Annotated in this window: 53 protein-coding genes and 1 pseudogene (1 of these 54 only partly in view); 31 read left to right on the forward strand and 23 right to left on the reverse strand. The window is 69.6% G+C overall.

The annotated features are described in order from the left end of the window. From ACTIFU_RS02490 to ACTIFU_RS02515, 6 genes and pseudogenes are all read right to left on the reverse strand, one after another. A partial coding sequence (locus tag ACTIFU_RS02490; RefSeq protein WP_439576703.1) for a hypothetical protein occupies window positions 1-447 on the reverse strand: 447 nt, incomplete at its 3' end. Then, a pseudogene (locus ACTIFU_RS02495) lies at window positions 447-1,727 on the reverse strand (TRAP transporter large permease). The gene ACTIFU_RS02490 and the pseudogene ACTIFU_RS02495, both read right to left, overlap by 1 nt. Further along, on the reverse strand, window positions 1,724-2,185 hold the full coding sequence (locus tag ACTIFU_RS02500; protein ID WP_439576704.1) for a TRAP transporter small permease: 462 nt from the start codon (window positions 2,183-2,185) through the stop codon (window positions 1,724-1,726). Before ACTIFU_RS02500 ends, ACTIFU_RS02495 begins: the two are co-directional and overlap by 4 nt. A gap of 10 nt (window positions 2,186-2,195) precedes the next feature. Further along, entirely contained in the window at window positions 2,196-3,203 is a 1,008-nt protein-coding gene (locus tag ACTIFU_RS02505; protein ID WP_439576705.1) for a TRAP transporter substrate-binding protein, read from the reverse strand. Between the two features lie 132 nt (window positions 3,204-3,335). After that, window positions 3,336-4,265: an SAM-dependent methyltransferase gene (locus ACTIFU_RS02510; RefSeq protein WP_439576706.1), complete on the reverse strand. Its 930-nt coding sequence runs from the start codon at window positions 4,263-4,265 to the stop codon at window positions 3,336-3,338. Beyond that, window positions 4,262-4,633: a DUF423 domain-containing protein gene (locus ACTIFU_RS02515; protein WP_439576707.1), complete on the reverse strand. Its 372-nt coding sequence runs from the start codon at window positions 4,631-4,633 to the stop codon at window positions 4,262-4,264. Before ACTIFU_RS02515 ends, ACTIFU_RS02510 begins: the two co-directional genes overlap by 4 nt. Window positions 4,634-4,714: 81 nt before the next feature. On the opposite strand from ACTIFU_RS02515, the gene ACTIFU_RS02520 reads away from it, so the two are divergent. Next, a complete protein-coding gene (locus ACTIFU_RS02520) occupies window positions 4,715-5,368 on the forward strand; it encodes a TetR/AcrR family transcriptional regulator (protein ID WP_439576708.1) in 654 nt (217 codons plus the stop codon). Next, a complete protein-coding gene (locus ACTIFU_RS02525; protein WP_439576709.1) occupies window positions 5,365-5,853 on the forward strand; it encodes an NUDIX domain-containing protein in 489 nt (162 codons plus the stop codon). The genes ACTIFU_RS02520 and ACTIFU_RS02525 overlap by 4 nt, the downstream gene beginning before the upstream one ends. 171 nt (window positions 5,854-6,024) lie before the next feature. On the opposite strand, the gene ACTIFU_RS02530 is transcribed toward ACTIFU_RS02525, so the two are convergent. Beyond that, a complete protein-coding gene (locus ACTIFU_RS02530; protein ID WP_439576710.1) occupies window positions 6,025-6,741 on the reverse strand; it encodes a hypothetical protein in 717 nt (238 codons plus the stop codon). A gap of 9 nt (window positions 6,742-6,750) precedes the next feature. Continuing rightward, on the reverse strand, window positions 6,751-7,782 hold the full coding sequence (locus tag ACTIFU_RS02535) for a DNA-methyltransferase (RefSeq protein WP_439576711.1): 1,032 nt from the start codon (window positions 7,780-7,782) through the stop codon (window positions 6,751-6,753). 315 nt (window positions 7,783-8,097) lie between these two features. On the opposite strand from ACTIFU_RS02535, the gene ACTIFU_RS02540 reads away from it, so the two are divergent. Further along, window positions 8,098-8,400, forward strand: coding sequence for a hypothetical protein (locus ACTIFU_RS02540; RefSeq protein WP_439576712.1), 303 nt, complete (start codon window positions 8,098-8,100; stop codon window positions 8,398-8,400). Between the two features lie 143 nt (window positions 8,401-8,543). Here the strand turns inward: ACTIFU_RS02540 and ACTIFU_RS02545 are convergent, their stop codons facing one another. From ACTIFU_RS02545 to ACTIFU_RS02555, 3 genes are all read right to left on the reverse strand, one after another. Continuing rightward, a complete protein-coding gene (locus tag ACTIFU_RS02545; protein ID WP_439576713.1) occupies window positions 8,544-9,353 on the reverse strand; it encodes a hypothetical protein in 810 nt (269 codons plus the stop codon). Beyond that, window positions 9,350-10,780, reverse strand: coding sequence for a M48 family metalloprotease (locus ACTIFU_RS02550; protein WP_439576714.1), 1,431 nt, complete (start codon window positions 10,778-10,780; stop codon window positions 9,350-9,352). Before ACTIFU_RS02550 ends, ACTIFU_RS02545 begins: the two co-directional genes overlap by 4 nt. Before the next feature lie 124 nt (window positions 10,781-10,904). Further along, a complete protein-coding gene (locus ACTIFU_RS02555; RefSeq protein ID WP_439576715.1) occupies window positions 10,905-11,612 on the reverse strand; it encodes a Crp/Fnr family transcriptional regulator in 708 nt (235 codons plus the stop codon). Window positions 11,613-11,765: 153 nt separating this feature from the next. On the opposite strand from ACTIFU_RS02555, the gene ACTIFU_RS02560 reads away from it, so the two are divergent. The 7 genes from ACTIFU_RS02560 to ACTIFU_RS02590 all read left to right on the forward strand — a co-directional run bounded on the left by ACTIFU_RS02560 (window position 11,766) and on the right by ACTIFU_RS02590 (window position 20,967). Beyond that, a complete protein-coding gene (locus ACTIFU_RS02560; RefSeq protein ID WP_439576716.1) occupies window positions 11,766-13,355 on the forward strand; it encodes an ABC transporter substrate-binding protein in 1,590 nt (529 codons plus the stop codon). A gap of 145 nt (window positions 13,356-13,500) precedes the next feature. Then, window positions 13,501-14,487 (forward strand): ABC transporter permease, encoded by a 987-nt coding sequence (locus ACTIFU_RS02565; protein ID WP_439576717.1) that lies wholly within the window; start codon window positions 13,501-13,503, stop codon window positions 14,485-14,487. A 4-nt stretch (window positions 14,488-14,491) separates the two neighbouring features. After that, window positions 14,492-15,421: an ABC transporter permease gene (locus ACTIFU_RS02570; RefSeq protein ID WP_439576718.1), complete on the forward strand. Its 930-nt coding sequence runs from the start codon at window positions 14,492-14,494 to the stop codon at window positions 15,419-15,421. A 7-nt stretch (window positions 15,422-15,428) separates the two neighbouring features. Next, window positions 15,429-16,427 carry an ABC transporter ATP-binding protein gene (locus tag ACTIFU_RS02575; RefSeq protein WP_439576719.1) on the forward strand — a complete coding sequence of 333 codons (999 nt, stop codon included), beginning with the start codon at window positions 15,429-15,431 and terminating at the stop codon, window positions 16,425-16,427. Next, on the forward strand, window positions 16,417-17,439 hold the full coding sequence (locus ACTIFU_RS02580; protein ID WP_439576720.1) for an ABC transporter ATP-binding protein: 1,023 nt from the start codon (window positions 16,417-16,419) through the stop codon (window positions 17,437-17,439). The genes ACTIFU_RS02575 and ACTIFU_RS02580 overlap by 11 nt, the downstream gene beginning before the upstream one ends. Window positions 17,440-17,554: 115 nt before the next feature. Beyond that, window positions 17,555-20,080 carry a circularly permuted type 2 ATP-grasp protein gene (locus ACTIFU_RS02585; protein ID WP_439576721.1) on the forward strand — a complete coding sequence of 842 codons (2,526 nt, stop codon included), beginning with the start codon at window positions 17,555-17,557 and terminating at the stop codon, window positions 20,078-20,080. Next, window positions 20,077-20,967, forward strand: a complete 891-nt coding sequence (locus ACTIFU_RS02590; RefSeq protein WP_439576722.1) for a transglutaminase family protein — start codon at window positions 20,077-20,079, stop codon at window positions 20,965-20,967. Before ACTIFU_RS02585 ends, ACTIFU_RS02590 begins: the two co-directional genes overlap by 4 nt. Before the next feature lie 13 nt (window positions 20,968-20,980). Here ACTIFU_RS02590 and ACTIFU_RS02595 read toward each other — a convergent pair whose 3' ends face one another. From ACTIFU_RS02595 to ACTIFU_RS02605, 3 genes are all read right to left on the reverse strand, one after another. Beyond that, window positions 20,981-22,054, reverse strand: a complete 1,074-nt coding sequence (locus ACTIFU_RS02595) for an ABC transporter ATP-binding protein (RefSeq protein WP_439576723.1) — start codon at window positions 22,052-22,054, stop codon at window positions 20,981-20,983. A 2-nt stretch (window positions 22,055-22,056) separates the two neighbouring features. Further along, a complete protein-coding gene (locus ACTIFU_RS02600) occupies window positions 22,057-23,745 on the reverse strand; it encodes an ABC transporter permease (RefSeq protein WP_439576724.1) in 1,689 nt (562 codons plus the stop codon). Between the two features lie 140 nt (window positions 23,746-23,885). Continuing rightward, a complete protein-coding gene (locus tag ACTIFU_RS02605) occupies window positions 23,886-24,950 on the reverse strand; it encodes an ABC transporter substrate-binding protein (RefSeq protein ID WP_439576725.1) in 1,065 nt (354 codons plus the stop codon). Between the two features lie 173 nt (window positions 24,951-25,123). Between ACTIFU_RS02605 and ACTIFU_RS02610 the strand changes: the two genes are divergently transcribed. From ACTIFU_RS02610 to ACTIFU_RS02635, 6 genes are all read left to right on the forward strand, one after another. Continuing rightward, window positions 25,124-25,954 (forward strand): sugar phosphate isomerase/epimerase family protein, encoded by an 831-nt coding sequence (locus tag ACTIFU_RS02610; protein ID WP_439576726.1) that lies wholly within the window; start codon window positions 25,124-25,126, stop codon window positions 25,952-25,954. 99 nt (window positions 25,955-26,053) lie between these two features. After that, window positions 26,054-27,910, forward strand: coding sequence for a peroxidase family protein (locus ACTIFU_RS02615; protein ID WP_439576727.1), 1,857 nt, complete (start codon window positions 26,054-26,056; stop codon window positions 27,908-27,910). A gap of 3 nt (window positions 27,911-27,913) precedes the next feature. Then, window positions 27,914-28,792, forward strand: coding sequence for a hypothetical protein (locus ACTIFU_RS02620; protein WP_439576728.1), 879 nt, complete (start codon window positions 27,914-27,916; stop codon window positions 28,790-28,792). Further along, entirely contained in the window at window positions 28,789-30,135 is a 1,347-nt protein-coding gene (locus ACTIFU_RS02625; RefSeq protein WP_439576729.1) for an NADH:flavin oxidoreductase, read from the forward strand. The genes ACTIFU_RS02620 and ACTIFU_RS02625 overlap by 4 nt, the downstream gene beginning before the upstream one ends. 12 nt (window positions 30,136-30,147) lie before the next feature. Continuing rightward, the gene (locus ACTIFU_RS02630; RefSeq protein ID WP_439576730.1) at window positions 30,148-31,695 is read left to right on the forward strand and encodes a c-type cytochrome; all 1,548 of its coding nucleotides are present in this window, start codon (window positions 30,148-30,150) and stop codon (window positions 31,693-31,695) included. 15 nt (window positions 31,696-31,710) lie between these two features. After that, window positions 31,711-32,148, forward strand: coding sequence for a hypothetical protein (locus tag ACTIFU_RS02635; protein ID WP_439576731.1), 438 nt, complete (start codon window positions 31,711-31,713; stop codon window positions 32,146-32,148). A gap of 2 nt (window positions 32,149-32,150) precedes the next feature. Here ACTIFU_RS02635 and ACTIFU_RS02640 read toward each other — a convergent pair whose 3' ends face one another. Then, window positions 32,151-33,560 carry a serine/threonine-protein kinase gene (locus tag ACTIFU_RS02640; RefSeq protein WP_439576732.1) on the reverse strand — a complete coding sequence of 470 codons (1,410 nt, stop codon included), beginning with the start codon at window positions 33,558-33,560 and terminating at the stop codon, window positions 32,151-32,153. Between the two features lie 5 nt (window positions 33,561-33,565). Beyond that, window positions 33,566-34,438, reverse strand: coding sequence for a c-type heme family protein (locus tag ACTIFU_RS02645; RefSeq protein WP_439576733.1), 873 nt, complete (start codon window positions 34,436-34,438; stop codon window positions 33,566-33,568). Between the two features lie 206 nt (window positions 34,439-34,644). On the opposite strand from ACTIFU_RS02645, the gene ACTIFU_RS02650 reads away from it, so the two are divergent. The 10 genes from ACTIFU_RS02650 to ACTIFU_RS02695 all read left to right on the forward strand — a co-directional run bounded on the left by ACTIFU_RS02650 (window position 34,645) and on the right by ACTIFU_RS02695 (window position 47,742). Beyond that, entirely contained in the window at window positions 34,645-35,466 is an 822-nt protein-coding gene (locus tag ACTIFU_RS02650) for an ABC transporter ATP-binding protein (RefSeq protein ID WP_439576734.1), read from the forward strand. Between the two features lie 6 nt (window positions 35,467-35,472). After that, complete coding sequence (locus tag ACTIFU_RS02655) at window positions 35,473-37,407, forward strand: long-chain fatty acid--CoA ligase (RefSeq protein ID WP_439576735.1); 1,935 nt, start codon at window positions 35,473-35,475, stop codon at window positions 37,405-37,407. Between the two features lie 7 nt (window positions 37,408-37,414). Continuing rightward, window positions 37,415-38,308, forward strand: coding sequence for a branched-chain amino acid ABC transporter permease (locus tag ACTIFU_RS02660; protein ID WP_439576736.1), 894 nt, complete (start codon window positions 37,415-37,417; stop codon window positions 38,306-38,308). A gap of 12 nt (window positions 38,309-38,320) precedes the next feature. Continuing rightward, the gene (locus ACTIFU_RS02665) at window positions 38,321-39,391 is read left to right on the forward strand and encodes a branched-chain amino acid ABC transporter permease (RefSeq protein ID WP_439576737.1); all 1,071 of its coding nucleotides are present in this window, start codon (window positions 38,321-38,323) and stop codon (window positions 39,389-39,391) included. Window positions 39,392-39,452: 61 nt separating this feature from the next. Continuing rightward, on the forward strand, window positions 39,453-40,724 hold the full coding sequence (locus ACTIFU_RS02670; protein WP_439576738.1) for an ABC transporter substrate-binding protein: 1,272 nt from the start codon (window positions 39,453-39,455) through the stop codon (window positions 40,722-40,724). 52 nt (window positions 40,725-40,776) lie between these two features. Then, on the forward strand, window positions 40,777-41,616 hold the full coding sequence (locus tag ACTIFU_RS02675) for an ABC transporter ATP-binding protein (RefSeq protein WP_439576739.1): 840 nt from the start codon (window positions 40,777-40,779) through the stop codon (window positions 41,614-41,616). 4 nt (window positions 41,617-41,620) lie between these two features. After that, the gene (locus ACTIFU_RS02680) at window positions 41,621-42,862 is read left to right on the forward strand and encodes a phenylacetate--CoA ligase family protein (protein WP_439576740.1); all 1,242 of its coding nucleotides are present in this window, start codon (window positions 41,621-41,623) and stop codon (window positions 42,860-42,862) included. 70 nt (window positions 42,863-42,932) lie between these two features. Next, a complete protein-coding gene (locus ACTIFU_RS02685; protein WP_439576741.1) occupies window positions 42,933-44,105 on the forward strand; it encodes an isovaleryl-CoA dehydrogenase in 1,173 nt (390 codons plus the stop codon). Then, the gene (locus tag ACTIFU_RS02690) at window positions 44,102-45,709 is read left to right on the forward strand and encodes a carboxyl transferase domain-containing protein (RefSeq protein ID WP_439576742.1); all 1,608 of its coding nucleotides are present in this window, start codon (window positions 44,102-44,104) and stop codon (window positions 45,707-45,709) included. The genes ACTIFU_RS02685 and ACTIFU_RS02690 overlap by 4 nt, the downstream gene beginning before the upstream one ends. A 5-nt stretch (window positions 45,710-45,714) precedes the next feature. After that, window positions 45,715-47,742 (forward strand): acetyl/propionyl/methylcrotonyl-CoA carboxylase subunit alpha, encoded by a 2,028-nt coding sequence (locus ACTIFU_RS02695; RefSeq protein WP_439576743.1) that lies wholly within the window; start codon window positions 45,715-45,717, stop codon window positions 47,740-47,742. Window positions 47,743-47,751: 9 nt separating this feature from the next. Here the strand turns inward: ACTIFU_RS02695 and ACTIFU_RS02700 are convergent, their stop codons facing one another. Continuing rightward, the gene (locus tag ACTIFU_RS02700) at window positions 47,752-48,141 is read right to left on the reverse strand and encodes a hypothetical protein (protein WP_439576744.1); all 390 of its coding nucleotides are present in this window, start codon (window positions 48,139-48,141) and stop codon (window positions 47,752-47,754) included. 31 nt (window positions 48,142-48,172) lie between these two features. Next, window positions 48,173-48,532 carry a hypothetical protein gene (locus ACTIFU_RS02705; protein ID WP_439576745.1) on the reverse strand — a complete coding sequence of 120 codons (360 nt, stop codon included), beginning with the start codon at window positions 48,530-48,532 and terminating at the stop codon, window positions 48,173-48,175. A 148-nt stretch (window positions 48,533-48,680) separates the two neighbouring features. Here ACTIFU_RS02705 and ACTIFU_RS02710 point away from each other — a divergent pair, with 148 nt between their 5' ends. Continuing rightward, entirely contained in the window at window positions 48,681-50,336 is a 1,656-nt protein-coding gene (locus tag ACTIFU_RS02710) for a hydantoinase B/oxoprolinase family protein (protein WP_439576746.1), read from the forward strand. 3 nt (window positions 50,337-50,339) lie between these two features. Then, a complete protein-coding gene (locus ACTIFU_RS02715; RefSeq protein ID WP_439576747.1) occupies window positions 50,340-52,406 on the forward strand; it encodes a hydantoinase/oxoprolinase family protein in 2,067 nt (688 codons plus the stop codon). 2 nt (window positions 52,407-52,408) lie between these two features. On the opposite strand, the gene ACTIFU_RS02720 is transcribed toward ACTIFU_RS02715, so the two are convergent. Continuing rightward, window positions 52,409-53,233: a helix-turn-helix transcriptional regulator gene (locus ACTIFU_RS02720; RefSeq protein WP_439576748.1), complete on the reverse strand. Its 825-nt coding sequence runs from the start codon at window positions 53,231-53,233 to the stop codon at window positions 52,409-52,411. 85 nt (window positions 53,234-53,318) lie between these two features. Here ACTIFU_RS02720 and ACTIFU_RS02725 point away from each other — a divergent pair, with 85 nt between their 5' ends. Together ACTIFU_RS02725 and ACTIFU_RS02730 are read left to right on the forward strand one after the other, a co-directional pair. After that, window positions 53,319-53,846: a hypothetical protein gene (locus ACTIFU_RS02725; RefSeq protein ID WP_439576749.1), complete on the forward strand. Its 528-nt coding sequence runs from the start codon at window positions 53,319-53,321 to the stop codon at window positions 53,844-53,846. Next, a complete protein-coding gene (locus ACTIFU_RS02730) occupies window positions 53,843-54,220 on the forward strand; it encodes a VOC family protein (RefSeq protein ID WP_439576750.1) in 378 nt (125 codons plus the stop codon). Before ACTIFU_RS02725 ends, ACTIFU_RS02730 begins: the two co-directional genes overlap by 4 nt. Before the next feature lie 4 nt (window positions 54,221-54,224). On the opposite strand, the gene ACTIFU_RS02735 is transcribed toward ACTIFU_RS02730, so the two are convergent. Genes ACTIFU_RS02735 through ACTIFU_RS02750 form a run of 4 tightly spaced genes read right to left on the reverse strand, consistent with a single transcriptional unit; the run spans window position 54,225 to window position 55,687 of the window. Next, on the reverse strand, window positions 54,225-54,581 hold the full coding sequence (locus ACTIFU_RS02735) for a DUF2155 domain-containing protein (protein ID WP_439576751.1): 357 nt from the start codon (window positions 54,579-54,581) through the stop codon (window positions 54,225-54,227). Further along, window positions 54,578-54,799 carry a hypothetical protein gene (locus ACTIFU_RS02740; protein WP_439576752.1) on the reverse strand — a complete coding sequence of 74 codons (222 nt, stop codon included), beginning with the start codon at window positions 54,797-54,799 and terminating at the stop codon, window positions 54,578-54,580. The genes ACTIFU_RS02735 and ACTIFU_RS02740 overlap by 4 nt, the downstream gene beginning before the upstream one ends. 1 nt (window position 54,800) lies before the next feature. Continuing rightward, entirely contained in the window at window positions 54,801-55,319 is a 519-nt protein-coding gene (gene mlaD / locus ACTIFU_RS02745) for an outer membrane lipid asymmetry maintenance protein MlaD (RefSeq protein WP_439576753.1), read from the reverse strand. Next, complete coding sequence (locus ACTIFU_RS02750; RefSeq protein WP_439576754.1) at window positions 55,316-55,687, reverse strand: NADH:ubiquinone oxidoreductase subunit NDUFA12; 372 nt, start codon at window positions 55,685-55,687, stop codon at window positions 55,316-55,318. Before ACTIFU_RS02750 ends, mlaD begins: the two co-directional genes overlap by 4 nt. A 189-nt stretch (window positions 55,688-55,876) precedes the next feature. Here ACTIFU_RS02750 and ACTIFU_RS02755 point away from each other — a divergent pair, with 189 nt between their 5' ends. Continuing rightward, on the forward strand, window positions 55,877-56,313 hold the start of the coding sequence (locus ACTIFU_RS02755) for a hypothetical protein (RefSeq protein WP_439576755.1). Its footprint extends 925 nt past the window's final position; only the first 437 of its 1,362 coding nucleotides appear in the window; it begins with the start codon at window positions 55,877-55,879; its stop codon lies beyond the right edge, outside the window.

Below are 56,313 nucleotides of genomic sequence, written 5' to 3' on the forward strand. Positions count from 1 at the left end.
CACGATCCCCTCGTCCGCCATCCGCGCGGCGATGCGCTGCTGATGCGCCTCGGCATAGGGCGTGACCAGCGCGACATGGCGGAGGTCGAGCGTCGCGAGCGCCTCGACCAGCGCGAGGCTGGAGGTGGTGGCCGCGATCCCGGTCGCGTCCTCGATCCGGCACTTGAGGTCCGCGTCGTGAGCGAAGCCGATCGAGCCGCCCTTCGAGCCGTTCCACAGGATCACGTCCGGTTTCGCGTGCGCCAGCAGCCGCGCAGCGGTCAGCATCCCGTCGAGGTCGTAGCTGTCGGGGAACGGGTCGCGGTCGCCGACCACGCCGATGCGCGAGAAATGCGCCGAGACGGTCGGAAAGCGATGCAGCAGCCGCGTGGTGATGCGCTCGACCACCAGGTTGCCGGACGGCGTGATCACGCCGATCGCATGCTCGAAGCCGAGGGCATCCGCCATCAGAACCCCGCCGCGCGTGGAAGGAACAGGACGATCTCGGGCACCAGCATGCACAGCACGAGCAGCGCGTACATCACCGTCACGAACGGCCAGACATGCCGCGCGAGCTCGCCCACGGGGATGCGCGCGATCCCGCAGACGACGAACAGCACCACGCCCACCGGCGGGGTCAGCATGCCGATCACCAGGTTGAAGACGAACAGGAAGCCGAAATGCAGCGGGTCGATCCCGTAGGCGAGCGCGATCGGATGCAGCAGCGGCACCAGCATGATGTAGGCGGCGTTGCTCTCCAGCACGCAGCCCACCACCACGAGGGTGATCGCGACCAGCAGGTTGAACACCAGCGGGCTGTCGGTGAGCGCGCGCAGCCAGGACGCGAGCTGCTGCGGGAACAGGTCGATCGTCAGCATGTAGGTGACGGCGGAGGCGAAGGCGATCATCGCGCCGACCACCGCCGTGGTGACGACCGTCGCGCCGATCGCCGCGGGCCGATCGGCGAGCCTGAGCTGGCGCGTGACGGAGAACCCCACCAGCAGCCCCTAGACCACCCCGACCGCCGAGCCCTCGGTCGCGGTGAAGGCGCCGCCGACGATGCCGCCGATCACGACGACGGGCATCATCACGACCAGGAAGGAGCGCTTCAGCTCATGCGCAATGCGCCGCCAGGAGAACGCCTCGCCGGTGGCCGGCAGCCCGCGCAGTTGCGCGATCACCGAGCAGAGGATCAGCATGAGCACGACCAGGATCAGCCCGGGGATCACGCCCGACAGGAACAGTCCGCCGACCGAGACCGACGAGCCGGCCATGAAGGCATAGACGATCATCGCGCCCGAGGGCGGGATGATCGGGCCGAGATTGGCCGAGGCCGCGATCACGGCGGCCGAGAACCCGGTGCCGTAGTGGCGCTCGAGCGGCTTCAGCATGGTCGAACCGAGCGCCGAGGCATCGGCCACCGCCGCGCCGGAGACGGTCGAGAGCCCCATGCCCGCGAGCACGGTGACATGCGCGAGCCCGCCGCGCACCCGGCCGATCGCGGCGTTGGCGAGGTCGATCAGCCGCTCCATGATCCCCGCGCGCATCATCAGCTCGCCCGCGAGCACGAAGAACGGGATCGACATCAGCGGGAACGCGTTCACCGCGTTCATCATGCGCGTCGGCAGCATGCCGAGATCGAAGCCGCTCTCCAGCACGCCGGCGACCGCGCCGAAGCCGAGCGCCCAGGCGAGCGGCACGCCGGCGAGTGCGGCGCCGAAGAACACCAGCATGACGGTGACGCTCATCGCGGCGTCCGCGCGACGGCCTGGGACACGAAGAACACCGCGGAGAGCGCGCCGCCGATCACCACCGGCACGAGGAACCAGCCCGCGGAAAGGTCGAGCGACATCATCTGCTCGTCCCACTGGTCGAGCGCGATGATCGCGCCCTCCCAGGCGACGACGGCGGAGAGCGCCGCGCAGGCGAGCGCGATCGCCGCGCCGAGCGCCGGGCGCACGACGCCCGGCATCGCGTGCAACACGAGGCCGATCGCGATGTGGCCGCGCGCGCGCACGGCCACCGCCATGCCGAGGAAGATCGACCAGACGAAGGCGAGCCGGCCGATCTCGTCGGCCCAGCCGAACGAGCGGTTGAAGCCGTAGCGCGCGACCACCTGCGCGAACACCACGGCCACCATGATCGAGACGATGCCGACCAGCGCCGCGCGCACCGCGCGGTCGGCCGCCTCGAGCACCGCGTTCACAGGCGCGCGGTCAGGCGGCGGCGCGCGTCACCTCGGCCTGCACGCGGTCGATCAGCTCGGCGCCGAGCCGACCCTTGATCTGATCGACCACGCCGGCCGACAGCGTGCGCATCCTCGCAAGCTCGGCGGGCGGCAGCGGGTCGTACTGCATCCCCCGCGCCCGCAGCTCGGCGAGGGCCTCGGAATCGCCCGCCTCGGCCGCTGCGCGCTGCGCCTTGATCGCGTTGCCCATCGCCGTGCGGATCGCCTGCTGGAACTCGCCCGGCAGGCGCTCGAAGCTGCGCCGGTGCGCCACGATCGAGATGAAGTCGAAGAAGTGGCCGGTGTTGGTCAGGTGCTTCTGCACCTCGAAATACCGGCTGGCGCGGATGATCGCGTAGGGGTTCTCCTGCCCGTCGACCACGCCCTGCTGCAACGCCGAGTAGAGCTCGCGGATATCCATCGCCACCGGGTTCGCACCGATGGCGCGGAAGGTCGCAAGATGGGTTTCGTTCGGCTGCATGCGGATCTTGAGCCCGCGCAGGTCGTCGACCGTGCGGATCGGCTTGTTGCCGGTGGTCACGTGGCGGAAGCCGAGCTCCATGTAGCCGAGCGAGAGGAAGCCCTTGTCGGCCATGCGCTGGTCGAGCAGCTCGCCGATCGGCCCGTCCACCACCTTGAACGCCACCGCGCGCGAGGCGAACTGGAACGGCAGGCTGATCGCCTCCAGCTCGGGCACGGTGCGGCTGAGGAACGCCATGCCGACCCAGGTCATCAGCAGCGTGCCCTGACGCACGTTCGAGACGTTCTCGCCCGCGCCGCCGAGCTGCATCGCCGGGAAGGTGTCGACCGCGAGCCGGCCGCCGGAGAGGCTCTCGACCTCCTTCTTGAACCCCTCGATGGCGACCGAGGACGAGTGCTCGGTGGCGAAGTTGCCGGCGATGCGCACGCGCGTGGTCTGACCGAACGCGCGATCGGATGGCCAGAGTGCGGGAAGGGCGAGGGCGGAGCCCAGCGCGAGCCGGCGGGTGATGGGCATGGGAGCCTCCTTCTGTGCAGCCTCGGGGATCATGCCAGCACGGGGCGTGCCATTTGCCGAGTCGCTCCCGTGCCGGCTGCCGCCGCGGCCGGTGCCCGGAGTCGGGGCAGGACACTGCCTACGGGATCGGCTTCAGCAGGCGAGACGGGCGAACATCAGCTCGTGCCCGTTGTGCGAGACGTGCCGCAGCCAGGTGCGAGGGATCGCGGCGAACGCCTCGGCGGTGGCGTGATCGGTCGCGCCCTGGAACTTGAGCGTGCAGACGATGTTCCGTGCCGCGTCCGCATCGATCCAGGAGCGGACCAGACGCAGCAGGCGCGCGGGATAGGCGATCACGTCGCTGAACAGCCAGTCCGCCTTGCCGTGCGCGCGGAGCCATGCGGCGGGGTCCAGGCCGAAGGCGCTCTCGCGGCGCTCCGTCACGCCGGGCAGGGCGGCGACCGCGGGGTCGAGCGGGGCCTTGTCCACCGCGACCACGCGCGCGCCGAGCTGCGCCAATGCCCAGGTCCAGCCGCCCGGTGCGGCGCCGAGATCGAGGCAGGTCTCGCCCGGCGCCGGCCAGTGGCGGAGCAGGCAGAGCGTCTCCCAGAGCTTCAGATAGGCGCGGCTCGGCGGGCCGGTGCGGTCCTCGACGAGGCGCGCCTCGCCGTTCGGGAAGGGCGCGGTGCAGGACGGCGAGGCGAGCAGGGTGGCCGGGTCGAGCAGGGTCCAGGCGCCGAGCGGGGCGGACGGTGCCGGGGCGGGGAAGGCGATCGGCCTGGCCGAGACATGCGGCAGGCGGGCGGCGATCAGCGTCGCGCGGCGGTGGTGCAGCGGCGCGTAGGCGGCCCAGTTGCGCTGGAGCGCGCGCAGCCGCGTGGCGGCATCGGCGATCGAGGCGATCGTCTCGGTGCGCGGGTCGAGCCAGACATTGAGCGCCCAGGCGGCGGGGACGGGCGGGTCGGGGCTCAGCGCGAGCCGTTCGTGCCAGGCGCTGATGGCCGCGCCGCGCCGGGCGAGCTCCTCGGCGAGTGTCTGCTCGAACCCTGGCGCGGCGAGGTAGGCCGCGGCGATCGCCGTCATCCCCGGCGCGCCGCGGCGGCGACCAGCAGCGCGAGCCAGCCGGCGATCAGCAGCGCGCCGCCCAGCGGGGCCACAGGCCCGAGCGACACCCCGGCCAGCGCGCGCAGGAGCACCGCGCCGCAGAACAGCACCGTGCCGGCGGCGAAGGCGATCCCGGCGACCCGCAGCGGCGCCCCGCCCCAGCGCGGGAGCAGGATGCCGACCGCGAGCATCGCCAGCGCGTGCCAGCCCTGCATCGTCACGGCGGTGTCGAGCATCGCGAGCGCGGCGGCGTCAAGGCGCGGGGCCAGCAGGTGAGCGCGGAGTGCGGCCAGCGCCACCGCGCCGCCCCCGGCCAGCGCGGCCACTCCGATCAGCAGGCGGTCCATGGCCCGACCCTCGATCCATGCTGCGTTGCGTGCAAGCAGGATTGATGGACTGAACCGTTCAGTTCATCATGAGAAATGATGATGGATGACACGCATACCGTCGATGCACCGGTTGCGCAGCTTGCGGCCCCGCAGCGCAAGCGCCGGCAGGTGGTCGAGGCGGCGGCCCGGCTGTTCATGGCGCAGGGCTATGGTGCCACCAGCATGGATGCGGTCGCGCGTGAGGCGGGTGTCTCCAAGGCGACGGTGTATGCCTATTTCCCCGGCAAGGATGCGCTGTTCGCGGCGATCGTCGGTGAGGCGTGCGAGCGCGAGGCGCAGGGCCGTCCGAGCTGTCCGAGCACCGGGGGGGCGGATCTCGCGGCGACGCTGGTGTCGCTCGGCGAGGGGTATCTCTCGTTCCTGTTCCGCGAGGAGGTGCTGGCGATTCAGCGCGTGGTGATGGCGGAGGGGCCGCGGTTTCCGGAGCTTGGCCGGGCCTTCTACGAGAGCGGCCCGCGCCGGATGGTGCTGTGGCTGACCGGGTGGTTCGGGACGCTTCAGCGCGAGGGGCGGCTGCGCGAGGGGGACCCGGAGCTTGCCGCGGAGCAGTTCCTCTCGCTGCTGCGCAGCACTGCGTTCCTGCGGCGGATGCTGCGTTTGCCGCCTGCTGCGGATGCGGGTGAGATCGCGGGCATCGTCGCCGCGGCGGTCGACACCTTCCTGCGCGCCTGGGGCACGGCGCGGGTGCGGTGACGCGGCGTTTCGCCTCGGCGCTGCTGCTGGACCAGCACGGCCGCTATCTGATGCAGGTTCGCGACGACATCCCGGGCATTCTGCATCCTGGCGCGTTCGGTCTGTTCGGTGGGGCGGTGGAGCCGGGCGAGGGCGCGGAGGTGGCGGTGCGGCGCGAGCTGGACGAGGAGATCGGGTTCGTGCCGGGCGATCTTGCGCCTTGGCGGGCGTTGTGGGTGCCGGTGCGGGTGGACGGGGCGGCGCTGTGCAGCGGCCGAGTGGATGTGTTCACCGGCACGGTTCCGGCTGAGCTGGTTCCGGATCTGGACCAGCGCGAGGGGGCGGGGCGTGTGCTGGTTTCGCCGCGTCTGTTGTTGCTGGAGGCGAAGGTTGCGACTTCGGCGCGGTTGGCGGTGGGGTTGCATGCGCAGGCGGCGATGGCGGCGGCGGGGGAGGAGGAGCCTGTGATGGAGTGGTGGCCGGCGCGGTTGGGCGTGCGGGGGTGAGGTTCCCGGGATAGGGGGTGTGGGGGGAAGGGGAAGGATCGGCGTCGCTTCGCTGGCCCGAGGGCCGGCTCCGCGCGGCCCTCTCCCCCGCGGTTTGTTTCTTGCGCGCAGCAGGCGCGCATCGCTCGAGGAGGCGCGCACGGCTGCCTCCAATCCAATGCTGGCAAAGGCTCAGAAGCGTTCGTCGAACTTGAGGGAAAGCCTCACGAGCGATGCCCTATAGGCTTCCAGCGTTCGGTTCTGGTCGACCCACGCAAAGCGGAAGGGCGCCTCGTTCGTCGCCTGATATCGAAGCAGGATGACTTCGTCGAAGACGCGGGGCGCGACAATCCGGTCGATGATCCGTTGCTCGGCGACCGGAGCCTCATCGACGGGGTGCTTGTGCGTCCGGCCGTCGGTCCTGTGAGTCCGGTCGCCTTCATAGCCGACCGTGTAGGCGGCGTGGTTGATGCCAACGAGTGCAACGGTGATGGTGTTCGGCGCGACCGACTGCCACTCCTGCACCTGCTTGTGCAGATCGTTCACCACCCGGTCGATCTGCTTGATCATCGCCTTGTTGAGGATCTTCGCTTCCGCTGCAATGTCGATCGTCGCCAGCGCGCCCCTGGCGACGCGATAGCCGGGGAAACGCCTTGCCCTGTCCGGATCGATGATCTGCCCGAAGGTGCCGTCACCGCGTCGCATGCGTTGCAGGGTGACGGTCCTGTTCCTCGGCCCAACGCCGCGTTCGCCGCCATTCACCGATGACCTGAGCTTGGCCGATCTGCCGAGGTCGTAGAGGTCTTCATAGAGTTCGAGCGCGAGCTGGTCGCCCTGGTTGGACTTGCGATGCAGATACGGCTTGCCCACGAACAGGGTCGCGAACGCGTCGAGAAGCCGCGCAGCCATCGGCAACGGCTAGGTGCGAACCGAGATCTGCGCAGTGCACGCCTGCACGCCGCGCTCTGCCACCAGAAAAGCCTCGCCCCGGGCACGCGCCGCAGCCATCGTGACGTACTCGGGTTCGATTTCGAGCGAGATGGAATTGCGTCCGGCACGAATCGCGGCGCAGGCTGTTGAGCCGCTGCCGGCGAAGGGATCGAGGACGGTATCTCCGGCGAAGGAGAACATGCGGATGAGCCGTTCCGCGAGCTCGACGGGGTAAGGGGCCGGGTGGCCCTGCCGGAGGCTCGCGCCCCGGATGTCCGACCAGACCGGGCGCATCCAGCGATCCATCTCGTCGCGCTGGAGCATCGATAGCGCCTTTTGCACCATCGGCGTCTGCCGATATCCACCCGGCTTGCGGAGCATCAGGATGTGCTCGTGGTCGTTCTTGATCACGGCGCCAGGCTGATAGGGCTTTCCGTAGAACCCCGACGAGCCTCCGCCGGCCTCATTCGTTCGGTTGGCGATCTTGTACCAGAGGATCGGCGTCAGATTGTCCAGCCCGACCTTCCGGCTGCGGACCTGGATGTCGGAGGGAAGGGGCAGGACCCAATGCCGACCGCCGGCCCGGCGCGGCACGAGCACGTCGCCGATCACGCAGCAGACGCGTCCGCCCGGTACCAGGACACGGCGGCACTCGGCCCACGCATTGTCAAGTTCGTCCAGGAACGCCTCGTAGTCCCTGATCCGACCAAGCTGCCGTCCGCCCGCGTCAGTCGCATAGGGTTTCAGATTGAAGTACGGCGGCGACGTCACGATCAGGTGGACGCTCTCATCGGCCACGCCGGAGAGGTCGCCTGCGTCGCCGCGCATGAGGGTGTGCGTCGTCGTGTCGAATGGAGCGGGCCAGAGCTCGGCACGCAGTGCCTGATTGATCGCGAGCAGGAGTTCGGGCGCCCCGGGGCTGTTGTCGGTGCTGGGAAGGCGATCCAGCAACGCACCATGCGGGACCGGCGTCGAGCGCGCCTTCGCGGGAATCAGCCTGGGTTGACTGACGACGTTCATCGGCGATCCTCGATTCGATCCGGCTCGCAGTCTGCGCCATCGCCCCGTACCGCGCCATCGCGCCGTCCGCCACTCGCCCGGGGGGGACGACGGAGGGGTCAGGCTGGTGGCCAAGCCGCGCGGACGCCGAGGCCGTGGCGCAGGATCTCGGCCAGTTCAGGCAGGATGTCGGTGCGCCAGGCTGCGGGCACGCGGGTCCGCGGGACGGTGACGATGCGCCCGCGAGTGTGCCCGCCGCAACATCTTGTGGACAAGCGGCGATCGCGCCGCATCCTCTCGTTGATCGGCCAGGCCCCGGAGCGGTAGGCTGAGTCCATGTCCCGCAGTGCCCGCCGCCAGCCCGACCTGTTCGACGGCGCCGACCCCTACGCCTTCGAGGAGACCGAGCAGGACCGGCGCGAACGGCTCGCCCGGCTGGACGCGGAACTGAACGGTCTGCTGGAACGGGTGCGCGCGGCCGACCGCCTGCCGTTCCGCGACCTCACGGAAGCCCTGCTGGCGGAACTGCGCTGTATGCGCACGCATCACGAGATCGCCGACGGTGCGGCGAAATACGCGGCGTTCCAAGCCGAGATGCAACGGCTCTACGCAATCGAGGACGACCACGTCCGATCCTGACGCAGCACGCCGCTACACTGCGCGCACCACCGCCGGGCGTCGCCCCCTCCCCGCCGCGCCGCGACCGGATAGAGCGATAAAGTCGTAAAGTGATAAAGAGGCGGGGGGACCACGCTGGTCCCCCCACACCCCCCTGCATCACATCAGCGCCGACGGAACAACCGCCGCAACGCCGCGAACAACCCGCCCCCACCAGCCGACCCGCGCGTCAGCGGAATGCCAGGCGTCGGCCCGCGATGCGACACATGCGGCCGCGCCGCAGGCGGCGGCAGCGCCGAGGCAACCGAATAGGCCCGCACGTCACCCGCCGCGATCAGCCGCCGCTCGAACGCGACGACGCGATCCACCGGCTCAGGCAACCGGCCACGCTCCAGCGCACTGGCCTGCGCCGCCGCTCCGCCGAACTCCCCGGCACGACGCAGGATGTCGACGATCCGCACCTGCTGCTCCAGATCCGGCGCCGGTCCCTGCCGGAACAACGCCACCGCCGTCAGCCGCCACTCGCGCGCCAGATCGGCCTTGCGCGTGTCGTCGGCCACCCAGGCGGCCTGAAGCGTGGCCTCGGCAGCAGCATGCAGCTCGCCCGTCTCCTCCAGGATCATCGCCCGGCAGAGGAAACGGCGCGCAAGCGGCGGATAGGACACCTCGGCCAGCAGCGCCCGGTAGGGGCCGCCAGCAACGACCGCCGGGATCGGCTCCCCTGCCTCGTCCAGCCGCGGCGCGGCATAGCCACAGGTCGGACACTGCTGGAGCCAGTACGCCATCGTGCTGCGCATGGTCTCGCCCGGGCGCAGATCCAGATCGGGCGGGCCGGCCGGACCGGTACCGCGCACCTGCCGCTGGCGGCTCTCGCGCCCGCATACCGCGCAGGTGATGCTCGTCTCGCCCACATTGCCCATGGCGTCGGAACGGTAGCTTGAGCCGAGCGCGCGGGGAAGCGCACGTCTGGTCACTCTGCGATCAGCTTGACCCATTGCCCTGCCTGCACCGGCTCGTCGGGACCGAGCGCGTTCATCACCCGGAAGCGCTCCTCCGCCCGCTCGACCGGCATGGCGCGGGCGAGGCGGGCGACCGTCTCGCCAGGCCGGACCCGGTGCGCGCGCACCCGCAGCGGACGAATCGCGCCAGCCTCGGCGGCCGAGAGCACGCGAAACGAGCCAAGCGTGGCCCGGAAGCCGGGAAGGAACGAGGCAGTGCGCTGGGGCGCGGAAGCCAACTGGAAACGCCAGTAGCGGCCCGGGGCATGGCGCACCGCGACCAGCAGCAGGTCCATCGGCCCCTGGCGGGTGCTCAGCCGCGTGCGCGCCACCGCAGCCGGCATGCCGCCGACGTCGAGCGTCTCGAGGCCGGTGAGCCGAGCATTGGTGGCCCAGCCCCGCGTCAGGTACTGGTCGGGCGGGGCGTCGCCGCGGATCTGGCCGGCGTCGAAGATGATCTGCCCGCCGCCGCTGTGGGTCGCGGTGACCGCCCGCGTGCCGTTCACCAGCCGGAACCCCTCAGGGACGTCAAAGCGGAAGCGGAGCACGGGGTGCAGGAAGGTGCGACCGCGGATCACCCCTTCGTCGGTGTCGTCGCCCCAGACCATGCCGTCGATCCGGCGGATATGGGCCTCGCGCGCGCGGTCCCCGGCCTGGCTCCCGCCGGCGGCGGCGACCGCGGCCTGCACACGCTCGGGCGTGCGCGGGTGGGTGGAGAACCAGGAGAACTGGTCGTCGCCCGCGCGCCTGCCGGCAATCGCGGCTTCCAACCGGTCCCACTCCCCCATGCGGGCGAGGAAGGAGCCCATCGCGGCGGTGTCGTAGCCGGCAGCTCGGAGATAGCGCACGCCGTAGGTGTCGGCTTCCAGCTCCTGCTCGCGCGAGAACCCGGCGATGTAGGCTTGCCCGGCGAGTCCCGCGATCTGGCCGCCGCCGCGCACGCCGAGGAACACCTGGCCCAGGATCTCGGCGGCCACCGAGCCGATCTGCGCGCCGAGCTGGCGGTCGAAGCGCTGGGCCGAGTGGCGGGCGACCACGTGACCCATCTCGTGGCCGACGATGCCGGCGAGTTCCGCCTCATCCGCCGCGAGCGCCATGATCCCGCGGGTGATGTAGACGTAGCCGCCGGGCAGGGCAAAGGCGTTGATGACGTCTGTGTTGAGCAGGGTGAAGGTCCAGGGCCCGTCGGGGCGCTCGGAATGCGCGGCAAGCCGGCTGCCAAGCTCGCGCAGGTAGTCGGCCTGGGGGCCGGCGAGCGCGCCGCCGAACTGGGCGAGCACCTTGGGGTGCTCTTCGGCGCCGATGCGGGCTTCGGCCTCGCGCGAAAGGAACAGACTGGACTGCGCGGTCGCCGGCTGGGCGAGTGCGAGGATCAGCAGCACTGCAGCGAACAGGCGTCGCATGATGCCTAGGCTACCATGTGGCCCTGTTCGGATCGGGGCATTCGCGAGGATCTGAACAACGAAGCCGGGCCGTTCCCGGTCCTGGGCGCCCATCCCGCCGGAGGGGCGTGTACGGCCCCTCCGGCTATCCTTCGCTCTCTCGGGCCAGCGCGTGCATGGTTGCCTCGTTGCGGATCGTCACCCGCCCGGGGATCAGGGACACGGTGCCCTCCGCCTCCCACGCCTTGAGCAGCCGGTTCACGCTCTCCCGGCTGGCACCGACCACCTCCGCCAGCTGCTTCTGCGTGATCGCGACCGAGGCCAGGCGCTGCGCGGCGGCCAGCCGTAGCAGCGCGCGCGCCAGCCGCACCTCAAGCGGCTGGAACATCAGCTCCTCGACCTGGGTCGAGGTCCGCCGCAGGCGGTCGCACAGCACCTCGATCACGGCCAGGGCCAGTCTGGGATGCGCCTCAAGCAGCGGCAGGACTTCGCGGCGATCGAGCGTCATGATCCGTCCGTCCGTGAGCGCGACCGCATCAGCCGAGCGGGGGCGGCCGTCCAGAAGCGCCATTTCCCCCACCACCTCGCCGGCGCGAATCGTGTTGAGCACGATGTCCTTGCCGTCGTCCGACGGCAGCACCACCCGCACCTTGCCCTGGAGCACGGCCAGCAGCCCGGCCCCGGGGTCGCCGCGGCGGAACAGCGTCTCGCCACGGCGCATCGGCCGCACATGGGCGAACCCGGCGAGCCGCGCGATGTCCTCGGCCGGCAGACGGCCGAACAGCGGGTTCTTCGCCAGCACCTCGACCCGGGCATCGGCTCCCGGCGATTGGCCCTGCTCCTCGCGCGTCACGATGACTCCTTCCGACCCGGCGCGCCCTGCATAGCAAGGGGCGGCACCCGGCGGCACCCCGCGACGCGATGACTTCTGCCGGGCGTGACGTTCCGCTAGGGTCCTGCTACCGACCGGGCGGCGGAGACCGCCCAGCCTCTGGGAGATTGACCGATGAGACTGCACGTGCTCGCCGCCGCTGCCGCGGCTGCGTTGATGGCTCCGGTCGCGCAGGTCGATGCGCGGTCGGTGCGCTGGGCCGCTTCGGGCGACCCGAACACGATGGATCCGCATTCGCAGAACCTTGGCACCGTGACGATGGTGCTCCAACAGATCTACGACGCGCTGATCACGCGCGACCGCAATCTCGGCCTGCAGCCGGGGCTGGCGACCTCGTGGCGGCAGGTCGAGCCGACGCGCTGGCGCTTCGAGCTGCGCCGCGGGGTGAAGTTCCATAACGGCAATGACTTCAACGCCGACGACGTCGTGTTCTCGATTCAGCGCGCCCTCGCCCCCACCAGCAACTACGGCATTTTCGTCGACACGGTCGCCGAGGTGGTGAAGGTCGATGACTACACGGTCGAGATCGTCACCAAGATCCCCGACCCGATCCTGCCGAACAAGTTCGCCTCCGTGTACATCATGGACAGGGAGTGGTCGGAGGCGAACAACGTTCGCCAGCCGCAGAACACCCGCGCGCGCGAGGAGACACACACGGTCCGCAATACCAACGGCACCGGCGCATACCGTCTTTCCATCCGCGAGCCGGATGTGCGCACGGTAATGGTGCGCAACGACGACTGGTGGGGCTGGAAGGAGCCGGGCAACGACGGCAACATCACCGAGATCGTCTATCGGCCGATCACGTCGGACGCGACGCGCATCGCCGCGCTGCTGTCGGGCGAGGTCGATTTCGTGCTCGATCCGCCGCTCCAGGACCTCGACCGGCTGCGCCGCGCGCCCGGCGTGACGGTGCTGGAGGGGCCGGAGGTGCGCACGATCTTCTTCGCGATGGACGTGAAGCGCGACGAGCTGCTCTACAGCAGCGTGAAGGGGAAGAACCCCTTCAAGGACCTGCGCGTCCGCCAGGCGCTCTACCACGCGATCGACATCGAGGCGATCCGCTCGCGCGTGATGCGGGGCAACGCGATCGTCACCGGCACGCTGTTCCCGCCGCAGGTGAACGGCTACTCGAAGGAGCAGGACGTGCGGCTCCCGTTCAACGCCGATCGGGCGCGCGCGCTGCTCGCCGAGGCGGGGTATCCGCAGGGCTTCGAGGTGACGCTCGACTGCCCGAACAACCGCTACATCAATGACGAGAGCATCTGTCAGGCGGTGGCGGCGATGTGGACGCGGGTTGGGGTGACGACGCGGCTGAACGCAATGCCGCTCGCCAATTTCTTCCCCAAGATCCAGCGCGAGGACACCTCGATCTACCTGCTCGGCTGGGGCGTGCCGACGCTCGATGCGCTCTACTCGATCCAGTCGCTGCTTGCGACCAGGGACGGCGAGCCGGGCAACGGCATCTGGAACTACGGCAACTACTCCAACCCGCGGATGGACGAGCTGACCCGGACCATCAAGAACGAAGGCGATCCGGAGAAGCGCACCGCCGCGATCCACGAGGTGCTGCACATCTACCGCGAGGACGTGCCGCACATCCCGCTGCACCACCAGATGATCCCCTGGGCCATGCGCTCGACCGTGTCGATCCCGCACATGGCCAACAACCAGCCCTACTGGCGCTGGGCGAAGCTGAACTGAGGTCGTGTGATGTCCCGCCACCCCTCACCCTGTCCCTCTCCCCGCATGCGGGGAGAGGGGACGTGGCGGCTCCACAGGGTTCCCTCTCCCGCAGTGCGGGAGAGGGTCAGGGTGAGGGTCGTTTCTTGATGAGACCATAGCCCGCATGTTCGCCTTCATCGTCTCACGCCTGCTCCAGGCGATTCCCGTGATGCTGACGGTCAGCCTGATCAGCTTCGCCATGTTCGCCTATGTCGGCGATCCGGTGACGATCATGCTCGGCCAGGACTACACCGAGGCGCAGCGCGAGGCGCTGGTGCGCGAGCTTGGCCTGGATCAGCCCTTCTTCATCCAGTTCATCGAGTTCCTGCACAACGCGGTGCAGTTCGAGTTCGGCCTCTCCTACCGGCTCGCCCGGCCGGTCTCCGACCTGATCCTGGAGCGGATGCCGGCCACACTCGAGCTCTCCTTCACCGCCGCCTTCCTCGCGCTTGCGATCGGCGTGCCGATGGGCGTCTATACCGGGCTCTACCGCGACTCCTGGCTCAGCCGCTTCTTCCTGACGATCTCGCTGATCGGCGTCTCGCTGCCCACCTTTCTGATCGGCATCCTGCTGATCCTCGTCTTCGCCGTGATCCTCGGCGTGCTGCCGTCCTTCGGCCGCGGCGAGACGGTCGCGATCGGCTGGTGGACCACCGGGTTCCTGACCACCTCGGGGCTGCGCGCCCTGATCCTGCCCTCGATCACGCTCGGTCTGTTCCAGATGACGCTGATCATGCGCCTGGTGCGCAGCGAGATGCTAGAGGTGCTGCGCACCGACTACATCAAGTTCGCCCGCGCGCGCGGGCTCTCGAACCGCGCCGTCCATTTCGGCCACGCGCTCAAGAACACGCTCGTCCCCGTCATCACCATCACCGGGTTGCAGCTCGGCGCGATCATCGCCTTCGCGATCGTCACCGAGACCGTGTTCCAGTGGCCGGGCATGGGACTGCTGTTCATCCAGGCGGTGGCGAACGCCGACATCCCGATCATGGCGGCCTATCTGCTGCTGATCGCGCTGCTGTTCGTCGTCATCAACCTGATCGTCGACCTGCTCTACTACGCGGTCGATCCGCGGCTGCGCGGCGGGCTGCGCGCCGCCGGAGGGCGCTGAGACGATGGCGGCCTTCGCGCCCGCACGCGGGCTCTCGCGCGTGTTCGACAGCGATCTCTGGTGGTCGTTCACCCGCTCGCCGGTCGTCGTCGCCTCGGCGACCGTCGCGCTGACGATGATCCTGTCGGCCCTGCTCGCACCCTGGATCGCGCCGCACGATCCCTTCAACCTCGCCACCCTCGATCTGCTCGACGCCTTCACCCCGCCGGTCTGGCTCGATGAGGGGGACTGGCGCTTCCTGCTCGGCACCGACGATCAGGGCCGCGACGTCCTTTCCACCATCATGCACGGCGCGCGGATCAGCCTGTTCGTCGGCTTCGCGTCCGTGCTGTTCTCGATGACGCTCGGCATCTCGCTCGGCCTGCTCGCCGGCTATCTCGGCGGCGCCATCGATGCGGTGCTGATGCGGATCGCCGACATCCAGCTCACCTTCCCCTCGATCCTGGTCGCGCTGCTGATCGACGGCCTGGTGCGGGCGATGCTGCCGCGCGAGCTGCACGATCAGATCGCGCTCTGGGTGGTGATCTTCGCGATCGGCGTCTCCAACTGGGTGCAGTTCGCGCGCACCGTGCGCGGCTCCACGTTGGTCGAGAAGAGCAAGGAGTACGTGATGGCCGCGCGCGTGATCGGCCTCTCGCCGGTGCGCATCATGGTCAGCCACGTGCTGCCGAACGTGATGGGGCCGGTGCTGGTGATCGCGACCCTCAATCTCGGCTTCGCGATCCTGGCCGAGGCGACACTGTCGTTCCTCGGGGTCGGCGTGCCGCCGACCCAGCCCTCGCTCGGCACACTGATCCGGATAGGCAACGACTTCCTGTTCTCGGGCGAGTGGTGGATCACCCTGTTCCCCGGTGTCACGCTCGCGGTGATGGTGCTGTCGGTCAACCTGCTGGGCGACTGGCTGCGCGACGCCCTGAACCCGAAGCTGCGCTGAGGTTCGCGTGACGCCGCTGCTCGAAGTCAAGAACCTCCGTGTCGAGTTTCCGACGCGACGCGGTACCCTGGTCGCGGTCGATGACGTCTCGTTCCACATTGACGAGGGCGAGGTGCTCGGCGTGGTCGGCGAGTCCGGTGCCGGCAAGTCGATCACCGGCGTCTCGATCATCCGGCTGATCGAGCCGCCGGGCCGGATCGCCGGCGGCGAGGTGCATCTGAGGGGGAGGCGGATCGATAACATCCCGCTCGAGGAGATGCGCCATATCCGCGGCAAGGAGATCGGCGCGATCTTCCAGGACCCGCTCACGACGCTGAATCCGCTCTACACGATCGGCCATCAGCTCGCCGAGACGATGCAGACCCATCTCGGCATCGGCGACAAGGAGGCGCGCGCGCGCGCGATCCGCTGGCTCGAGGATGTCGGCATTCCCGGCGCGGCGCAACGGATCGATGCCTACCCGCACCAGTTCTCGGGCGGCATGCGCCAGCGTGTGGTGATCGCGTTGGCACTCTGTGCCGAGCCGCGCCTGGTGATCGCCGACGAGCCGACCACGGCGCTCGATGTCTCGATCCAGGCCCAGGTGATCGCCCTGCTGAAGCGGCTCTGCTGCGAGCACGGCACGGCGATCATGCTGGTCACGCACGACATGGGCGTCATCGCCGAGACCGCCGACCGGGTGGCGGTGATGTATGCCGGCCGGATCGCCGAGATCGGCCCGGTGCGCGAGGTGGTGAAGCACGCGCGCCACCCCTACACGGACGGGCTGATGGGCTCCATCCCCTCGCTCTTGCACAAGGTCGAGCGGCTGACCCAGATCGAGGGGTCGATGCCGCGGCTCACCGACATCCCGCGCGGCTGCGCCTTCAACCCACGCTGCCCGAAGGTGTTCGAGCGCTGCCGCGTCGAGCGGCCCGACCTGATGCCGACCGACGGCCCCAACCTCGCCTCCTGCTGGCTGCACGCGCCGGCCGGCGCCGACCGCGAGGTCGGCCATGCCGCCTGACGCGACCGCGATGGTGCAGGCGGCGGCACTGGTCGAGGTCGAGGATCTCGCGCGCGACTTCGACGTCTCCAAGCCCTGGCTGTTCCGCATGCTTCAGGGCGACCGCAAGCGCATCCTGAAGGCGGTCGCCGGCGTGTCGTTCGACATTCCGAAGGGCACGACGCTGTCGCTGGTCGGCGAGTCGGGTTGCGGCAAGACCACCGTCGCGCGCCTGGTGGTGGGGCTCTATCCGCCGAGCCGCGGCCGCATCCGCTTCGACGGCGTGGACATGGCGAGTCTGACCTCGCGCGCCACCGCCGCGCCCGTGCGCAAGCGCATCCAGATGATCTTCCAGGACCCGTATGCGTCGCTCAATCCGCGCTGGCGCGTGCGTGACATCATCGCCGAGCCCATCCGGGCCTTCGGCCTGATCGCGGGTCGTGACGCGATCGAGGCGCGTGTCGCCGAGCTGCTGACGCAGGTGAAGCTGAGCCCGAAGGACGGCGAGAAGTATCCGCACGAGTTCTCGGGCGGGCAGCGCCAACGCATCTCGATCGCGCGCGCGCTGTCCTCCACGCCCGAGTTCCTGGTCTGCGACGAGCCGACGAGCGCGCTCGACGTTTCGGTACAGGCGCAGATCCTGAACCTGATGAAGGACCTCCAGCGCGAGCTGGGTCTTACCTACCTCTTCATCAGCCACAACCTTGCGGTGGTGCGGCACATGTCGGACCGCATCGGCGTGATGTATCTGGGCCGCATCGTCGAGTTGGCGCCGGGCGAGACGCTGTTCGCTCGGGCGCGCCACCCCTACACGCGGATGCTGCTGGACGCGATCCCGGACCTCGAGATGACGGGGCGTGCGCGCACGCCGGTGGGCGGCGAGGTGCCGAGCCCGATCGATCCGCCGCCCGGCTGCGCGTTCCACCCGCGCTGTCCGCTTGCGAATGCGCGTTGCAAGGTCGAGGTGCCCAGCCTGCGTGCGGTCGCTGACGCACAAGTCGCGTGTCACGCGGTGGAAGAGGGAAGAACATGAGAGCGGGGGGCCGCAAGGCCCCCGCGCCGGGCACCCTCCCGTTGGTCGGGAGCGACGCCCTGACGGGGGGTCCGGGGGGCCCATGGCCCCCCGGGCTCTGTTACTCTGATCCTTGATGCGTTCCGACTCCGCCGCAGCCCCGCTCGTCCTGCCCGCCCCGCCCTTCTGGGACGAGATGGTGGATGGCCGCGGCGCGGTCCGCACCCATTGGCGCAACGTTGCCGCGATGCTCGCGAGCCTCCCGCCCGGTGGTCTCGCCGACCGCGCGTTGCGCCTCGACCGCGCCTTCGAGGAGGAAGGCATCACCACCCTGCTGCCCGCCGACCCGGGCGGCGCCACGGTCGAGCGCCCATGGCGTTGCGATCCCGTGCCGATGGTGCTCGCCGCGCACGAGTTCGCCGCGCTCGAATCAGGCCTCGCCCAGCGTGCACGCCTTCTCGCGGCCATTCTCGCCGACCTCTACGGCCCGCAGCGCCTGCTCGCCGAAGGCGCGCTGCCGCCCGCACTGGTGTTCGCCAATCCCGGCTTCCTCCGCCCCTGCCGCACGCCTTCGCCGTCGCAACCGGCGAGCCTGCACCTCATCGCCGCTGACCTCGTCCGCGGTCCGGATGGAGACTGGCGCGTGCTCGCGGACCGCACCGGTGCACCGAACGGCATCGGCTTTGCACGCGAGAACCGGCGCATGGTCGCGCGCACCATGCCGGAGGGGTTTCGCATCTCGCAGGTGCGCGAGCTGCGCCCGTTCTTCGAGCTCTGGAACGATGCGCTGCAGCGTCTCGCGCCTTCGGGCGTGGCCAATCCGCGCATCGGCCTGCTCACGGCCGGCACGGTACACGAGACCTGGTTCGAGCACCTGTTCCTGTCGCGCGAGCTGGGGTTGGTGCTGGTCGAGGGCGCGGACCTCACCGCGCGAGACGGGCGGGTGTTCCTGAAGACCTTGAAGGGCCTGCAACGGGTCGACGTGCTGCTGCGGCGCGTCGAGGGACGGCTGGTCGATCCGCTTGAGCTGACGCCCGACAGCGTGCTCGGCGTGGCCGGCCTGCTCGACGCGATGCGCGCCGACGGGGTGCGCGTCGCGAACGACCCCGGCAGCCACCTCACTGAGGCGCCCGCGCTCGCAGCCTTCCTGCCCATGCTCGCCGAACGCCTGCTCGGCGAGGCGCTGCTGCTCGAGAGCGTGCCGACGCTCTGGCTCGGTGAGCCGGATGCCCTGCGCACCGTGCTCGCCGATCCGACGCGCTGGTTGATCCGCCCCGCGCTTGATGGCGCCGCGCCAGCGATCGCGGCGGCTGAACTGTCGGACGCGGCGCTGCTCGGCCTGCTCGATCGCGTGCGCGCAACTCCGCGGGCCTTTGCGGCGACGCGCGCGATCCAACCCTCGGCGGCACCGGCGCTTGGCGAGGGCGGGCTTGCGCCGAAGCCGATCGTGCTGCGCCTGTTCATGCTCGCCGACGGATCCGGCGCCTGGCGCACGATGCCGGGCGGGCTCGCGCGCGTGATCGAGGAGGCGGATCGGCTGGCGGGTCGGCTGCCGCGCCGAGGCGTGGCGAAGGACGTCTGGGTGCTGAGCGGCGCGGAGGGAGAGATCGGCGGCATGCCACTTGTACCGCTCGGACCGCTGGCGATCCGCCGCACCGCTGCCGAGCTGCCGAGCCGCGCCGCCGACGATCTCTACTGGCTGGGCCGGCAGGTGGAGCGGATCGAGAACGCCGCCCGCCTTGTCCGCGCGATGCTCGCACGGCTCACGCGCGGCTGGCTGCTGCCGCACGACATCGTCGAGCTGCGCACGCTCGCGCACTGCCTGTCCGAGGCCGGCGTGATCAGCGAAGAAGCAGCCGCACTGCCTCCGGACGGCCAGGCAATGCCGCGCGCGCTGATGGATGCTTGCCGGCGTCAGCGACCCCTCATGCTGATGTTCGACCGGGTGTTCCGGCTCGCGCGCGCGGTCCGCGATCGGCTCACCGGCGACATGTGGGCAACGATCGCGCATCTCTCGGCCGAGGCGCGCGAGGCGACTGCTGCCGGCGCACGCGACTTCGACGCGCTCGCCCCCGCGACCGCCGCGATCATCCGTTTCTCGGCCGGCGTGTCCGGGATCGCCGCGGAGAACATGGTGCGCGGCGGAGGCTGGATCTTCCTCGATCTTGGTCGTCGCATCGAGCGCGCGGCCCATACCGCGCGTGATCTTGCCCACGCGCTGGATCAGCCCTTGCAGCGCGTGGAGGCAGGGCTGCGGCTCGCGCTCGAACTCTGCGACAGCGTGATCACCTATCGCAGCCGCTATCTCACGGTGCTTCAGTCCAGCCCGGTGCTCGACCTGGTGCTGGCCGACCCCTCGAATCCACGTGCGATCGCCTATCAGCTCTACCATGTCGAACGGCGTCTGGCCGAGGTCGGGGGGGCACCGGAAGGCGACCTCGCGATGGTCGCCGGACGCCTGCGCGCCGAGGTGGAGGCCATGGTGGAGCGTGTCGCCTCGGCCGAGGAGCCGGCACTCGAGGCCATCATCCTGCCGACCAACCTGCGCGAGTTCGCCGCCGCCATCGCTGCGCTCTCGGATGCGATCGCGCGGCGCTACTTCTCCCACGTTCCGGCCACCCAGTCGCTCGGCTTCGGCGACGAGGAGCAGGTGGAGGGATGAGGTACCGCGTCAGTCACGTCACGACCTATCTCTACGGCGAGGCAGTCGATCTCGCTGCGCATCTGCTGCACCTGACCCCACGACCGCTGCCGGGGCAGCATGTCATCGCATCCTCGCTCGTCGCCGAGCCGCGGCACGGGCGATCCGCAAGCGCGGTTGATTATTTTGGAAACCATACGACATGGCTGTTCATGGTCGAGCCGCATGCCGAGTTCCGCGTCAGCCTCACCGCCGAGGTGGAGGCGTCGTTCGCACCGCCTCCGCCTGCCGGCATCACGCCGCCCTGGGAATGCGTGCGTGACGCGGCCGCACGCGGCGGACCGGACGCCTGGTGCGCCGCCGAGTTCGTCTTCGGCACGGCGATGGCGCCGGGTGACCCCGCCGTCGGAGCCTATGTCGCGCCGTCCTTCCCGCCCGGCAGGCCCGTGCTGGAGGCGCTGCTGGAGCTGAACGCCCGCATCTGCAACGACTTCATCTTCCGCACCGGTGTGACCACACTGTCAACGCCGGTGACGCAGGTGCTGCTCAGCCGCGCGGGTGTATGCCAGGACTTCGCACATCTGATGATCGCAGGGCTGCGCTGGCTTGGCCTGCCGGCGCGCTACGTCTCCGGCTACATCCGCACGCGCCCGCGCCACGGCGAGCACAAGCGGCGCGGCGCGGACCAGTCCCATGCCTGGGTGGGCTGCTGGCTTGGCCCCGAGCACGGCTGGGTCGATCTCGACCCCACCAACGATCTCGTGGTGCGCGACGAGCACGTCGTGCTTGGCTGGGGGCGCGACTACGCAGATGTCTCGCCGGTCCGTGGTGTGATCCTCGGTGGCGGGCGCCACGGGCTGACGGTCAGTGTCGATCTCGACCCGATCGAGGGCGCAGCGCTTCCGTAGCGGCCGTGCTGGCTCAGTCGACGACAACGATCTGGTGCGGATCGAGCGTGAGCCAGACCGATTGGCCGACCTCGTGCACCTGTGCCGGCGGGGCGCTGACGCGGAGCTCGATCGCGCTGTCGCGTGGGCGTAGGACGTAGTCCCAGGTCTCGCCGAGATAGACCCGGCGCATCACCTCGGCGGGGAGCACGGCATGGCCGTTCGGGTCCAGGGGCGACGTCTCACGGATCGCCATGCTCTGCGGCCGCACCGACAGCAGCACCGCGCCGTCACTGCGTTCGAGTGGCACGGCCAGGCGCGAGGCCGCGATCGCCACCGTGTCAAACACGATCTCGCCGTTCGCCAGCCGCGCCTCGATCAGGTTGGTACGGCCGATGAAGCCGGCGACGAAGCGCGTGCGCGGGCGGGTATACAGCAGGTGCGGCGCGTCCACCTGCTCGATCCGGCCGGCGTTCATCACCGCGATCCGGTCGGAGGTTGCCATCGCCTCGGCCTGGTCATGCGTGACATAGACCGTGGTGATGCGGAACTCGTCGTGCAGGCGGCGGATCTCGAAGCGCATCTCCTCGCGCAGGTTCGCATCGAGATTCGACAGTGGCTCGTCCAGCAGCATCACCGCCGGCTCCACCACGATCGCGCGGGCCAGCGCCACGCGCTGCTGCTGCCCGCCCGACAGCTCCGAGGGATAGCGGCCGGCGAGATGGCGCATCTGCACGACGTCGAGGATCGACTCGACCCGGTTGCGGATCTCGGCCTTCGGCAGCTTGCGCAGTTCGAGCCCGAAGGCGACGTTCTCGGCCACGGTCATGTTCGGCCAGATCGCGTAGCTCTGGAAGATCATCGACATGCCGCGGCGCTCGGGCGGCAGGACCGAACCCGGTGCCGAGAGCACCTTCCCGTCGATCTCGATCGTGCCGGCATCGGGGGGGATGAAGCCCGCGATCATCCGCAGCGTCGTCGTCTTGCCGCAGCCCGAGGGGCCGAGCAGCGAGACGAACTCGCCCTCTTCGAGGGTCAGGTCGATCGCATCCACGACGGTCAGCCGGCCATAGACCTTGGTCAGACCGTTCAGGATCAGTCGCGGCACGCTCAGCCCCTCCGCAACATGAAGTCGCGCCCGAGCAGCTTCATGCCGACACCGACGAAGGCCATGGTGATCACCAGCAGGATGCCGCCGAAGGCCGCAAGCACCTCGAAATTACCGGCCTCGCTCATGTCGTAGAGCAGCACCGCCATGGTGCGCGTGCGCGGGCCGACCAGGAAGATCGCGGCGGAGAGTTCCCGCGAGGCGACGATGAACACGATCAGCCAGCCGCCAAGCAGTGCCTTGCGCACCAGTGGTGTGGTGATCCGCCAGACCGCGTGCAGCCGTCCACTGCCCAGGATGCGCGCAGCCTCCTCCATCTCCGGGTGCACCGCGCGGATTGCGGCCGCGGAGTTCGCATAGGCAATCGGCAGGAAACGTGCGGCGAAGGCGAGGATGATCAGCGCCGCCGTGCCGTAGAGGGCGAGCGGCGGCGCGGCATAGGCGGCGTAGAAGCCGATCGCCATGACGATGCCGGGGATCACGAACGGCGCCATCGCGACGAAGGCAAGCGCATCGCCGAACCGCACCAGGCGGCGGTTGACGATGTAGGCGATCAGCAGTGCGAGCACGACCGCCAGGCTCGCCGCTGCCGCCGAGAACCACACCGTGTTCCACACCGACTGCATCGCCATCTCGTGCTCGAAGATCAGCAGCCGGTAGTTCGCCAGGGTGAGATTGTCGAGCGCGAAGCCGCGGCCCCACGCCTTGGCAAAGGAGGCCTGGACGAGCACGAACAGCGGCATCGCCACCGCGAGCAGACCAACGCCGGCGCACCAGGCGAACAGCACCCAGCGCCAGGGGCCGAGCTGGATCGGCCGGCGCTCTCCGCCCTTGCCGGTCTGCGACACGAATCCCTTGCGTGCGAGCACGAGCTTCTGCACGGCGATCAATCCGGCGGTGATCATCAGCAGCGGCATGGCATAGGCGGCCGCGACCTCGACGCGCACGGGCCACTCGAAGAACTGCCAGAGCTGGGTCGTGACGACGTTGAGGCGTGCCGGGATGCCGAGGATGGCCGGCACGCCGAACAGCGAGATCGCCTCGAGGAACACCAGAATGAACCCACCCAGGATCGCAGGCAGCACGAGCGGGATCGAGATACGCCGCATCGCCGTCCACGTGCCCGCGCCGAGAATGTTCGCCGCGTCCTCCATCTCGGATGAGACCAGGTCGAGCGCAGCCTTGACGAAGATGAACACCAGCGGGAACGAGTTCAGTGCGATGACGAGCGTGATGCCCTCGAACGAGAAGATGTTGAACAGTGGTGCTTCGGAGCCGGTCAGCGCGCGCCAGTACAGGTTGACGAAGCCGGAGTTGGGGCCCGCGAGCAGGATCCAGCCGATCGCGCTGAGGTAGGGCGGCAGAATGAACGCACCGAGCACGGTCGCCCAGGTCAGGCCCTTGCCCGGCATGTCTGTGCGCGACACTGCCCAGGCCATCGGCACCGCCAGGATCACGGCCAGTGTCGCCGAGGCAAGCCCCAGCAGCAGCGAATTCACCAGCGCGTTGATGTAGCGCTCGCGCCCATAGGCGAAGGCGTAGTTCGCGAGCGTGAAGGCCCCCGTGCGTTGCTCCTCGAAGCTGACAATGAACAGCTTCGCCAGCGGGAATGCGACCAGGAACAGCAGCACGCCGATCAGCACGATCCACAGCAGCATGACCGGCTCGACGTTGCGCAGCCGGCCACGCATGGTGATTCGCGACGGTACTGCTGTGCCGCCCGCCATCCTGGCGGAGAGGGCTCCACTGTCAGCCATGATCGTCAGAGCAGGGCGCCAGCCGCGGCGGCCCTGCCGCGTGACACGGCCGCCGCATGGTCCTCACGTCGCCCTCACACGCCGAAGATGTCGCGCCAGATCTCGCGGACCTCGGGAATGCCCTTCTCGACCTCCTCGGCCGTCGGTGTCATCGCGACGAACTGGTCGAGCGCCTTGGCACCATCGGGGGCCGGCACCTCCGGCCGGAGCGACTCGCCGAAGTACCTGCGGACCGTCTGCGAGTAGGTCGTTCCGGCAAAATACTCCATGAACAGCTTCGCCGCGTTCGGGTTCGGCGCAGTCTTCAGGGCCCCGCTCGGCGCGGGGACCATCAGCGTCCCATCGGTCGGGTAGATCAGTGCCAGCGGATTGCCGCGCGAGATGCTGAGCAGCGACGTCGCCGACGGCATTCCGACGCCGATCGTCCGCTCGCCCGAATTCAGCACGGTGACGGGATCGGCCGCGGAGCGCCCGATCTGCGGCTTGTTGCGCTCGAACGCCTTCAGGTAGTCGAGGCCGTACATCTTGCGCATCATGACGGCCCAGGAACCAATCGCGCCACTGAAGCCTGGGTGGCCGATCGAGAGCTGGTCCTTCCATTTCGGATCGAGGATGTCCTGCCAGGATTTTGGCGCCTCGGCCTCGGTGACGCGGTCGGTGCGGCGCCCAAGCATGTAGAGCGCGAGGTAGGTGACCTGGAACATCCCGTCCGGATCGCTGAGGTCGCGCACCACCTTCAACATCCCTTCAGCGTTGCGCGGCCGGTACTCCAGCAGATGGCCCTCGCGCTTGAGGAACGTCAGGTGGCTCTGGTCGACCGAACTGAACACGTCGCATTGCTGCACGCGCGCGCGCATGTCCTGCGAGAGGCGCTGGAACGCGACCTGCGAGGTGCTGCGCACGACATTCACCCGTACGCCCGGATAGCGTTCGGTGAAGGCGCGGCCGATCGCCTCGGACGGCTCGGCCTGCATCTGGCCCGTGTACCAGGTCAGCTGCCCCTCGCGCTGTGCGGCGGCGTAGAGGTCGCGCTCGTGTGCCGGCATGTCCTGTGCGGCCACATGCCGGGACGGAAGAATCGCGGCAGCGCCGACCCCGGCGGCACCGGCGAGAAGGCCTCGCTTGGTCAGTCCGTTCATGATGTCGGTTCCTCCCGTTTCTGGGCGCCTGTGCGCTCTGAGCGACACGTTGCCAGCGAGCAGCATGGGTGTAAACTGTAAACACTGCGACGTGACGTGCCGGACGCAACGGAGCAGATTGCCGCAGCGCAGCCGCGGCGTCGTGCCGCGGACGCACGAAGGGAGGACGGCGAATGGATCTGCTCGACCGGATCGGCGTGGATGTTGGTCGCCGGCTGAGGCTCGAGGATGCGATCGAGTGGGCGGCGAAGAACGGCGTGCGCTACATCGACATCCAGCTCGACACCGGGGCGAACGCGGTCAACACCTTCGATGATGCGCGTGCGCGCGGCATCCGCGCGGCACTCGAGAAGCACGGCGTGCATCTTGGCCTGCATACGCTGTCCGCCGTCAACGTGGCCGAGTACTCGCCATTCCTCTCCGAGGCGGTCGACACGTACATGAAGGCCTATATCGACGCAGCACCCCGGCTCGGCGCCCAGTCGATCGTCGTGCATGCCGGCTACCATTTCACCGCCGATGTGACGATGCGCATGGAGGCGGGGCTCGAGCGGCTCAAGCGCATGGTCGCCTATGCCGAGACCAGGGGCGCGTTGCTGCTGCTGGAGAACCTCAACACGGAGCCCGCCGACGCCGAAGTGCACTACCTCGCCCACACGGTTGAGGAGTGGCGCAGCTACTACGAGGCCATCGACAGCCCCGCCTTCGCGCTGTCCTTCACCGCCAATCACGCGCATCTCCTGCCCGAGGGGGTCGAGGGCTTTGTTGCCGCGATCCCGATGCACCGCGTGGTCGAGGTCCGGCTCGCCGACTGCTTCCGCAACGGCCACGAGCAGCATCTCGTGCCCGGCGAGGGCGACTTCGATTTCGGCGCGATGTTCAGGCTGATCGAGGACACCGGTTTCAAGGGCCACTACATGAACGCGTTCGGCACGCTGGACGACATGCAGGCCTCGCGCGCCCGCCTGGTCACGCTTGCGCGTGCCGCCGGCGTCACGACCTGACATCCTTGGCCGAGGCACCCCTTCCGGCGGCAGACCGAAAACCCTTGCCGGCACACCGGCGAACGTGCACGCTGCCTGCATCGTTCCGCGGAGGTGCAGATGCCCGAGAGCCTGCTCGATCGTCTGCTGGGGCGGTTTGCGCGGACCGCCGCGCGCGTGAAGGCGTGGCACCGCTGGCCCTACTTCATCGGCGTCGCGATGATTGTCGGCCATCGCGTCAATATGAGGCGCGAGAACCTCACGGACACCGAGGTATCTCCGCCGGCGGTGCCACCGCCTGACGGGGTCGACGTGCGCGGCATGCGTACCGCCGACGGCAGCTACAATGATCTCGCCAAACCCTGGATGGGCATGACCGGGGCGCGGTTCGGCCGGAACATGCCGCTGGCCGAGACCTTCGGCGAACGCCCGCCGCGGCTCTACGAGCCGAGCCCGCGCCTGGTCAGCAACCGGCTGCTCGCGCGCCGTGACTTCGTGCCGGTGCCGCATCTCAATCTGCTCGCCGCGGCGTGGATCCAGTTCATGGTGCATGACTGGCTCAGTCACGGCTCGAACGACAGGGCGGCGCAACCGTGGGACGTTCCGCTGCCGGAAGGCGACAGCTGGATCGACGGCAAGATGACCGTGCTGCCGACCGACCCCGACCCGCGCCGACCGGGCGATCAAGGCCGCCCTGACGCCTTCACCAATGTCGAGACCTCGTGGTGGGACGGCTCGCAGGTCTACGGCTCGACGCTCGAGCGGCTGCTGCTGGTCCGGACCGACCCGGCGACCGGCAAACTGCGCGAGGACGGCAAGCTCGGTCTCCGGGAGAACGGCGCGCTGCCGCTCGAGAACCGCACGATCCGCGGCAAGCCAAGTCCGCGCCTGGAGCTCGCCGGCGTGAACGGCAACTGGTGGATCGCGCTCTCGGTGCTGCACCGGCTGTTCGCGCACGAGCACAACGCGATCGTCGACCGGCTGCGGATCGACTTCCCGGACGCCTCGGGCGAGTGGCTGTTCCAGAAGGCGCGCCTGGTGAACGCCGCGCTGATGGCCAAAATCCACACCGTCGAGTGGACGCCGGCGCTGATGAACTCCCATGCAGGCCGCACCGTCATGCGCGGCAATTTCTGGGGCATTATGGGCGAGACCTTCACCAACGCCTATGGCCGGATCGGGTCGGGGGAGATCCTCTCGGGCATTCCCGGCTCCCCCCAGGGTCATCACAGCGCGCCCTACGCGATGACCGAGGAATTCGCCGCGGTCTATCGGCTGCATTCACTGATCCCCGACGAGATCTCGTTCCGCCGACATTCGAATGACGAGGAGATTCTGCGGCTCGATCTGCCGAAGGTGGCGGGCGGCGAGGTGTGCGACGTCTATGACGCCGTGTCGTTCGACGACGTGGTCTACTCCCTCGGGACCAGCAACCCGGGCGCGCTGGTGCTGCACAACTTCCCCAACGCGCTGCGCCAGCTCGACCGGCTGGACAGCCAGGGGGTGCATTTCGACCTCGCCGCGATCGACATCCTGCGCGACCGCGAGCGCGGCGTGCCGCGCTACTGCGCCTTCCGCCGCCACATCGATGCGCATGTGCCGACCAGCTTCGAGGAGCTGACGGACGATCCCGAATGGCAGCGCGAGCTGCGCGAGGTCTACAACGGCAGGATCGAGGACGTGGACCTTCTTGTCGGCACGCTCGCCGAGGCGAAGTCGGCGAAGCACGGGACCCCGCCAGGCTTCGGCTTCTCCGACACGGCGTTCCGCATCTTCATCCTGATGGCCTCACGCCGGCTGAAGAGCGACCGCTTTTTCACCGACGACTTCCGCCCCGAGATCTACACGCCGGCAGGCTTCGCCTGGGTTCAGGAGAACTCGCTGCGCACCGTGCTCGAGCGCCATTGCGGTGCGCTGCGGCGGCATTTCGGCGATGCCCGGAACGCCTTCTTCCCATGGACGAAGGCAGGGGGTTGACCGATGGCGCGCGCGATCCGCGTCCCCCTTGTGGTGGACCTGCTGATCGCGGAGGACGCTGACGCGATCCGTACGCTTGCGGCCGAAGCCCGTCTGGACCGCGGCGTGCCGGTCCGCACGCCGTTCCTGAACCGAATGATCGCGCGTCGGGTCTCCGATGTGCTCCAGGTGGAGGGCCGACCGCTGCCCTCGGCCGCGCCGCGGGACGCTCCGGGTCGGGCCGCCGCGCGCGATGCGCTGGAAGCGCGGCTGCAAGAACACACCGTTGACGAGGCGCATCGCGATGCGTTGGCGGCCTATGTCGGAGGTCGCGATTCGCGTCCGCTCGGCCCGCTCGTGCAGGAGACGATCGGTCGCCTGTTCGTCGCCGAGTTCCGCGCCACCGACGAGACCTGGCAGGCGGCACGCCTGCTCGATGAGGCAGCGCGCACGCTCAACCCGATCCGCCGGCTGATCTGGGGCTTCACGGGAAGCGTGAACGACGCGCGGCGGCTGCTCGCCCGGCAGTTCGCCGGCGACCCGGCGGCGCTGCACGCCGTCGCGATCGCCGTGCACAACCTGGTCGTGTCGTTCGAGCGCATGCGCGCCCTTGGCGCAGCGCCGGGCGGGGTGGTCCGTTACACGCCGCAGGAGGCCGCCTCGCTCTGCCTCGCTGCGCCTCCGCGCGTCCTGCGCCACGCGACCGCGCGCGGGGCGACAGCGCGGGGCGAGTTCCGTCCCGGCACCCTGGTGGTGTTCGGGCTTGAAGCCGCGCGGGCGCGCACGCTGGCCCACGATGTCGCCTTCCTGACGGCGAACTGGAGCCGCTGCCCCGCGCATGGCTGGGTGCCTGCGCTGCTGGCTTCCGTCTGGCAGCGCGCCGCCGAGACGGCACGGCCATGACACCTGATCCGATCTTCACCCCGCTCGCCTTCCGCAGCCTGACAGTGAAGAACCGCGTCTTCCGCTCGTCGATCTCGGGCCGGTTCGACAACGAGGACGGCTCGCTCACCCAGACCCGCATCAACTGGGAGTGCCGCTTCGCCAAGGGTGGCGTCGGCGCGATCATCTCCTCCTACGTGCCGGTGCGGATGGACGGGCGGATCATCGCCGGCTATGCGACCATCCACCGCGACGACTTCATCCCGCTCTGGCGCAAGCTCGGCGAGGCGGTGCGCAGCTTCGACTGCCGATTCATCCTCCAGCTTAGCCATTCCGGGCGGCAGATGGACCTGCCCGGCGTGCACAACCAGCATCGCCCCACGCCGGCGCCGACAAGCGCCAAGGAGCCGCTGCACGGTTTCCTCTGCCGCGCCATGGGCACGGCAGAGATCGAAGGGATGATCGCGGACTTCGCACGCGGTGCCTGGCGGGCGCGCGAGGCGGGGCTCGACGGCGTCGAGCTGCACGCGGCGAACGGCTACCTGTTCACGCAGTTCCTCAGTTCGGCGATCAACGACCGCACCGACCTCTATGGCGGTTCGCTCGCCAACCGCGCGCGGTTCCTGCTTGACGTGATCCGCGCGATCCGGAGCGCGTGCGGGCGCGACTTCCACCTGCAGGTGAAGCTCAGCGCGGTCGACCACAACGACTTCCTTGTCCCATGGACGGCCAAGGGCAACACGCTTGCGGATACAATCGAGGTCGCGCGCTGGTGCGAGTCGGTCGGGGCGGATGCAATCCATGTCTCCAGCGGCTCGGCGTTTCCGCATCCGCTGAACCCGCCGGGGCCGATGCCGCTGGAGGTGCTGGCCGTGACCTACGACGCGATGGTCTCGGCGGGGCTGCACGGGTTCCGCAACCTGGCGGTGTTCCGGAGCCCGCTCCTGCGCCCGCTGTTCCGTTTCCTCTGGGACCGCAAGCGCCGCGGCCGGCCGATCGAGGGGGTGGGGATCGACGAGGCGCGCGCGATCACGCAAGCGGTCGGCATCCCGGTGATCAGCACGGGCGGGTACCAGACGGCTTCGGTGGTGCGGGGCGGGATCGCGAGCGGTGCCTTCGACGGCGTGGCGATCGCGCGGCCGCTGATCGCCAACCCCGACCTGCCGAAGCAATGGGCCTCCGGGCGCGACCTGCCGGAGATCCCTTGCACCTACTGCAACAAGTGTCTCGCGAACGCGCCGAAGAATCCCCTTGGCTGCTACGAGCAGGCCCGTTTCCCCGACCGCGAGGCGATGCTTGCGGCGATCACGGCGATCTACCGCGCGCGCCCCGAACTGCGCGCCCCCGCAGCGGACGAGGTCTAGGTGGGCGCGCCCGTGACTGCTGTCGAGGCCGCGCGGGCCGACCGCCGCTGGTTGACCGTGCCGCTGACGCTGCTGATCGTGCTGGCGCTCGTCCTCGGCCTCGTCGTGCTCGCCGTCGGCGCGGTGGTGCTGCACCGCTACGCCGGCGAGTCCACGCCACACTTCGCCGACGATGTGCGCCATTTCCGCTATGGCTCGATCGGCGCGGACCGGTCGAGCGGGCTTCCCTATCGCGTCTGGCAGGAACTCCCGGCGCTCTTCCCCGCGGTGTTCCGGCCCGCGCTGGAGCGCGGCGACGGCGCCTATGCCGCGTTCGGCTTCCTTTACGAACGCAACCCGGACGGCACGCCGTTCGACCTGCCGATCGGTATCTCGCGCCGGCGCGTCAACGGCGTCGACCTTGTCTGGTTCAACTGCGCGGTCTGCCATGCCGGAACCTGGCGGCACGAAGGTGGAGAGCGCGTGATCGTCGACGGCATGCCGTCCAACACGCTCGACCTGCACGCATTCATCCGTTTCCTGCTCGCCGCGGCCAATGACGACCGGCTGAACCCAGGACCGCTGCTCGCGCGCATCGAGGCGAACCAGGGGCGGTTCGGCCTCATTGAGCGTGTACTCTGGCGCCATGTGGTGCTGCCGCGCGTGCGCGGCGAGCTGCTCCTGCGGCGGATCCGCCTCGATCCGCTGCTGGCCGTGCAGCCGTTCTGGGGCCCCGGTCGCGTCGACACCTTCAACCCCTACAAGCTAATCCAGTTCTCGCTACCCTTCAGCGCGCTGGATCCCGGCGAGCGGATCGGCACGGCGGACTTCCCTTCGATTTTCCTCCAGCGCCCGCGCGAGGGGATGCAGCTGCACTGGGACGGCAACAACACGAGTCTGCACGAGCGCAATCTCTCCGCCGCGGTCGGCGCCGGGCTTGATCTGGCGACCGCGACTGCCGCCGACCGCGCTGCGATCCGCCGCGTGGCACGCTGGCTGCTCGATCTCCGCCCCCCGCCCAGCCCCATGCGCGACAGTGTCGACGCGGCGGCGGTGGCGCGCGGCCGCGACACCTACATGCGCGACTGCGCGTCCTGCCACGGCTACCAGGACGGCGAGCGCTACGTGTTCGAGGGTGAGCGTCTGGGTCACGTCGAACCGATCGAGCGCATCGGTACCGATCGCGCGCGGCTCGACTCCTACACGCCGGACTTCATGCGCCAGCAGCGCGAACACCTGGGCTTCTCGCGCTTCACGAAGACGGACGGCTATGCGAACCAGCCGCTGGATGGGCTCTGGTTGCGCGGTCCGTATCTGCACAACGGCTCGGTGCCCACGCTCGCCGATCTGCTCGATTCGGCCGATGCGCGGCCGCGCGCGTTCCTGCGCGGCGACGACACGCTGGACGAGGCGCGCGGTGGGTTCCGCTCGCCGCCCTGCACACCCGGCGACGCGGCATCCGCGGGCCGGTTCTGCCTCGACACGACCCGGCCGGGCAACAGCAATGCCGGCCACGACTACGGCACCGGCCTGAGCGAGGCGGAGAAGAACGACCTGCTCGCCTACCTACGGACGTTCTGACGGAGGTTCGGACGCATGGACCAGACCCTCAGCCTCGGCTGGACGCAGGCGGAGGCGCGCTCGCGCAGAACGGCGTACCAGCGTGTGTTGGCGTCGAACCTGGTTCTCCAGGCCGCCATCGCCCTGTTCGCGATCCTGTTCCCGGCGACCCTCTCGCATCTGGTCGGGCTGCCCGCAGCCTACCCCTCCAGCTGGATGCGCGCCTGGGGCGCGATGCTGCTGCTCGCGACACTGCTCTACCTGCCCGGGTATTTCGACCCTGTCCGCGTGCGCTGGCCGAACGTGATTGGCATCGTGGGGCGCGCCGGGATGGCGCTGCTGTTCCTGCTGATCGCACTCTGCGCCGGGCTGCGCGGGTTCCTCTGGCTCGCCCTGCTCGATGGGGCGTTCGCGGCGGCCCTCGTCCTCACCTATTTCCGCCTGTTCCGCGCCGAGCTGATGAGCCGGCCATAGCCTCAGCGCCCATCGAGCGCGGCCAGGGCGGAGCGGCGAAAGCGCACGGCGTCGGCGTCCGGCTCGACATGGGCGGCCAGCCGCTCGACCAGATCCTGCGCCGAGCCGGCTGCGCCGGCCTCCTTGCGCACCAGTACCCGCGCGATCGGGCCGAGATGGAACGCGAGCGCCGCTTCGACCGCGGCGATTGCCGCGGAATCGGGCGCGAACCCCGTCGCAGCGAGGGTCGGAACCCGGGAGCCCGCACGGCTACCGGTGCCGGTCGCGAGCAGTGCGCGGTTGCGGCGGAGGAACTCGGCCCGCTCATGCGGGTCCTCGATCATGCCGACGCAGGCGCCAAGCAGGTCCTGCGGCGTCGCCGCACCGGCCGCGGCTCGGCGCAGCAGAGTGTCGGCGATCGGGCCGATCTGCTGCACCAGGTCCTCCCGCAGCCGCGCCAGCAGCGCCGGTTCGAACCGGTCCACGGCACCCGTACCGAGACTGCCGACGTGCGACCCGAGACAGCCGCCTGGTTCGGTCATCGGCCGGACGATCGTCTCCGCCTCGGCGCGGAACCCTCCGGTGAGCGCGGCGCGCAGGGCGTCACGGAACTGCGCCGCGCTGTCGAAGCGATGCTCGGGCGTCTTGGCGAGCCCGCGCGCGAGTACCGGCGCGAGGGCGGTCCTGGCGAGCGGGCCGAGCTCCACCGGGTCGGGGCTGGTGAGCCGCAGCAGCGTCTCGGGCAGCGAGGTGCCGGCGAAGGGTGCGCGGCCGACCAGAATCTCGAAGACAATCGCGGCGGCCGCGAAGAGGTCGACGCGATGGTCGACCGCGCGCCCCAGCGCCTGCTCGGGTGCCATGTAGCCGGGCGTGCCGATCATCGCGCCGGTGCCGGTAAGCGCGGAAAGATCAACCCGCGCGATGCCGAAATCGGCGAGCTTCGCCGCCCCCGAGGGGGTGATCATGATGTTGCCGGGCTTGACGTCGCGGTGCACCACGCCGGTGGCGTGGGCCGCGCCGAGTCCGTCGAGCACCTCCAGCATCGCCGCGACCAGCCGGGGCGTGATCGCGGCGCGGTTGGCGGCACTCTCGCGCAGCAGCCGCCCGAGCGTGGTGCCCTCGACGAATTCCATGACGATGTAGGGCGCCTCGGGATCGTCGGCGAAGTCGTACACCGCAACGATCGCGGGATGGGAACACCGCCCCGCCGCGCGCACCTCCGTGCGGAAGCGCTCCAGGAAGGCATCGCGCGCCGCGTCGTCGAGCATGCCGGTGCGCATCACCTTGATCGCGACGCTGCGGTCGATCGCCGGGTCATGCGCGCGCCAGACCACGCCCATCGCACCCGCGCCGAGCCGCTCGATCGGGAGGTAGCGGCCGAGCCGCGCCGGCAGCTCGGCCGGACGCACGATGGTCTCGGGATAGTCAGGCATCGTGCTCAGGCACCGAGCATGCGCATCGCCTGGTCGAGGCTTCGGCGCATGCGCGTGAAGGCGCGACCGAGCTCACCGATCTCGTCGCGTCCGCCGCCGGCGAACTCGGGCGCGTCCGCCTTGCCCAGGCTGACATCGGTGGCAAGGCGCGAGATGCGCACGACGGGCCGGACGACGGTCAGATGCAGCAGCACGTTGAGCACGATCATCACGCCCGCGAACACGGCGGCCAGCAGTGCCATCGCGGCATGCAGGTTGCGCTGCGCCGTCTCCAGCGCCAGCGCCATCGGCACAGAAACGATCTGTGCGGCGACCGTCTCACCGAGGGTCCAGCCGAAGCCGTTGTTGCTGCCGTACTGCGCCAGCAGCGCCGGCGGGGCTCGGTCCGGCGTCGAGTGGCAAGTGAGGCACGCCTCGCTCGAGACAGTGATGGGCCGCGCGAGCGTCAGGACGGGACCCGTCGGCGTCTCGCGCTCGCCGATCAGCTCGGCGACCCCGCGGCGGTTGCGGAAGGCGTGAATGAAGTCCGCCTCCCAGTCGGTCGCACGGTCGGTCGGGTTGGTTGGGTTGAGCGCCGCCTCCTTGTAGGTGAAGTCGGGGTAACGCTCGGTCAACGCCTTGAAGTTGGTCTGCGCGGCGTAGGACGGCACGGTCATCGGCTCGAAATGGTCGCGCGGCGCCGTCGCGAGCGCCGGGCCGACACGCTGGGATGTGTAGGTGCGGACCGCATTGGCCGCCGCCATCATGATGCGGGCGTTCTGCAGCACCTCGTCCCGAGCGGAGGCAACGAACTGCCGCTCCAGCGCGACCCAGGCGGCCGCGAAGCCGACCGCGAATACCGCCAGGATCGCGAGGTTGAACTTGAGCCGAAGTCCCATGGCGCAGCCTTCCGTCTCTCGGGTCGTGATCCTGACGCCAAATCGATAACCGAGGGTTTCCGACGGCCCGGTCCGCCCTGGGGGTCGGTCGCGTCGCCCCGTGGCGAGGCTTGTTGCCTGCGCCACGACACCACACGTAAGCTGGGCTCCGGGGCAAGGGCGGGCGCAAGCCGCAGACGACGCCCCGGGGAAGGGAGACCGTCCGGGTGAAGAAGGACACGCCGATCCTCGAATCAGCGCAGGTGTCGCTGCGCTTCGGCGGCGTGCGCGCACTGACGGATGTGTCCTTCTCGGTCGAGCGGGGCGAGCTCTTCTCGATCATCGGCCCGAACGGTGCGGGCAAGACCTCCATGGTGAACTGCGTCTCGGGCCGCTACCGCCCGACCGAGGGGCGGGTGCTGTTCGAGGGCCGCGACATCACCGCGATGAGGCCCAACCACCGCGCGGATCTGGGCATCGGCCGCACCTTCCAGAACCTCGCCCTGTTCGGGCACATGTCCGTGCTCGACAACATCCTGGTCGGCCGGCACCACCTGCTGAAGAACAACTTCGTCACCGGGATGCTCTACTGGCTCGGCGGGGCGCAGACGGAGGAGCTCGCGCATCGGCGCGAGGTCGAGGACATCATCGACTTCCTCGAGATCCAGCACATCCGCAAGGCGCCGGCGGGCACGCTGCCCTACGGGCTGCGCAAGCGCGTCGAGCTCGCGCGCGCGATCGCGCTCAAGCCGAAGCTGATCCTGCTCGACGAGCCGATGGCGGGGATGAACCTCGAGGAGAAGGAGGACATGGCCCGCTACATCGTCGACCTCAACGAGGAGTGGGGGATGACGGTGATCATGATCGAGCACGACATGGGCGTGGTGATGGACATCAGCCACCGCGTGATGGTGCTCGACTTCGGCCGCAAGATCGCCGAGGGAACGCCCGAACACGTGATGGCGGACCCGCACGTGAAGCGCGCCTATCTGGGCGAGTCCGATGACGTGCCAGTGGCCGGCGACACCGAGACCGACACGGTCGCCTGACCGCTCATGGCCCTGCCCGACCTCGCCCGCCACGACACGCTGCCCAAGCTCCTCTCGCTGCACGCGCGCGAGCACGGGGCCGAGATCGCGCTCCGCGAGAAGGATTTCGGCATCTGGCGCTCGATCACCTGGGCCGACTACCACGAGCGGGTACGCGCCTTCGCGCTGGGACTCGCGAGCCTCGGGATCGGCAGGGGCGATGTGGTCGGGCTGATCGGTGACAACCGCCCGGACTGGGTGATGGGCGAGGTGGCGGCGCATGCGGCGGGCGCGATGTCGCTCGGCATCTATCGCGACGCGCTCGATGACGAGGTCGCCTATCTCCTCTCCTACGCCGAGGCAAAACTCGTCTTCGCCGAGGACGAGGAGCAGGTGGACAAGCTGCTCGCCCTCGGTGAGCGCGCGCCAAGCCTGCGCCACATCGTCTATTCCGATCCACGCGGGATGCGCAAGTACGACGATCCGCGGCTGATGGCGGTCTCGGCCCTCATCAAGCAGGGCGAGGACCTTCGCCTCGCCGAGCCTGACCGCTATGATCGGATGGTGGAGGCGACGCGCGGCGAGGACATCGCGATCCTCTGCACCACCTCCGGCACCACCGCGCGGCCCAAGCTCGCGATGCTGACCGCCAAGGCGCTGATCACCCACTGCGCCTGCTATCTGGGCGCCGATCCGAAGGGCCCGGACGACGAGTACGTCTCCGTCCTGCCGCTGCCCTGGATCATGGAGCAGGTCTATGTGATGGGCTGGGGCTTGCTCTCGCGCATGAAGGTGAACTTCGTCGAGGAGCCGGACACGATGATGGCCGATTTCCGCGAGATCGGCCCGACCTTCGTGCTGTTCGCGCCGCGGCTCTGGGAGGCGCTCGCGGCGGATGTGCGCGCGCGCGTGATGGAGTCGACGCGGCTGAAGCAGCGTCTTTATGAGTTCGGCATGAAGCAGGGTCTCGCCGCGCTCGAGAAGGGCGGGCGGTCGGCCTTGGCGGACGCGCTGCTGTTCCGCGCGCTGCGCGACCGGCTGGGCTTCTCGCGGCTGAGATCGGCGGCGACGGGAGGTGCGGCGCTCGGCCCCGACACGTTCCGCTTCTTCCAGGCCATGGGCGTGCCGTTGCGCCAGCTCTACGGCCAGACCGAGCTGCTCGGCGCCTACACCATCCACACCGCCGAGGACGTGGACTTCAACACCGTCGGCGTACCGTTCGACGCCTCCGTGGAGGTGAAGATCAACAACCCGGACGCCAACGGCGTTGGCGAGATCGTCACCCGCCATCCCAGCATGTTCGCCGGCTATTTCGGGAACGAGGAGGCGACGAAGGCGGATCTGCGCGACGGCTGGATGCACACCGGCGACGCGGGCTACTTCGACGCGAAGGGCCACCTGGTGGTGATCGACCGCATCAAGGACATCGCCACCACCGCGCGCGGCGACCGTTTCAGCCCGCAGTTCATCGAGAACAAGCTGAAGTTCAGCCCTTACGTGGCCGAGGCGGTGATCCTGGGCGATCAGCGCGACTACCTCGCGGCGATCATCTGCATCCGCTACCCGATCGTCTCCAAATGGGCCGAGCGCAACCGCATCGCCTTCACCACCTACAGCGACCTCGCCGCCAAGCCGCAGGTGGCGGAGATCCTGAAGCGCGAGATCGAGACAGTGAACGCCCAGATCCCCGAGGCGCACCGCATCCGCAAGGCGGTGCTGCTCTACAAGGAGCTGGATGCCGACGACGACGAGCTCACGCGCACACGCAAGGTGCGCCGCGGCGTGATCGCGCAGAAATACGGCGACATCATCGAGGCGATCTACGGCGACCGGCCCGAGATCCCGGTCGACACCGTGATCAAGTTCCAGGACGGCACGACCCAGCGCATCCGCACGACGCTGCGCGTCATCGAGCTTCTTCCCGCGCCGGCTGCCGCGCCCGCACCGGCCCACGCCGCATGAGGTCCGGATGAACTGGGAACTGCTGTTCCAGCTCACGCTCAACGGGCTGATCGTCGGCACGCTCTACGGCGTGGTCGCGATGAGCTTCGTGCTGATCTACAAGGCCTCGCAGGTGGTGAACTTCGCCCAGGGCGAGTTCCTGCTGGTCGGCGCCTGGGTGTGCTGGTGGCTGCTGACGGAATACCGCGTGCCCTTCCTCTGGGGCTTCCTGATCACGCTCGCCTTCATGACGCTGTTCGGCATCCTGATCCAGGTGGTCGTGCTGCGCCCGCTGATCGGCGAGCCGGTGATCAGCGTGATCATGGTGACGATCGGGCTCTCGATCTTCTTCCAGGCGCTGATGAAGTGGATGTTCGGCGTGTTCGCCCAACCCTTCCCGCCGATCTTCGAGACCCAGGTGGTGAGCGTGATGGGGCTCGATGTGCAGACCGTCTATCTGATGAGCCTCGTCATCAGCCTCGCGATCATGGGTGGTTTTGCCTGGTTCTTCACCGCCTCGAAGCACGGGCTGGCGATGCGCGCCACCGCCTTCGACCAGCAGGTGGCGCAGTCGCTCGGGATTTCCGTGCGGCAGGTGTTTGCGATGTCCTGGGCGATCTCGGCGGTGGTCTCGGCGGTCGCCGGCGTGGTGGTCGGCGTGGTGAACGGCGTCAGTTCCGCGCTCTCGTTCTACGGCATCAAGGTGTTCCCGGCCGTGATCCTGGGCGGGCTCGACTCCATCCTCGGCGCGGTGCTTGGCGGGATCATCGTCGGCGTGCTGGAGAACGTCGCGCACTTCTTCGACAGCACGCTGCTGAACTGGGGCAACATGTACCAGATCGCACCGTTCTACGTGCTGATCCTGATCCTGATGATCAAACCCTACGGACTGTTCGACACCAAGAACATCGAGCGGGTGTGAGGGGCGCGCACCATGGCCGCGATCGCGATGACCCCGTGCGGCGACTTCCGCCAGTCCTACCGCGAGGACACCACGATCTTCCCGACCCGGCTGTCACGCTGGTTCGCGATCGGGGGTGTTGGCCTGCTCTGCCTCGTGCCGCTGACGGGCGACCGCTACGTGCTGAGCCTGATGATCCAGATGGGCTATCTCGGCATCGCGGCGCTGGGGCTCAACATCCTGGTCGGGTTCACCGGCCAGATCTCGATCGGGCACTCGGCGTTCTTCGGCGTCGGCGCCTTCGCCTCGGCCTGGTTCGTCGAGCACGGCGTCCCTGTGCTCCTGGCGATCCCGCTCGCCGGCGTCGCCACCACCGCGGTGGGCATGGTGTTCGGCATCCCGGCCGCGCGGCTGAAGGGGCTCTATCTCGCGATCGCGACGCTGGCCGCGCAGTTCATCATCGAGGATTTCTTCGCCCGCGCACGCTGGTTCACCGGCGGTGTGGCCGGGCGCATCACCCAACCGCCCTCGCTGTTCGGCTTCGCCTTCGACAGCAACGAGACCTACTTCTACGTGGTGCTCGCCTGGGTCGTGCTGATGTTCATCGGTGCGGCCAACCTGATGCGCTCGCGCGACGGCCGCGCCCTGGTCGCGGTGCGCGACCACTATCTCTCGGCCGAGATCATGGGCATCAACCTCACCTACTACCGCACGCTGTCGTTCGGCATCTCATCGTTCTTCGCCGGCATCGGCGGCGCCCTCTACGCCCACTACATCCTGTTCGTCTCGGTCGAGGCCTTCACCATCCTGTTCTCGATCCAGTTCCTCGGCATGATCATCATCGGGGGCCTGGGCAGCGTGATGGGCTCGATGATGGGCGCGGTGTTCATGGTGATGCTGCCGGAGGTGGTGCAGTGGTTCGCCGATGCCGTGGCGGGCGGGATGATCGACCGGGCGCTCGGGCTCGGCAACGCGGTCAGCTTCCTGCGCGAGATGGTGATCGGGGCTGCGATCATCCTGTTCCTGATCTTCGAGCCGGACGGGCTCGCGCATCGATGGAGGCTGATCAAGGCGTACTGGAAGCTGTATCCTTTCTCGCACTGAGGGGCGGCGAACGGCCCCGATGGAAACGTCTAGGAGGTCAAGGATGATGATGTTTCGTTCCATGCTTCTGGCCGCGGCCGCCGCGGTCGGGTTCGCCGGGTCGGCGGACGCGCAGCAGCGGATTCCGGTTGGCCATCTGATGGACAACTCGGGCCCGACCTCGGATGTCGGCGTGCCCTACGGCCAGGGGGTGGCCGATGCGCTCGCCTGGGTGAATCGCCGCGGCGGCGTGGCCGGGCGGCAGCTTGCCGTCTCCGGCTTCGACTACGGCTACCAGGCGCCGCGCGCGATCTCGCAGTACCAGGCCTGGACCCAGCGCGAGCGCGTGGTCGCGATCCAGGGCTGGGGCACGGTCGACACCGAGGCGCTGATCGCCTTCGTCACGCGCGACCGCATCCCCTACATCTCGGCCTCGTACTCGGCCGCGCTGACCGACCCGACGGGCCGCGCGCCCCGCGCGGACAAGGCAGCACCCTTCAACTTCTTCTACGGCCCGTCCTACTCCGATGCGCTGCGCGCGATGATCCAGTGGGCGGCCGAGGACTGGAAGGCGAAGGGCGGCCAGGGTCGGCCGAAATACGTGCACATGGGGGCGAACCATCCCTATCCGAACTCGCCCAAGGCGGCCGGCGAGGCGCTGGCGGCCGAGCTCGGCTTCGAGGTGCTGCCGGCGATCCAGTTCGCGCTGACCCCGGGCGACTACACCGCGCAGTGCCTTGGCCTGCGCAATGCCGGCGCCAACTACGCGTATCTCGGCAACACCGCGGGCTCGAATATCTCCGTGCTGCGCGCCTGCCAGACCGCCGGCGTGCAGGTGCAGTTCCTCGGCAATGTCTGGGGCATGGACGAGAACGCCATGAAGGCGGCCGGCGTGGCGGCGAACGGCGTGGTGTTCCCGGTGCGTACCGGCATCACCTGGGGCGGTGACGCACCCGGCATGGCGAGCTTGCGCGAGATCAGCCAGGGCGGCGCGTCTGCGGCGGCGGAGTACCGGCCCGTGCACTATCTCGCCGGCGTGTGCAGCACCATGCTGATGGTCGAGGCAATGCAGACCGCCGCGGCCAATGGTGGCCAGGTGACGGGCGATCGCATCCGCGAGGGCTTCTACGCGCGGCGCGACTGGGTTCCGCAGGGGTTCGAGGGCGTGTGCAACCCGTCCAACTTCAGCGTCGAGGACCATCGCGGCCAGATGCGGGTCGCGCTGTTTCGCTCCGTCGTGACCGGCGACACCACGCAGGGCTCGGTCGCCGAGCTGATGCGCGCCGGCACGATGAAGCTCGAGCCGGTGACGACCATCACGCTCGAGCGGCGTCAGGACTGGCTCGGCTGGTGAGCCGGGCGGGCGGGCGGCACGGCGCCGCCCGCCCCTCGCGCACGGGGACGACATGGACGGAACCGCCACCACCAAGACGCAGCAGCGCTGGGTCGATACGCTCCCGGCGCTGCTCGAGGTGAACAACGTCGAGGTCGTCTACAACGACGTCATCCTCGTGCTGCGCGGGCTGTCGCTGAAGGTGCCGCAGGGGCACATCGTCGCGCTGCTCGGTGCGAACGGCGCGGGCAAGTCGACCACGCTGAAGGCGATCTCCGGCCTGCTCAAGACCGAGGAGGGCGAGATCACCCGCGGCGACATCCTGTTCGGGGCCGAGCGGCTGAACGGCATCGACCCGGACCGGATCGTGCGCAAGGGCATTTTCCAGGTGATGGAAGGCCGCCGGATCATCGCCGACATGACGGTGATCGAGAACCTCCGTCTCGGCGCCTTCACGCGCTCGGATGGCGACGTGAAGCGCGACATAGAGATGGTCTACGGCTACTTCCCGCGGCTGAGGGAGCGCACAGGGCTTGCGGGCTATCTCTCGGGTGGTGAGCAGCAGATGCTGGCGATCGGACGGGCCCTGATGGCACGGCCGAAGCTCATTCTGATGGACGAACCGTCGATGGGGCTCTCGCCGCTGCTCGTGAAGGAGGTGTTCGGCATCATCCGGCGGCTGAACCAGGATCTCGGCATCACCATCCTGCTGGTCGAGCAGAATGCGCGGATGGCGCTATCGGTTGCCTCCTACGGCTACGTGATGGAGCAGGGGAAGATCGTGCTGGACGGCACCGCGGAGGAGCTGGCGAACAACGAGGACGTGAAGGAGTTCTACCTCGGCGGCCACGGTGCCGAGCGCAAGAGCTTCAAGAACCTGAAATCCTACAAGCGTCGCAAGCGCTGGCTGTAGCGCGATGCCGACCGGCGATTTCTTCGACGTGCTGGAGGTGCGGGACCCGCAAGCGCGCGAGGACGCGCTGATGGGTGCGCTGGCCGCACACCTCGTGCAGGCCCGGGCCTCCGCGCCCTACTACGCGCGGCTCCTGGTAGATGTTGAACCGGATGCGGTCTGCACGCGCGAGGCGCTTGCCGCACTGCCGCTGACCCGCAAGTCGGAACTCGGCGCGATCCAGGCCGCACACCCCCCCTTCGGCGGCTTGACCACCGTGCCCGCCGAGCGGCTCGCGCGCATCTTCGTCTCGCCCGGACCGATCTATGACCCCGAGGCCGGCGGGCGCGACTACTTCCGCTTCGGCCGCGCGCTCTATGCCACCGGCTTGCGCTCCGGGCATATCCTGCACAATACGTTCTCGTATCACTTCACACCGGCCGGCGTGATGCTCGAGCGCGGCGCGCGCGCGCTCGGCTGCGCGGTGGTGCCCGCCGGCCCGGGCAACACCGAAATGCACGCGCGCGCGATCGCGCATCTGCGGCCCCAGGCCTATTCGGGCACGCCCGACTTCCTCAAGACCATCCTCGAGAAGGGCGACGAGCTCGGCCTCGACCTCACCTCGATCCGCCGCGGCCACGTGACGGCGGGCCCCTACTTCCCTGCCCTGCGCCAGTACTACGCCGAGCGCGGGCTGACCGTGCTGCAGTCCTACGGCACGGCCGATCTCGGCCTGATCGCCTACGAGAGCGAGGCACGCGAGGGGATGATCCTCGACGAGCACGTGATCGTCGAGATCGTCCGGCCTGGCACCGGCGACGTCCTTCCGCACGGCGAGGTCGGCGAGGTCGTTGTGACGCTGCTCACCCCCGAGTATCCGCTCATCCGCTTCGCGACCGGCGATCTGTCCGCCGTGCTGCCCGGCACCTCGCCCTGCGGGCGCACCAACACGCGCATCAGGGGCTGGCTGGGCCGCGCCGACCAGGCGACCAAGGTGAAGGGCATGTTCGTTCGCCCCGAGCAGATCGCCGACATCGCGCGTCGCTTCCCCGACCTCGGACGGCTGCGGCTGGTGGTGGAACGCGCCGCCGACAGCGACGTGATGACCTTGCGCGCCGAGGCGCCGCCGTCAGCGTCCGGCCTCGCGGAGCGACTCGCCGAGACGCTGCGGGACGTGACCAAGCTGCGCGGCGCGATCGAGCTGGTTGCCCCCGGCAGCCTGCCGAACGACGGCAAGGTGATCGACGACCGCCGCCCGGTCGGGTGAGCCGCCGCTCTTGCCGCGCGGCGGCGCCGGCGCGCATGATTGGCGGCACCAGTCCGCGGATGCTTGACCCATGCTGCCGAACCGTCTGACCACCCTCGAGTTCGACCACGGCGACGACATCGCCATGCTGCGCGACAGCGTACGCGGTTTCGCCGCCGAGAAGATCGCCCCGCTCGCCGCCGAGATCGACCGCACCGATGAATTCCCGCGTCATCTCTGGCCGGAGATGGGTGCGCTCGGCCTGCACGGCATCACGGTCGACGAGCAGTACGGCGGTGCCAACATGGGCTATCTCGCGCAGTGCGTCGCGATGGAGGAGGTGAGCCGTGCCTCGGCCTCGGTCGGGCTCTCCTACGGCGCTCATTCCAATCTCTGTGTCAACCAGATCAAGCTGAACGGCACCGAGGAGCAGAAGCGGCGCTACCTGCCCAAGCTCATTTCGGGCGAGCATCTCGGTGCGCTTGCGATGAGCGAGCCCGGCGCGGGCTCCGACGTCGTGTCGATGAAGCTGCGCGCCGAGAAGCGCGGCGATCGCTACGTGCTGAACGGCACCAAGATGTGGATCACCAACGCGCACTACGCCGAGACCATGGTGGTCTATGCCAAGACCGATCCGGCAGCGGGCAAGGACGGCATCACCGCCTTCATCGTCGAGCGCGGCTTCACTGGATTCCGCCCTGCGCAGAAGCTCGACAAGCTTGGCATGCGTGGCAGCCCGACCAGCGAACTGGTGTTCGAGGACTGCGAGGTCCCGGAGGAGAACGTGCTCGGCCGCGTCGGCGGCGGCGTGCGCGTGCTGATGAGCGGGCTCGACTACGAGCGGGCGGTACTTGCTGCCGGCCCGCTCGGCATCATGCAGGCCTGCCTCGATGTCGTGCTGCCCTACGTGCACGAGCGCCGGCAGTTCGGCCAGCCGATCGGCGAGTTCCAGCTCATCCAGGGCAAGCTCGCCGACATGTACACGACCTTCAATGCCTGCCGCGCCTATGTCTATGCCGTGGCGCAGGCCTGCGACCGCGGGCGCGTCACCCGCAAGGATGCCGCCGGCGCGATCCTCTACACCGCCGAAGCAGCAACGAAGATGGCGCTGGACGCGATCCAGATCCTCGGCGGCAACGGCTACATCAACGACTACCCGACCGGGCGGCTCCTGCGCGACGCCAAGCTCTACGAGATCGGCGCCGGCACCTCCGAGATCCGCCGCATGCTGATCGGCCGCGAACTGTTCCGCGAGACCGCGTGACTCTGCTCCCAACCTCGGTCGATCCGCGTGCGGAGGATTTCCGCGCCAACGAGGCCGTGAACCGCGCCCTGGTGGCCGAACTGGGGGCGCGGCTCGCGGCGGCAGGCGCGGGCGGGCCAGCAGCTTCGCGCGAGCGTCACCTCTCGCGCGGCAAGCTGTTGCCGCGCGAGCGGGTCGAGCGACTGATCGATCCCGGCGCGCCGTTCCTCGAGCTCTCCCCGCTCGCCGCCTACGGGCTCTATGGCGGCGAGATCAACGCTGCCGGCATCATCACCGGCGTGGGTCGCGTGGCGGGGCGCGAGTGCGTGGTCGTCGCCAACGACGCCACCGTCCAGGGCGGCACCTACTTCCCGGTGACGGTGAAGAAGCACCTGCGCGCGCAGGAGATCGCTCAGGCGAATCGCCTGCCGTGCCTCTACCTGGTGGACAGCGGCGGCGCGAATCTGCCGAACCAGGACGAGATCTTCCCTGACCGCGATCACTTCGGCCGCATCTTCTACAACCAGGCGCAGATGTCGTCGCTCGGCATCGCGCAGATCGCCGTGGTGATGGGCAGCTGTACCGCAGGCGGCGCCTATGTGCCGGCAATGAGCGACGAGAGCGTGATCGTCAAGGAGCAGGGTACGATCTTCCTTGGCGGGCCCCCGCTGGTGAAGGCCGCCACCGGCGAGGTCGTCACGGCGGAAGAGCTGGGCGGCGCGGACGTGCACACGCGCCTCTCCGGTGTGGCCGACCACATGGCCAACGACGATGCGCATGCGCTGGCGCTGGCCCGGCGGATCGTCTCGCGGCTCAACACGCGCAAGACCATGCCCGTGGCGGTGCGCGAGCCCGCACCCCCGCGCTACGACCCCGAGGAGCTCTACGGGATCATTCCTGCCGACGTGCGCACGCCCTACGAGGTTCGCGAGGTCATCGCGCGCATCGTCGATGGCTCGGAGCTCGACGAGTTCAAGCCGCGCTACGGCACGACCATCGTCTGCGGGTTCGCGCGCATCTGGGGCTATCCCGCCGGCATCGTCGCCAACAGCGGCATCCTGTTCTCCGAGTCCTCACTCAAGGCCGCGCACTTCGTCGAGCTCTGCAGCCAGCGCGGCGTCCCGCTGGTGTTCCTGCAGAACATCGCCGGCTTCATGGTCGGCAAGACCTACGAGAACCGCGGCATCGCCAAGGACGGGGCGAAGCTGGTCACCGCGGTCGCCACCACATCGGTGCCCAAGTTCACCGTGCTGATCGGCGGCTCGTTCGGCGCCGGCAACTACGGCATGTGCGGCCGCGCCTACTCGCCGCGCTTCCTGTTCACCTGGCCGAACAGCCGCATCTCGGTGATGGGCGGCGAGCAGGCCGCGACCGTGCTCGCCACCATTCGCCGCGACAACCTCGCCCGCCAGGGCAAGGCGTGGCCCGCCGAGGCGGAGGAGGCGTTCAAGGCGCCGATCCGCGACAAGTACGAGCGCGAGGGTGATCCCTACTACGCCACCGCGCGGCTCTGGGACGACGGCATCATCGAGCCCGCGCGCACGCGCGATGTGCTTGGGCTCGCGATCTCCGCCGCGCTCAACGCGCCGATCGAGCCGACGCGGTTCGGCGTGTTCCGGATGTGAGCGCGATGTTCCGCTCGCTGCTCGTCGCCAACCGGGGCGAGATCGCCTGCCGCATCTTTCGCACCGCGCGGCGCATGGGGCTGCGCTGCATCGCCGTCTATTCCGAGGCGGATGCGCATGCGCTGCATGTCGAGCTCGCCGACGAAGCCTATCCGATCGGGCCTCCGCCCGCCGCATCGAGCTATCTCCGCATCGACCGCATCCTCGATGCGGCGAGGCAGGCCGGCGCAGAGGCGATCCATCCGGGCTACGGCTTCCTCGCCGAGACTGCCGACTTCGCCGAGGCGTGCGAACAGGCCGGCATCGTCTTCGTCGGCCCGCCGGCCCCGGCGATCCGCGCGATGGGATCCAAGGCCGCGGCCAAGGCGCTGATGGCCGAGGCGGGCGTTCCGTTGGTGCCCGGCTATCACGGCGACGCCCAGGACGACGCGCGGCTTTCCGCCGAGGCCGAGCGCATCGGCTATCCCGTGCTGATCAAGGCGAGTGCGGGCGGCGGCGGGCGCGGCATGCACATCGTCGAACGCGCTGCCGACTTCAGCGATGCGCTCGCCGCCGCGCGCCGCGTCGCCAAGGCCGCGTTCGGCGATGACCGCGTATTGCTCGAACGATATCTGCGCCGGCCGCGCCACATCGAGGTGCAGGTGCTGGGCGATGCGCACGGCACGATTCTCGACCTCTCCACGCGCGACTGCTCGGTGCAGCGCCGCTACCAGAAGGTGGTGGAGGAGGCACCCGCGCCCGACCTGCCCGACGCAGTGCGCACGGCCCTCGCCGAGGCCGCGGTCGATGCGGCGCGCGCTGTGGGCTACCGCAACGCCGGCACGGTCGAGTTCATCGCGGAAGACGACGCGTTCTACTTCATGGAAATGAACACGCGGCTTCAGGTCGAGCATCCGGTGACCGAGCTGATCACCGGCCTCGACCTGGTGGAGTGGCAGCTCCGCATCGCCGCCGGCGAGGCGCTGCCGTTCCGCGAACCGCCGCCGGTCGCCGGCCACGCCGTCGAGGCGCGGCTCTGCGCCGAGGACCCCACGCTTGACTGGCGCCCCGCGGTGGGCCGGCTCGACCGCTTCCTCCTGCCCGACGATGCGGTCGGCGTGCGTATCGACACCGGCGTGCGCGAGGGCGACACGATCACCCCGTTCTACGACTCGATGATCGCCAAGGTGATTGCACACGGCGAGGACCGTGCCGCCGCGCTGCGCCGTCTTGGCTTGGCCCTCGCCGCGATCCGCATTGACGGGGTCACGACCAATCTCGATCTGCTACGCCGGATCGTCGGCCACCCGTCCTTCCGCGCCGGCGACCTCTCCACCGGCTTCATCGCCGCGCATGCCGACGACCTGCTCGCCGCGCCGCGTCCAGTACCGGACCGCGCGCTGATCGCGGCCTCGGCCGCGCTGTTGCTGGACGAGCAGGACCGTGCCGAGCGCTTCGCGCGCGAGTCGGGCGACCCGCATTCGCCCTGGAACAGGCGCGATGGCTGGCGCCTGCACGGTGTGGCGTCTGCCGAGACGGAGCTGATCCAGGACGGTGTCGCGCGCCGCGTGCGCGCCGAGTACGGCGCGGGGGCGTGGACGTTGCGCTTCGCCACGGAAACCGGCGAGGCGGTCGCGCTCGACCTGCGCGCCAGGCGCGGGCTCGACCACGACTCCCTGTTGCTCGACGTCGATGGCGTACGCACGCGCGCCACTGTCCGACGCTACGGCGACGACATCGTCGTCACGCTCTCGGGCGCGGAGCCGGCGAGCGCAACGCTGACCGTGTCCCAGCGGCTCGGCACGGCGGCCGCGGCGCTTGCGGCCTCGGGGTCGGTCGCCGCGCCTATCCCCGGGCGCGTCGTCAAGGTGATGGTCGAGGCCGGGCAGGAGGTCGCGCGCGGCGAGGCGCTGGTGATCCTGGAGGCGATGAAGACCGAGCTGCGGATTGCCGCGCCGACCGATGGCACCGTCGTACGCGTCTGCGTGCAGGCGGGTGATCTGGTGTCGGAGGGGACAGAACTGGCCTTTGTTGAGGCGGAGGCCGGCCGATGACGGCTGCACTCAGCGTTGCGGCAGCGTCCGATCGACCTTGGCGAACACGCGCCGGGCGTGCGCACAGACGTGGCCGTCCGACGGGTGGTCCGCCCTGTCCACCCCGACGATGCGTCTGCGATACTGCGGGTGATGGCGGTCGATGTGCCGCACCAGTTCCTGCTTCGTGTCGCCCGGGCCGGTGATCAGCCGCCCCTGGGCGCCGGACATCGCCTCGACCACCTCATGCAGGAACCCGTCATCGGCATGCTGATGCTCGCGCGACCTGCTGCCGTGGGTACTGATATGCCGATCGGGCGCGCGGCCCGTCACGGTGATCCTCTCGGCCTCGGTCTCGGTGACGTGGAACGCCTTGGCCGCGTGCTGATCCAACCAGACGACGGCGTGGTGGTGACTCATGTCCGCTCCTGAAGGGTGCCGTGCAGGCGGGTCAGCGCACGCTGACGATCCGGAACACGAGTGCGTCGCCGTCGGTCTCGCGCACCGTCACGTACTCGCCGGGGCGGAAGACGTGGCCGTCGAGCTTGAACAGCGGTTCGTCGTCGGCCTCGCCCGGCTCGTAGGAGAACGCCCAGCCATGGCGGCCGTGGATCAGCGCGCCATGCTTGTCGGGTTCGTCGAGCCAGAAGCGGCGCACCGTGCATTCGGCGCGGCGCTGCCGCCACGTCTCGACATCGAGATGCCCGTCGGGTGTCAACGGCACGTGCAGCTCATAGCCGCGCGCGTTCGACCCCTCCGGAAACCCCGGGTTGCGCGCGAGCAGCATCTGGACCGTGTAGAGCCGTGGCATGCCATCCTCCGAGAGGCATGATCGTCCAGCGCCGAAGCGGAGTCCAATGATCTGCGTCAAGGCCGCTGAACCGCCCTACCCGTCCTGGTGCCGCCCGCCCGCGTGACCTAACGTCGCAGCGAGCCCTCCGACCGCGCAGGATTCCCCGATGGCCGAGATCGACCCCGTCACCGTATCCGTCGTGCAGCACCGCCTGCATGCGATCGTCGAGGAGATGGGCGAGGCGATGCTCCGCACCTCGTACTCCCAGATCCTGAACTCGAGCCGCGACTTCTCCACCGCGCTCAGCGATCCGGAAGGCCGACTGGTCGCGCAGGCCGAACATGTGCCGATCCATGTCGGGGCGCTGCCCTGGGCGGTGCGCTCCGTGCACGACTATTTCCGGGGCCGCATCCATCTGGGCGACGTGTTCCTGCTGAACGATCCGTACCGCGGCGGCAACCACCTGCCCGACCTGACCGCCTTCGTGCCGGTATTCGATGGCGACAGGCTCGCCTTCTGGGCGATCAACCGCTCGCACCAGAGCGATATCGGCGGCGCGACCCACGGCGCCTACAATCCGGGTGCGAAAGAGATCTGGCAGGAGGGCATCCGCGTCCCGCCGCTCAGGCTCTACGAGCGCGGGGAGCTCCGCGATGACGTCCATGAGCTGCTCGTGCTCAATGTTCGACACCCACGTGATTTCCGCGGCGACCTTGCGGCGATGATCGGCTCGGCGCGCGTGGGTGAGCGGCGGCTGAAGGCGCTGCTCGCCGAGTTCGGCTCGGCGACCACCCACGCGGCGATCGAGGCGGTGCTGGACGGCGCCGAGCGCCAGGTGCGCGCGGTGATCGCGTCCTGGCCCGACGGCGTCTATTACGGCGAGGCGATGATCGACGATGACGGCCATCGCTTCCGCGACATCCACATCCGCGCCAAGGTGACCAAGCGCGGCAGCGATCTCGACGTGGACCTGACCGACAGCCACGAGGAGGTCGATGGCTTCATCAACTCCTCCTACCCCAACACCTACTCGGCCGTGGTCGTGGCGCTGTCCTACCTGATCGATCCGGGAACGCCGAAGAACGACGGCGCGTTCCGCCCTGTCAAGCTGATCACCCGCGAGGGCACGATCGTGCACCCGCGGCCGGGCAAGCCCGTCACGCTCTGCACGAACTGCTGCGGCCAGGAGATCCTCGAAGCGGTGATCAAGGCGCTCGCTCCCGCCTGCCCCGACCGTGCCATGGCCGGCTGGGGGCGGCGCTTCCGCATCGCCATCCAGGGGGTCGATCCGCGCACGCAGCGCGCCTTCATCTGGCACCTGTTCCAGGCACGGCCCGGCGGCGGCGCCTCGCCGGCTGGGGACGGCTGGCCCGGCGCGGGCGAGTGGCAGGCCGCGGGCGGGATCAAGTTCGGCAGCCTGGAAGTGGCCGAGGTGCGCTTCCCGCTGTTCTTCCGCCGTCACGAGTTCCGCCCCGATTCGGGCGGCGACGGCACGTACCGGGGTGGTCCGGGCGGAGATCTCGAATTCGCGGTCGAAGTGGCCGAGCCCGCTGTCGCCAACACGGCCGGCGACGGCGTGACGTACGGCGCCTGCGGCATCCGGGGCGGGCTCGACGGCGCACCGCACCATTACGTGCTGCGCTCCGTGGGCTGCGAGGATCGTCCGCTCAAGACCAAGGAGGTCGGGATCGTCATCCGTCCGGGCGACGTGATCGCGGCGAAGTCAGGCGGCGGTGGCGGCTGGGGCGATCCGGCGGATCGCAGCGCGGAGGCGCGCGTGCGCGACCATGCGCTGGGTTTCGTCACTGGCGAGACGCGCTGAGCCATGGCCTGGACGATCGGCATTGATGTCGGCGGCACCTTCACCGACCTCGCCGCGGTGGATGATGCGGGACGCGTGATCCACGCCAAATCGGCCTCCACGCCCGAGGATCAGTCCGTCGGCGTGATGGCGGGGCTTGCGCTGCTCGCCGAGGCGCTGGGAGCGGAACGAACGGCAATGCTCGCGGCAACCACGCGGATCGTGCACGGCACCACGGTGGCGACGAACGCGTTGCTGGAGCGCAAGGGCGCGCGCGTGGGCCTGCTCACGACTCGAGGCCATATCGACGTGCTGGAGATGCGCGAGGGGCTGAAGGACGACCGCTACAACCTGCGCGTCCCGCCGCCCGAGCCGCTGGTGCCGCGCGACCGGCGCATCGGCGTCGAGGAACGCATCCGCCATGACGGCCGCGTCGAGACCGCACTGAGCACGGCGTCGCTGTCGCAGGCGATCCATGCGCTGAAGGCGAAGCAGGTGGACGCGGTCGCGGCCTGCTACTTCCACAGCTACCGCGACCCGACCCACGAGCGCATGACCGCCGAGGCGGTGCGCACCGCCATGCCCGGCTGCTACGTCTCGCTCTCCTCGGATGTACTGCCGCAGATCAAGGAGTACGAGCGCACCTGCACCACGGTGGTGAACGCCTATGTCGGACCGGCGCTGCAACGCTATCTTGAGCGGCTGGAGACGCGGCTGCGCGAGGCAGGGTTCACGGGACCGCTGCTGGTCATCCAGTCGCATGGCGGAGTCGCGACGGTCTCGGACGCGGTGCGGCTTGCAGCGGGCGCGGTGCTGTCCGGTCCCGCCGGCGGCGTTGCCGGGAGCCGCCATGTCGCGCGGCTGATCGGCCATGGCGACCTGATCCCCTTCGACATGGGCGGCACCAGCACCGACATCTCGCTGATCGCCGGCGGCGAGGCGGCAATCGCGTCGGACCGGAAGCTCGCCGGCCAGCGCGTCGGGCTGCAAAGTCTGGACATCGTCAGCATCGGCGCCGGCGGCGGTTCGATCGCGCGGGTGGACGCGGGTGGCGTGCTGCATGTCGGACCCGAGAGCGCGGGCGCGCTGCCCGGGCCCGCCTGCTATGGCCGGGGCGGCACCGTCGCGACCGTCACCGATGCCAATCTCGTGCTCGGCTATCTCGACGCGGCGAACTTCCTCGGCGGCCGGGCAACGCTCGACACGGAAGCCGCCACGCGGGCGGTCGATCACATCGCCGCGGCCCTCGATGTCGATCGCATGACCGCCGCCGAGGGAATCCACCGCGTCGTCAACACGCGGATGGCCGAGGGCGTGCGGCTTGTCTCGGTGCGGCGGGGGATCGATCCGCGACGCTTCGCGCTGCTGTCGTTCGGCGGTGCGGCCGGGCTGCACATCACCGAGATCGCGCGCCAGCTCGACCTCACCCGCGTGATCGTGCCGCGGCTCGCCGCCGTGCTGTCGGCCTGGGGCATGCTCGCCTCCGATCTGCGCTACGAGCTTGCGCGCACGCATATCGGCGATGCCAGCGGGCTCTCCGCGGAGGCGCTGCGGCGGATCTACCAGGAGATGGAGGACGAGGGCCGCGGCCGGCTGGCAGAGACCCGCTTCGAGGGGGAAGTGCGCGTGCACCGCTCGGCCGACATGCGCTACGGCGAGCAGATCTTCGAGATTCCGGTCGATCTGGACGGCATCGACTGGTCGGGTGGGGACCTCGTCCGGCAGATGGCCGAGGCGTTCCACACCCGTCACGAGGCGCTCTACACCTATGCGCTCAGGGATCAGGAGGCCGTGCTGGTGAATGCGCGCGTCGCGGTGATCGGTGTCTTGCTCGCGCTGCCCTCCGAGCCGCCGCGCCCGGCGACGGCCGCGTCCGCAGCGCGATCGCGCCGTCGCGTGCATCTCGGCCTCTGGCGGGAGGTGCCAGTGTTCGAGTTCGACGCCCTCGCCGCCGGACAGACCGTGGCCGGACCGGCGATCGTCGAGTCCGGCACCACCACGGTGCTGCTGCGCGGGGGCGATCGCGCCGAGGTCACGCCGCTCGGCTGGCTCGACATCGCAGTGAGCGGCAGGCTGGACGCGCCCCGGTAGCCTCAGTCACACGCCCGCTTGCGCCAGGCGCGTGGCGTCAGCCCGGTGACGCGGCGGAAGCGGTGGTTGAAGGTCGAGAGGTCGTTGAACCCGGCGTCGAGCGCGATCGTCGCGATCGCGTCATCACTCCGGCGCAGGCGGAGCGCGGCGCGCTGCAGCCGCCTGAGCAGCACGAAGCGATACGGCGTCGTGCCGGTGACGGCGCGGAAGCAGCGCAGGAAGTGGAACGGGCTCATGGCTTCCGCGCGCGCGAGTTCCGCCAGCGAGACGGGCTCCGACGGGTCGGCCTCGATCCGGCGCAGGATCCGGCTGATCCGGCGCTCGTCGCGCAGGCTCGGCGCCGGCCCGGCGCGTGCGCTCTCGGCGAACGTGCCCAGCACCGTGGCAGCGAGCGCGACCGTCAGCTCCTCGAACGCCTCCGCCTCGCCCGCCTCGCGCGCGGCCTCGGCCGCCGCGACGATCGGCACCACGGCCTCAGCGGGCGGCAGGCATGGTGCAGCGAAGCGGGTCCGGCGTACGCCCTTCACCCCGGCCGCGACGTCCTCGACGAACTCGGCCGTCATCTGGAAGGACAGGCAGCGATCGCCGCGCCCGTGCTCGTGCCCGCAGCGATAGCACTGGCCGGGATTGCCGAGCAGCAGAGCGCCCGGCGCCATCACCGCCGAGCCGGCGCTCGACCGGTACTGGAAGGTGCCGGCGGTCACGGCCGAGATCGACGGCATGTCGTGCCGCTCCTCGGTGCTGCGGTCATGCGGGCCGGCGGTGCAGATCACGTCGAGGACGTGCCAGCCCGGGCCTGAGGCGAGGCGGCGCGCGGTGATGGACATGCGAACAGGATAGCAACTTTCCCCAAGAACCGCTGCCCCGCCGGGTCTACAGCCTTGGCTCCCGACACCGGCAACGGATACGACGATGATCGCCTCCTCCTTCCTCGACGCCCTGCTCGCCGACGGCCCCGCGTCGGACCGGACCGAGCGGATGGGCCTCTACGCCTTCCTGGTCGGCAGCTGGACGATGGACGCGACGGTCCATTTCGATGACGGCACCGCGCATCACGGCACCGGCGAGGTGCACGCCTTCTGGGTGCTGGCCGGCCGCGCGATCCAGGATGTCTGGATCCTGCCCGGACTGTTCCACGGCACCACCTTGCGCATCTACGACGCCGCGCTCGATGCTTGGCACATCCTCTGGCACGACCCGCTGAAGCAGTACTACACGCGCCAGACCGGGCGCGCGCGCGATGGCGGCATCGTGCAGACCGGCTGGACCGACGCGGGCGAGGCGGTGCGCTGGAGCTTCACCGAGATGACCCCGGACTCGTTCCGCTGGCTCGGCGAGCGGTCACGCGACAGCGGCAGGACGTGGACGCTCCAGGCCGATTTCCGCGTGCGTCGGGTGTCCGCGCACGCTGCATCCCCGGTTGCGGAGGAACTCGCATGATCGACCACCTCTCCATCGGCGTCGGCGACATCGCGCTGGCGCGACGCTTCTACGACGCGGCGCTCGCCCCGCTCGGCTATCGCTGCCTCAGCGCGGATGCGGGCTCGCTCGGCTACGGAGACGAGACCGTGCGGTTCTGGGTCCTGAAGGTCGCGCGCCCGGTTCCGGCCGACCCGGAGTCGGGGCTGCATGTCTGCCTCACCGCGCCCTCGCGCGCGAGCGTCGATGCGTTCCACGCGGCGGCGCTGAGAACCGGAGGGACGGACAACGGGCGCCCTGGGGTCCGCGCCGACTACGCGCCGGACTACTACGCCGCTTTCGTCATCGATCCGGACGGCTATCGGATCGAAGCCTACTGCAAGCAGGCACCCTGATCCGCTATCGGCACTCGAGCACGCGCAAGTCATAGACCGCGTGCTCGAGCATGTTCAGTGCCGGGCTCGCGGCGAACATCCAGCCCGCGAACACGCGCTGCCCGTTCAGTCGGTTGTCCTTCACCGTAAGCCAGGCGGCTGCGTCCGGCTGCTCGTCGGCGGGGCGGCGATGGCACGTCGCGACCGCGATCTCCAGCGTGCCGAAGGTGACCGTCTGACCGACACGCGCCTCGATGGTCGAGATGCGCGCGGTCACCTTGTCGAGCGCCTGCAACTCGGCGGTCTCGCCCTGAACCCAGCCCGGACTCTGCGCGAGCGAGGGCGGCGCGACCAGCGCGAGCACCATCACGAGCCGCCTCATGGCGTGCCCGCTCCCGGCGGGGTGAGGCCCTCGACCAGCTCCGCCAGCAGCCGCTTCATCTCCGCCGGATCGACACCCATCAGGACCGCGTCCTCGTAGGCGTCGCGCAGCGTCTCGGCGAGTTCCTGCCAGTTCTCCTCGAGCACCCTGATCTTCTCGCGGCAGGAGACCGGGGCGCCGTCGGGCTGAAGCCACCGCCGGGGCGGAGCCGCACTCATCTCAGCCCCCCGGGCGGGCCGGGTTCGCGGGCGCCTGCTGCTGGCCCTGCGCCTCGCGGCCGACCGCCGAGACGAGATCGGTGACGGAGAAGATGAAGCGCCCGAGCAGCGCCTCCAGGCTGATCGCCGATTGGGTGGCCTCGATCGTGCTGCCATCCGCCAGCATCCGGTCCGACCCACCCGGCACCAGCGCGATATAGCGTCCGCCCAGCAGGCTCTCGGAGGTGATCTCGGCCGAGGTGTCGGTCGGAAGCTGAATTCCCGGGTCGATCTGCATGGTCACCACGGCGAGATAGGTCTCGCGGTCGATCCGCTGACCCACCACGCTGCCGATCTTCACCCCCGAGAGGCGCACAGCCGCGCCCTGCGGCAGGCCATCGATCCGGTCGAACTTCGCCGTCAGCGTGTAGCCGGTCGTGAGCGTCCGGCCGGAATGCGTCACCGCGTAGAACAGGAACACCGCGGCGACCGCGAGCACGAGCGCGCCGGCGAGGATCTCGGCGATGCTCCTGCGGTTCATCGGGGCGGTGCCGTGTCCATCTCGGGGGTCCAGGCCTCGTAGTCGCCGGTGGCGCGCGCCCGCCGCCCGCCCTCGAGCTCATGACCGGGCGGGCGATACGCCGCGGCCGTGCCAGTGAGGTTGGGCTGGTGCTCCTGCTGCCAAGGGTAGCGCTTGTCCTCGGGCAGCGGCGCGTCGGTGGTGTAGTGCAGCCAGGCATGCCACTCGGGCGGCACCTCCGACGCCTCGGCCTCGCGCGCGTACATGACCCAGCGGCGCTGGCGCATGCCGGAGCGCGCGCGGCGCTCCTCGTAGTAGGTGTTGCCGAACCGGTCGATGCCGACCTTGCGGCCGCGCCAGCGCGTGAACAGGCGGGTGCCGATCGTCATGGCAATGGGTGGTTCCTGGCCATCTGGGGCGCCGGTTTGTCGCACGTGCAGGCGGCTCGCGTCCAGCCGTGCGTCCCTACCGCATCTGGTGGACGAGGACGCGCGGGACCGCAAGATACGCTTCCCCTGGCACGCGACCCAGGCTATCGTCGCTGGGTTGACGGCCAGGCACCCACGGCCCGGAGCAGCATGAGCGAATCCTGGGACGGTTACGCCGCACTTGCCCACCAGGTAGGTCACGACGGCCGGGCAGGGCGCGTGGTGCTGCTGCCGCCCGCCTATGATGATGATGCGGCTGCCGCCCTGGCAGCGCTCTCGCCTGCGCCATCACTCGCCGCTGCGATCGAGCTGCTGTTGTGCGACTGGATGCGCGCGGGGCTCGCCCGCGGCGCCCTGCCCGGCCGCGCCGAGGCGCGGCTGTGGGCCGATGCGCTGCGCCACCAGGCCGCGCTGCGCCGCGGCTTGCCCGGGGAGTCGCTCTGGCACGGCCCACGCGGGCGCGATCGTGCCTGGCTGCTCGATCTCGCCGCCTTCGTCGAGCCGGACCAGACCTTCGCGACCGGCGCGCTCGCCCGTGCCGCCGCCGCCGCGACCACGGCGCTGGAGATCGCCGGGCCGTCCGGCCC

The sequence above is a fragment of the Elioraea sp. genome (assembly GCF_051860475.1).
In the GTDB taxonomy this organism is placed as follows: Bacteria; Pseudomonadota; Alphaproteobacteria; order Acetobacterales; family Acetobacteraceae; genus Elioraea.

Bases quoted from the DNA above. Each gene is read 5' to 3' on its own strand.
- ACTIFU_RS02585 (WP_439576721.1), top strand. From the start codon at position 17,555: ATGCGTTCCGACTCCGCCGCAGCCCCGCTCGTCCTGCCCGCCCCGCCC.
- ACTIFU_RS02505 (WP_439576705.1), bottom strand. From the start codon at position 3,203: ATGCCCATCACCCGCCGGCTCGCGCTGGGCTCCGCCCTCGCCCTTCCC.
- ACTIFU_RS02680 (WP_439576740.1), top strand. From the start codon at position 41,621: ATGCCGACCGGCGATTTCTTCGACGTGCTGGAGGTGCGGGACCCGCAA.
- ACTIFU_RS02620 (WP_439576728.1), top strand. From the start codon at position 27,914: ATGGCGCGCGCGATCCGCGTCCCCCTTGTGGTGGACCTGCTGATCGCG.
- ACTIFU_RS02645 (WP_439576733.1), bottom strand. From the start codon at position 34,438: ATGGGACTTCGGCTCAAGTTCAACCTCGCGATCCTGGCGGTATTCGCG.
- ACTIFU_RS02660 (WP_439576736.1), top strand. From the start codon at position 37,415: ATGAACTGGGAACTGCTGTTCCAGCTCACGCTCAACGGGCTGATCGTC.
- ACTIFU_RS02705 (WP_439576745.1), bottom strand. From the start codon at position 48,532: ATGCCACGGCTCTACACGGTCCAGATGCTGCTCGCGCGCAACCCGGGG.
- ACTIFU_RS02750 (WP_439576754.1), bottom strand. From the start codon at position 55,687: ATGACGATCGGCACCCGCCTGTTCACGCGCTGGCGCGGCCGCAAGGTC.
- ACTIFU_RS02590 (WP_439576722.1), top strand. From the start codon at position 20,077: ATGAGGTACCGCGTCAGTCACGTCACGACCTATCTCTACGGCGAGGCA.
- ACTIFU_RS02515 (WP_439576707.1), bottom strand. From the start codon at position 4,633: ATGGACCGCCTGCTGATCGGAGTGGCCGCGCTGGCCGGGGGCGGCGCG.
- ACTIFU_RS02675 (WP_439576739.1), top strand. From the start codon at position 40,777: ATGGACGGAACCGCCACCACCAAGACGCAGCAGCGCTGGGTCGATACG.
- ACTIFU_RS02730 (WP_439576750.1), top strand. From the start codon at position 53,843: ATGATCGACCACCTCTCCATCGGCGTCGGCGACATCGCGCTGGCGCGA.
- ACTIFU_RS02720 (WP_439576748.1), bottom strand. From the start codon at position 53,233: ATGTCCATCACCGCGCGCCGCCTCGCCTCAGGCCCGGGCTGGCACGTC.
- ACTIFU_RS02550 (WP_439576714.1), bottom strand. From the start codon at position 10,780: ATGCGACGCCTGTTCGCTGCAGTGCTGCTGATCCTCGCACTCGCCCAG.
- ACTIFU_RS02700 (WP_439576744.1), bottom strand. From the start codon at position 48,141: ATGAGTCACCACCACGCCGTCGTCTGGTTGGATCAGCACGCGGCCAAG.
- ACTIFU_RS02580 (WP_439576720.1), top strand. From the start codon at position 16,417: ATGCCGCCTGACGCGACCGCGATGGTGCAGGCGGCGGCACTGGTCGAG.
- mlaD (WP_439576753.1), bottom strand. From the start codon at position 55,319: ATGAACCGCAGGAGCATCGCCGAGATCCTCGCCGGCGCGCTCGTGCTC.
- ACTIFU_RS02685 (WP_439576741.1), top strand. From the start codon at position 42,933: ATGCTGCCGAACCGTCTGACCACCCTCGAGTTCGACCACGGCGACGAC.
- ACTIFU_RS02665 (WP_439576737.1), top strand. From the start codon at position 38,321: ATGGCCGCGATCGCGATGACCCCGTGCGGCGACTTCCGCCAGTCCTAC.
- ACTIFU_RS02625 (WP_439576729.1), top strand. From the start codon at position 28,789: ATGACACCTGATCCGATCTTCACCCCGCTCGCCTTCCGCAGCCTGACA.
- ACTIFU_RS02510 (WP_439576706.1), bottom strand. From the start codon at position 4,265: ATGACGGCGATCGCCGCGGCCTACCTCGCCGCGCCAGGGTTCGAGCAG.
- ACTIFU_RS02530 (WP_439576710.1), bottom strand. From the start codon at position 6,741: ATGGCTGCGCGGCTTCTCGACGCGTTCGCGACCCTGTTCGTGGGCAAG.
- ACTIFU_RS02735 (WP_439576751.1), bottom strand. From the start codon at position 54,581: ATGAGGCGGCTCGTGATGGTGCTCGCGCTGGTCGCGCCGCCCTCGCTC.
- ACTIFU_RS02715 (WP_439576747.1), top strand. From the start codon at position 50,340: ATGGCCTGGACGATCGGCATTGATGTCGGCGGCACCTTCACCGACCTC.
- ACTIFU_RS02570 (WP_439576718.1), top strand. From the start codon at position 14,492: ATGGCGGCCTTCGCGCCCGCACGCGGGCTCTCGCGCGTGTTCGACAGC.
- ACTIFU_RS02600 (WP_439576724.1), bottom strand. From the start codon at position 23,745: ATGCGTGGCCGGCTGCGCAACGTCGAGCCGGTCATGCTGCTGTGGATC.
- ACTIFU_RS02695 (WP_439576743.1), top strand. From the start codon at position 45,715: ATGTTCCGCTCGCTGCTCGTCGCCAACCGGGGCGAGATCGCCTGCCGC.
- ACTIFU_RS02565 (WP_439576717.1), top strand. From the start codon at position 13,501: ATGTTCGCCTTCATCGTCTCACGCCTGCTCCAGGCGATTCCCGTGATG.
- ACTIFU_RS02655 (WP_439576735.1), top strand. From the start codon at position 35,473: ATGGCCCTGCCCGACCTCGCCCGCCACGACACGCTGCCCAAGCTCCTC.
- ACTIFU_RS02740 (WP_439576752.1), bottom strand. From the start codon at position 54,799: ATGAGTGCGGCTCCGCCCCGGCGGTGGCTTCAGCCCGACGGCGCCCCG.
- ACTIFU_RS02520 (WP_439576708.1), top strand. From the start codon at position 4,715: ATGGATGACACGCATACCGTCGATGCACCGGTTGCGCAGCTTGCGGCC.
- ACTIFU_RS02605 (WP_439576725.1), bottom strand. From the start codon at position 24,950: ATGAACGGACTGACCAAGCGAGGCCTTCTCGCCGGTGCCGCCGGGGTC.
- ACTIFU_RS02615 (WP_439576727.1), top strand. From the start codon at position 26,054: ATGCCCGAGAGCCTGCTCGATCGTCTGCTGGGGCGGTTTGCGCGGACC.
- ACTIFU_RS02670 (WP_439576738.1), top strand. From the start codon at position 39,453: ATGCTTCTGGCCGCGGCCGCCGCGGTCGGGTTCGCCGGGTCGGCGGAC.
- ACTIFU_RS02725 (WP_439576749.1), top strand. From the start codon at position 53,319: ATGATCGCCTCCTCCTTCCTCGACGCCCTGCTCGCCGACGGCCCCGCG.
- ACTIFU_RS02710 (WP_439576746.1), top strand. From the start codon at position 48,681: ATGGCCGAGATCGACCCCGTCACCGTATCCGTCGTGCAGCACCGCCTG.
- ACTIFU_RS02535 (WP_439576711.1), bottom strand. From the start codon at position 7,782: ATGAACGTCGTCAGTCAACCCAGGCTGATTCCCGCGAAGGCGCGCTCG.
- ACTIFU_RS02610 (WP_439576726.1), top strand. From the start codon at position 25,124: ATGGATCTGCTCGACCGGATCGGCGTGGATGTTGGTCGCCGGCTGAGG.
- ACTIFU_RS02540 (WP_439576712.1), top strand. From the start codon at position 8,098: ATGTCCCGCAGTGCCCGCCGCCAGCCCGACCTGTTCGACGGCGCCGAC.
- ACTIFU_RS02640 (WP_439576732.1), bottom strand. From the start codon at position 33,560: ATGCCTGACTATCCCGAGACCATCGTGCGTCCGGCCGAGCTGCCGGCG.
- ACTIFU_RS02635 (WP_439576731.1), top strand. From the start codon at position 31,711: ATGGACCAGACCCTCAGCCTCGGCTGGACGCAGGCGGAGGCGCGCTCG.
- ACTIFU_RS02560 (WP_439576716.1), top strand. From the start codon at position 11,766: ATGAGACTGCACGTGCTCGCCGCCGCTGCCGCGGCTGCGTTGATGGCT.